Source organism: Streptomyces sp. NPDC053542, from assembly GCF_044544685.1.
In the GTDB taxonomy this organism is placed as follows: Bacteria; Actinomycetota; Actinomycetes; order Streptomycetales; family Streptomycetaceae; genus Streptomyces.
On record NZ_JBITXL010000002.1, the window covers coordinates 284,025 to 340,265 of the forward strand.

49 protein-coding genes (2 of these 49 running past the window's edge) are annotated in these 56,241 nt (G+C 72.1%); 16 read left to right on the forward strand and 33 right to left on the reverse strand.

Annotated features, from left to right (window positions below):
* The 3 genes in view from ACIGXO_RS05530 to ACIGXO_RS05540 are tightly spaced (at most 60 nt apart) and all read right to left on the reverse strand, a layout consistent with a single transcriptional unit that may run on beyond the window.
* Positions 1–152 carry the 5' end (the start) of an ABC transporter permease gene (locus ACIGXO_RS05530; RefSeq protein ID WP_399780668.1) on the reverse strand. The gene continues 784 nt to the left of window position 1, outside the view, so the window shows 152 of its 936 coding nt (coding positions 1–152); its start codon is at positions 150–152; the stop codon falls past the left edge of the window.
* The gene (locus ACIGXO_RS05535) at positions 149–1,102 is read right to left on the reverse strand and encodes an ABC transporter permease (RefSeq protein ID WP_399780671.1); all 954 of its coding nucleotides are present in this window, start codon (positions 1,100–1,102) and stop codon (positions 149–151) included. The genes ACIGXO_RS05530 and ACIGXO_RS05535 overlap by 4 nt, the downstream gene beginning before the upstream one ends.
* 60 nt (positions 1,103–1,162) lie before the next feature.
* The gene (locus ACIGXO_RS05540) at positions 1,163–2,740 is read right to left on the reverse strand and encodes an ABC transporter substrate-binding protein (protein WP_399780674.1); all 1,578 of its coding nucleotides are present in this window, start codon (positions 2,738–2,740) and stop codon (positions 1,163–1,165) included.
* 343 nt (positions 2,741–3,083) lie between these two features.
* Between ACIGXO_RS05540 and ACIGXO_RS05545 the strand changes: the two genes are divergently transcribed.
* The 4 genes from ACIGXO_RS05545 (at position 3,084) to ACIGXO_RS05560 (ending at position 9,025) form a co-directional block, all read left to right on the forward strand.
* Positions 3,084–3,863, forward strand: a complete 780-nt coding sequence (locus tag ACIGXO_RS05545; RefSeq protein ID WP_399780677.1) for an SIR2 family NAD-dependent protein deacylase — start codon at positions 3,084–3,086, stop codon at positions 3,861–3,863.
* A gap of 104 nt (positions 3,864–3,967) precedes the next feature.
* Positions 3,968–5,035, forward strand: a complete 1,068-nt coding sequence (locus ACIGXO_RS05550; protein WP_399780680.1) for a biotin/lipoate A/B protein ligase family protein — start codon at positions 3,968–3,970, stop codon at positions 5,033–5,035.
* A 196-nt stretch (positions 5,036–5,231) separates the two neighbouring features.
* Positions 5,232–7,400 carry a hypothetical protein gene (locus ACIGXO_RS05555; RefSeq protein WP_399780683.1) on the forward strand — a complete coding sequence of 723 codons (2,169 nt, stop codon included), beginning with the start codon at positions 5,232–5,234 and terminating at the stop codon, positions 7,398–7,400.
* A gap of 5 nt (positions 7,401–7,405) precedes the next feature.
* Positions 7,406–9,025: an ABC transporter substrate-binding protein gene (locus ACIGXO_RS05560; protein WP_399780686.1), complete on the forward strand. Its 1,620-nt coding sequence runs from the start codon at positions 7,406–7,408 to the stop codon at positions 9,023–9,025.
* On the opposite strand, the gene ACIGXO_RS05565 is transcribed toward ACIGXO_RS05560, so the two are convergent.
* The 3 genes from ACIGXO_RS05565 to hydA form a co-directional block, all read right to left on the reverse strand.
* Complete coding sequence (locus ACIGXO_RS05565; protein WP_399780689.1) at positions 9,022–10,563, reverse strand: NCS1 family nucleobase:cation symporter-1; 1,542 nt, start codon at positions 10,561–10,563, stop codon at positions 9,022–9,024. The genes ACIGXO_RS05560 and ACIGXO_RS05565 overlap by 4 nt on opposite strands.
* Positions 10,560–11,564: a TIGR03842 family LLM class F420-dependent oxidoreductase gene (locus tag ACIGXO_RS05570; RefSeq protein WP_399780692.1), complete on the reverse strand. Its 1,005-nt coding sequence runs from the start codon at positions 11,562–11,564 to the stop codon at positions 10,560–10,562. The genes ACIGXO_RS05565 and ACIGXO_RS05570 overlap by 4 nt, the downstream gene beginning before the upstream one ends.
* Before the next feature lie 90 nt (positions 11,565–11,654).
* On the reverse strand, positions 11,655–13,061 hold the full coding sequence (hydA, locus tag ACIGXO_RS05575; protein WP_399780694.1) for a dihydropyrimidinase: 1,407 nt from the start codon (positions 13,059–13,061) through the stop codon (positions 11,655–11,657).
* Positions 13,062–13,336: 275 nt separating this feature from the next.
* Between hydA and ACIGXO_RS05580 the strand changes: the two genes are divergently transcribed.
* Complete coding sequence (locus ACIGXO_RS05580; RefSeq protein ID WP_030252762.1) at positions 13,337–13,534, forward strand: hypothetical protein; 198 nt, start codon at positions 13,337–13,339, stop codon at positions 13,532–13,534.
* Positions 13,535–13,658: 124 nt separating this feature from the next.
* Here the strand turns inward: ACIGXO_RS05580 and ACIGXO_RS05585 are convergent, their stop codons facing one another.
* From ACIGXO_RS05585 to ACIGXO_RS05595, 3 genes are all read right to left on the reverse strand, one after another.
* Entirely contained in the window at positions 13,659–15,995 is a 2,337-nt protein-coding gene (locus ACIGXO_RS05585) for a germacradienol/geosmin synthase (RefSeq protein WP_399780697.1), read from the reverse strand.
* Positions 15,996–16,165: 170 nt separating this feature from the next.
* Entirely contained in the window at positions 16,166–17,773 is a 1,608-nt protein-coding gene (locus tag ACIGXO_RS05590) for a M4 family metallopeptidase (RefSeq protein ID WP_399780700.1), read from the reverse strand.
* 267 nt (positions 17,774–18,040) lie between these two features.
* Positions 18,041–20,293: an excinuclease ABC subunit UvrA gene (locus tag ACIGXO_RS05595; RefSeq protein ID WP_399780703.1), complete on the reverse strand. Its 2,253-nt coding sequence runs from the start codon at positions 20,291–20,293 to the stop codon at positions 18,041–18,043.
* A gap of 73 nt (positions 20,294–20,366) precedes the next feature.
* Here ACIGXO_RS05595 and ACIGXO_RS05600 point away from each other — a divergent pair, with 73 nt between their 5' ends.
* Complete coding sequence (locus tag ACIGXO_RS05600) at positions 20,367–21,350, forward strand: helix-turn-helix transcriptional regulator (protein ID WP_399780706.1); 984 nt, start codon at positions 20,367–20,369, stop codon at positions 21,348–21,350.
* Positions 21,351–21,363: 13 nt separating this feature from the next.
* On the opposite strand, the gene ACIGXO_RS05605 is transcribed toward ACIGXO_RS05600, so the two are convergent.
* The 3 genes from ACIGXO_RS05605 to lpdA all read right to left on the reverse strand — a co-directional run bounded on the left by ACIGXO_RS05605 (position 21,364) and on the right by lpdA (position 24,076).
* Positions 21,364–22,203, reverse strand: coding sequence for an endonuclease I family protein (locus tag ACIGXO_RS05605; RefSeq protein ID WP_399780708.1), 840 nt, complete (start codon positions 22,201–22,203; stop codon positions 21,364–21,366).
* Between the two features lie 132 nt (positions 22,204–22,335).
* On the reverse strand, positions 22,336–22,575 hold the full coding sequence (locus tag ACIGXO_RS05610; RefSeq protein WP_399780711.1) for a hypothetical protein: 240 nt from the start codon (positions 22,573–22,575) through the stop codon (positions 22,336–22,338).
* 97 nt (positions 22,576–22,672) lie between these two features.
* On the reverse strand, positions 22,673–24,076 hold the full coding sequence (gene lpdA, locus ACIGXO_RS05615) for a dihydrolipoyl dehydrogenase (RefSeq protein WP_399780714.1): 1,404 nt from the start codon (positions 24,074–24,076) through the stop codon (positions 22,673–22,675).
* Between the two features lie 602 nt (positions 24,077–24,678).
* Here lpdA and ACIGXO_RS05620 point away from each other — a divergent pair.
* Positions 24,679–25,086 carry an ATP-binding protein gene (locus ACIGXO_RS05620; RefSeq protein WP_399780717.1) on the forward strand — a complete coding sequence of 136 codons (408 nt, stop codon included), beginning with the start codon at positions 24,679–24,681 and terminating at the stop codon, positions 25,084–25,086.
* 93 nt (positions 25,087–25,179) lie between these two features.
* Here the strand turns inward: ACIGXO_RS05620 and ACIGXO_RS05625 are convergent, their stop codons facing one another.
* Entirely contained in the window at positions 25,180–26,256 is a 1,077-nt protein-coding gene (locus ACIGXO_RS05625; RefSeq protein ID WP_399780720.1) for a Ku protein, read from the reverse strand.
* A gap of 72 nt (positions 26,257–26,328) precedes the next feature.
* Between ACIGXO_RS05625 and ligD (ACIGXO_RS05630) the strand changes: the two genes are divergently transcribed.
* The gene (ligD, locus tag ACIGXO_RS05630; RefSeq protein ID WP_399780723.1) at positions 26,329–27,228 is read left to right on the forward strand and encodes a non-homologous end-joining DNA ligase; all 900 of its coding nucleotides are present in this window, start codon (positions 26,329–26,331) and stop codon (positions 27,226–27,228) included.
* 9 nt (positions 27,229–27,237) lie between these two features.
* Here ligD (ACIGXO_RS05630) and ligD (ACIGXO_RS05635) read toward each other — a convergent pair whose 3' ends face one another.
* The 4 genes from ligD (ACIGXO_RS05635) to ACIGXO_RS05650 all read right to left on the reverse strand — a co-directional run bounded on the left by ligD (ACIGXO_RS05635) (position 27,238) and on the right by ACIGXO_RS05650 (position 32,173).
* Positions 27,238–28,221 carry a non-homologous end-joining DNA ligase gene (ligD, locus tag ACIGXO_RS05635; protein ID WP_399780726.1) on the reverse strand — a complete coding sequence of 328 codons (984 nt, stop codon included), beginning with the start codon at positions 28,219–28,221 and terminating at the stop codon, positions 27,238–27,240.
* A gap of 201 nt (positions 28,222–28,422) precedes the next feature.
* Positions 28,423–29,742: an aspartate aminotransferase family protein gene (locus ACIGXO_RS05640; protein ID WP_399780729.1), complete on the reverse strand. Its 1,320-nt coding sequence runs from the start codon at positions 29,740–29,742 to the stop codon at positions 28,423–28,425.
* On the reverse strand, positions 29,739–30,581 hold the full coding sequence (locus ACIGXO_RS05645) for a nitrilase-related carbon-nitrogen hydrolase (protein WP_399780732.1): 843 nt from the start codon (positions 30,579–30,581) through the stop codon (positions 29,739–29,741). Before ACIGXO_RS05645 ends, ACIGXO_RS05640 begins: the two co-directional genes overlap by 4 nt.
* Positions 30,582–30,757: 176 nt before the next feature.
* A complete protein-coding gene (locus ACIGXO_RS05650; RefSeq protein WP_399780735.1) occupies positions 30,758–32,173 on the reverse strand; it encodes a hypothetical protein in 1,416 nt (471 codons plus the stop codon).
* A gap of 170 nt (positions 32,174–32,343) precedes the next feature.
* Between ACIGXO_RS05650 and ACIGXO_RS05655 the strand changes: the two genes are divergently transcribed.
* A complete protein-coding gene (locus tag ACIGXO_RS05655; RefSeq protein ID WP_399780738.1) occupies positions 32,344–32,811 on the forward strand; it encodes a MarR family winged helix-turn-helix transcriptional regulator in 468 nt (155 codons plus the stop codon).
* Positions 32,812–32,814: 3 nt separating this feature from the next.
* On the forward strand, positions 32,815–33,366 hold the full coding sequence (locus tag ACIGXO_RS05660; RefSeq protein ID WP_399780741.1) for an isochorismatase family protein: 552 nt from the start codon (positions 32,815–32,817) through the stop codon (positions 33,364–33,366).
* Positions 33,367–33,412: 46 nt separating this feature from the next.
* On the opposite strand, the gene ACIGXO_RS05665 is transcribed toward ACIGXO_RS05660, so the two are convergent.
* Both ACIGXO_RS05665 and ggt read right to left on the reverse strand, forming a co-directional pair.
* Positions 33,413–34,819, reverse strand: coding sequence for an amidase (locus tag ACIGXO_RS05665; RefSeq protein WP_399780744.1), 1,407 nt, complete (start codon positions 34,817–34,819; stop codon positions 33,413–33,415).
* 124 nt (positions 34,820–34,943) lie between these two features.
* Entirely contained in the window at positions 34,944–36,776 is a 1,833-nt protein-coding gene (gene ggt / locus ACIGXO_RS05670) for a gamma-glutamyltransferase (protein ID WP_399780746.1), read from the reverse strand.
* A gap of 221 nt (positions 36,777–36,997) precedes the next feature.
* Here ggt and ACIGXO_RS05675 point away from each other — a divergent pair, with 221 nt between their 5' ends.
* Positions 36,998–38,578, forward strand: a complete 1,581-nt coding sequence (locus tag ACIGXO_RS05675) for an alpha/beta fold hydrolase (protein WP_399780749.1) — start codon at positions 36,998–37,000, stop codon at positions 38,576–38,578.
* A gap of 20 nt (positions 38,579–38,598) precedes the next feature.
* Here ACIGXO_RS05675 and ACIGXO_RS05680 read toward each other — a convergent pair whose 3' ends face one another.
* Genes ACIGXO_RS05680 through ACIGXO_RS05695 form a run of 4 tightly spaced genes read right to left on the reverse strand, consistent with a single transcriptional unit; the run spans position 38,599 to position 41,787 of the window.
* Positions 38,599–39,456 (reverse strand): amino acid ABC transporter permease, encoded by an 858-nt coding sequence (locus ACIGXO_RS05680; protein ID WP_399780751.1) that lies wholly within the window; start codon positions 39,454–39,456, stop codon positions 38,599–38,601.
* A complete protein-coding gene (locus tag ACIGXO_RS05685) occupies positions 39,453–40,097 on the reverse strand; it encodes an amino acid ABC transporter permease (RefSeq protein WP_030252720.1) in 645 nt (214 codons plus the stop codon). Before ACIGXO_RS05685 ends, ACIGXO_RS05680 begins: the two co-directional genes overlap by 4 nt.
* Before the next feature lie 22 nt (positions 40,098–40,119).
* Positions 40,120–41,028 (reverse strand): glutamate ABC transporter substrate-binding protein, encoded by a 909-nt coding sequence (locus tag ACIGXO_RS05690; RefSeq protein ID WP_399780753.1) that lies wholly within the window; start codon positions 41,026–41,028, stop codon positions 40,120–40,122.
* A gap of 15 nt (positions 41,029–41,043) precedes the next feature.
* Entirely contained in the window at positions 41,044–41,787 is a 744-nt protein-coding gene (locus tag ACIGXO_RS05695; protein WP_399780756.1) for an amino acid ABC transporter ATP-binding protein, read from the reverse strand.
* Between the two features lie 165 nt (positions 41,788–41,952).
* On the opposite strand from ACIGXO_RS05695, the gene ACIGXO_RS05700 reads away from it, so the two are divergent.
* Entirely contained in the window at positions 41,953–42,708 is a 756-nt protein-coding gene (locus tag ACIGXO_RS05700) for a GntR family transcriptional regulator (RefSeq protein ID WP_399780759.1), read from the forward strand.
* A 54-nt stretch (positions 42,709–42,762) separates the two neighbouring features.
* On the opposite strand, the gene ACIGXO_RS05705 is transcribed toward ACIGXO_RS05700, so the two are convergent.
* Positions 42,763–43,203 carry a DUF6278 family protein gene (locus ACIGXO_RS05705; protein ID WP_399780762.1) on the reverse strand — a complete coding sequence of 147 codons (441 nt, stop codon included), beginning with the start codon at positions 43,201–43,203 and terminating at the stop codon, positions 42,763–42,765.
* A gap of 180 nt (positions 43,204–43,383) precedes the next feature.
* Here ACIGXO_RS05705 and ACIGXO_RS05710 point away from each other — a divergent pair, with 180 nt between their 5' ends.
* Positions 43,384–45,171, forward strand: coding sequence for an SGNH/GDSL hydrolase family protein (locus ACIGXO_RS05710; protein WP_399780765.1), 1,788 nt, complete (start codon positions 43,384–43,386; stop codon positions 45,169–45,171).
* 39 nt (positions 45,172–45,210) lie between these two features.
* Here ACIGXO_RS05710 and ACIGXO_RS05715 read toward each other — a convergent pair whose 3' ends face one another.
* The 6 genes from ACIGXO_RS05715 to ACIGXO_RS05740 form a co-directional block, all read right to left on the reverse strand.
* Entirely contained in the window at positions 45,211–45,990 is a 780-nt protein-coding gene (locus tag ACIGXO_RS05715; RefSeq protein WP_399780767.1) for an exodeoxyribonuclease III, read from the reverse strand.
* Positions 45,991–46,029: 39 nt separating this feature from the next.
* On the reverse strand, positions 46,030–46,671 hold the full coding sequence (locus ACIGXO_RS05720) for an MBL fold metallo-hydrolase (RefSeq protein ID WP_399780770.1): 642 nt from the start codon (positions 46,669–46,671) through the stop codon (positions 46,030–46,032).
* Between the two features lie 44 nt (positions 46,672–46,715).
* Positions 46,716–47,060 (reverse strand): rodlin, encoded by a 345-nt coding sequence (locus tag ACIGXO_RS05725; RefSeq protein ID WP_399780773.1) that lies wholly within the window; start codon positions 47,058–47,060, stop codon positions 46,716–46,718.
* A gap of 141 nt (positions 47,061–47,201) precedes the next feature.
* Positions 47,202–48,491: an alpha/beta fold hydrolase gene (locus tag ACIGXO_RS05730; protein ID WP_399780776.1), complete on the reverse strand. Its 1,290-nt coding sequence runs from the start codon at positions 48,489–48,491 to the stop codon at positions 47,202–47,204.
* 255 nt (positions 48,492–48,746) lie between these two features.
* Positions 48,747–49,391, reverse strand: coding sequence for a hypothetical protein (locus tag ACIGXO_RS05735; protein ID WP_399780779.1), 645 nt, complete (start codon positions 49,389–49,391; stop codon positions 48,747–48,749).
* Entirely contained in the window at positions 49,388–50,509 is a 1,122-nt protein-coding gene (locus ACIGXO_RS05740; protein ID WP_031060788.1) for an ROK family glucokinase, read from the reverse strand. Before ACIGXO_RS05740 ends, ACIGXO_RS05735 begins: the two co-directional genes overlap by 4 nt.
* Positions 50,510–50,852: 343 nt before the next feature.
* On the opposite strand from ACIGXO_RS05740, the gene ACIGXO_RS05745 reads away from it, so the two are divergent.
* Positions 50,853–51,086 (forward strand): chaplin, encoded by a 234-nt coding sequence (locus ACIGXO_RS05745; protein WP_399780783.1) that lies wholly within the window; start codon positions 50,853–50,855, stop codon positions 51,084–51,086.
* A gap of 64 nt (positions 51,087–51,150) precedes the next feature.
* On the opposite strand, the gene ACIGXO_RS05750 is transcribed toward ACIGXO_RS05745, so the two are convergent.
* Positions 51,151–51,813: a hypothetical protein gene (locus tag ACIGXO_RS05750; protein ID WP_399780785.1), complete on the reverse strand. Its 663-nt coding sequence runs from the start codon at positions 51,811–51,813 to the stop codon at positions 51,151–51,153.
* 78 nt (positions 51,814–51,891) lie between these two features.
* Here ACIGXO_RS05750 and ACIGXO_RS05755 point away from each other — a divergent pair, with 78 nt between their 5' ends.
* Positions 51,892–52,869, forward strand: coding sequence for an NAD(P)/FAD-dependent oxidoreductase (locus ACIGXO_RS05755; protein WP_399780788.1), 978 nt, complete (start codon positions 51,892–51,894; stop codon positions 52,867–52,869).
* Positions 52,870–52,936: 67 nt separating this feature from the next.
* Here the strand turns inward: ACIGXO_RS05755 and ACIGXO_RS05760 are convergent, their stop codons facing one another.
* Entirely contained in the window at positions 52,937–53,665 is a 729-nt protein-coding gene (locus ACIGXO_RS05760; protein ID WP_399780791.1) for a TetR/AcrR family transcriptional regulator, read from the reverse strand.
* 76 nt (positions 53,666–53,741) lie between these two features.
* Between ACIGXO_RS05760 and ACIGXO_RS05765 the strand changes: the two genes are divergently transcribed.
* Positions 53,742–55,373 carry a CocE/NonD family hydrolase gene (locus tag ACIGXO_RS05765; RefSeq protein ID WP_399780794.1) on the forward strand — a complete coding sequence of 544 codons (1,632 nt, stop codon included), beginning with the start codon at positions 53,742–53,744 and terminating at the stop codon, positions 55,371–55,373.
* A 3-nt stretch (positions 55,374–55,376) separates the two neighbouring features.
* Here ACIGXO_RS05765 and ACIGXO_RS05770 read toward each other — a convergent pair whose 3' ends face one another.
* Positions 55,377–56,241, reverse strand: the 3' portion of a protein-coding gene (locus tag ACIGXO_RS05770; protein ID WP_399780797.1) for an NADP-dependent oxidoreductase. Its footprint extends 116 nt past the window's final position; only the last 865 of its 981 coding nucleotides appear in the window; its start codon lies beyond the right edge, outside the window — the gene reads right to left on this strand; its stop codon occupies positions 55,377–55,379.

A 56,241-nucleotide genomic window follows, 5' to 3' on the forward strand; every position in this document is an offset into this window, starting at 1 on the left:
CCGGTGAGGGCGAGCCGGTTCCTGCGCAGGGCGCGCAGCCGGGTGCGCAGGGTGCCGGGACGCGGCGCCGCGGCGGGCTCTTCCGGGGCGGCCGGGGCACCGGCGGTGACCGTGGTGTCTGTGATGTTCGGGGTGTCCGGAGTGGCGGTCATCGGGCGCCTCCGAGCCGGATGCGCGGGTCGATGACCGAATAGAGCACATCGACCGCGAGGTTGACGAGGATGTAGGCGGCGGAGGTGCACAGCACCACGCCCTGGAGCATCGTGTAGTCGCGGGTGAAGACCGCGTCGATGGTGAGCTTGCCGAAGCCGGGCAGGACGAAGATCTGCTCGGTGACGACGGCGCCGGAGATGAGGTGGCCGAGCTGGAGGCCGAGGACGGTCACCACGGTCACCAGGCTGTTGCGCAGCGCGTGCCCGCCGATGACCTGGCGTCGGGAGAGGCCCTTGGCGCGGGCGGTGCGGACGTAGTCGGCGGAGAGGCTGTCGAGCATCGCGCCGCGGGTCTGCCGCATGACGACGGCCGCGAGCCCGGAGCCGAGGACGACGGCCGGCAAGACCATCCGCCGTAGATTGTCGACCGGATCCGTTCCGAAGGGCACGTAACCGGACGCCGCGAAGACCGGTACGGCGATCGCGAAGGCGAGGACGAGGACGATGCCGAGCCAGAAGGTGGGGACGGACAGCCCCAGCAGGGCGATGGCGTTGGCCAGCCACTCGGTCGCCCTGCCGCGCCGCACGGCCGCCAGGACGCCCGTCCCGATGCCGAGGACGACGGCCAGGAGGAGGGAGAGCGCGGCGAGTTCGAGCGTGACGGGGAGGGCGTTGCGTATCGAGTCCAGGACGGGCAGGCCGGTGCGGGCCGAGGTGCCGAGGTCGCCGGTGAGGGCGTGGCCGACGAACCGCCCGTACTGGATCACGATGTTGTCGTTCAGCCCGTACGCCTCGCGGACCGCGGCCAGCGCCTCGGGGCTGCGCTCCTCGCCGGCCAGCGCGAGGGCCGGGTCGCCGGGCAGCGCGCGGATGCCGGCGAAGACGACGACGCTGACGAGGAAGAGCGTGATGACCGATTGCCGGAGCCTGGTCAGGAGATACCTGCTCATCGGGCCCACCCCGCGTTCGTGAAGGAGTTCATCGCGCGGCCCCCGCATCCGTGAAGCGACTCATCGCACGAACCCCGCATCCTTGACGCGCACCAGGCCGTCGCCGTAGACCCGCACGCCCGCCACGTCCTTCCGGGCCACGACGTAGTTCTTCTGCCGGTAGAGGTAGATCAGCGCGTACTGGTCGCGTATACGGTCGGCGAGTTGCGCGTATACACGGGCCCGGTCGGCGGGGTCGGCCGTGGTGCGGCCCTCGGCGATCAACCGGTCGATCGCCGGGTCCGAGATGCCGTACGTGTTCATGGCGCCTGCCGTGCCGACGAAGGAGGCGATGTTGCCGTCCGGGTCGAGCCGTCCGGACCAGCCGCTGACGTACGCGTCGAACTGCCCGGTGTCGGTCTCCTCCAGGAGCGTCGCGTACTCCATGGGCCGCAGCCGCACGTCGAAGCCGGCCTCGCGGGCCATCGCCTGGATCACCTGGCCCAGCCGGCTGTCCTCGGGCGAGGTGGAGACCTTCAGCTCGATCGGCACCGGGAGCTCGACGCCCGCCTCCTTGAGCAGCTTCTTCGCGCGCGGCAGGTCGCGCTCCGGGCAGCCGGCGGCGCCCGGCGCGATGGCCGACTCCGGCGAGACGGGGCCGCAGGCCGGCTCGTACATGCCCTGGAAGACGACCCTGTTGATCAGCTTGCGGTCCAGGGCGAGCGCGAAGGCTTCCCGGACGCGCGGCTCGCGGGCGAGCACCGTGCGCAGCTTCCCGGGCTTCTCCCCCGTCCCGTGCACGTTGCCGATGTTGAAGCCGAGGCCCTGGTAGCCGAGCGAGGGCGAGTTGAAGAGCTGGAGCTGCGGCTCGGTGAGCGAGCTCCGCACCTCCACCGGGCCCATCTGGTCGCCTACTTGGACGTCCCCGGAGCGCAGGTTCGCGAGCCGGACGCTGCCGTCGGTGATCGTCTTGTAGACGACGCGGTCCAGGTGGACCTTGTCCGCGTCGTAGTACCGGGGGTCCTTGGCGAGCACGATCCGGTCGCCCGCGACGCGTTCGACGTACTTGAACGGGCCGACGCAGGACGGGTGGTTGGTGAAGTTCTTGCCGTACTTCGCGAGCGCGCGCGGGGACATGACCATGCCCGCGCGGTCGGCGAGCACGCCGGTGAGCGGGACGTATGGCGTCTTCAGTCGGATGCGTACGGTATACGGTCCGGCGGCCTCCGCCCGGACCAGCGGGCCGAGTTCGGTGGCGCGGGCCGATCCGGGGAGGGTGCGGTGGCGTTCCAGGGAGCGGGCGACGGCGGCCGCGTCGAGGCGGGTGCCGTCGCTGAACGTCACGCCGCGGCGGACCGGAACGGTCACGGTCCGGCCGCCGTCGGAGGTCTTCGGCAGGGCCGCCGCCAGCTGCGGCACGACCTTGCCCGCGCGGTCGGTGTCGTACAGCTTCTCGCACATCCCGGCGAAGACGGTGCGGCCGACGAGGGTCTGCGCGAGGGTCGGATCGAGCTTGTCGGGGTCGGACTTGAGGGCGACGGTGAGCGTGCCGCCGTCGCGTACGGGGCGTGGATCGGTCATCCGGACCCCGCCCACCTCGGTGGCGGCGGAGGTGAGCGACCCGCACCCCGCGGCGCTGATCACCAGCCCGACTGCCAACGGAACAGCGGCTCTTCGGCGCACGTGGCCCTACCTCCCGAACGATCAGCAAGAACGAGAACGCATCGCGAACGATCACCAGGAACGAATGCAGCAGACCGTATTTCGCATACAGACGACCGGCAAGAGTCCCACCCCCGATACCGGGGAAGATTCTGGTTACATCTAAATAACTGCGGGCGCTCGCGCGGGCCACCCACTCCTGACGGGCGCCCGCCGCGGGCCGCACACCCCGGCCACCCCGGCCACCCCGGCCACCCCGGCCACCCCGGCCACCCCGGCCACCCCGGCCACCCCGGCCACCCCGGCCACCGGACAACCATGCCCTGCGTACCCTGGCGGCATGAGCGGCACGGACAACCCCACTGTCGGCACGGACGACCCCACTGACGGCGAGGCCCGGCGCCCCCTCGTCGCGATCCTCAGCGGCGCCGGGATCTCCACCGACTCCGGCATCCCCGACTACCGCGGGCCGAACGGGGTATGGCGCCGCGACCCGGACGCCGAAAAGCTCGTCACGTACGCGTACTACATGAGCGATCCGGAGATCCGGCGCCGGTCCTGGCTGATGCGGCGGGACGGCCCGGCGCTCCGCGCGCGGCCGAACGCCGCGCACGAGGCCGTCACCCGCCTCGAACGCTCCGGCGTCCCCGTCCGCGTGATCACCCAGAACGTCGACGGGCTGCACCAGCTCGCCGGGATGCCCGGCCACAAGGTCCTGGAACTGCACGGCACCGCCCGTACCGCGGTGTGCACCGAATGCCGCGCCCGCACGCCGATGGCCGAGGCGCTGGCCCGGGTGACCGCGGGCGACCCGGACCCCGCGTGCCTCGACTGCGGCGGCATCATGAAATCCGCGACCGTCATGTTCGGCGAGAGCCTGGACCCCGAGGTACTGGGCGCCGCGATCACAGTGGCGAAGAACTGCGACGTCTTCCTCGCGGTCGGCACCAGCCTCTCCGTACAGCCCGCCGCCTCCCTCGCGGGGCTGGCCGCCGACCACGGCGCCCGCCTGATCATCGTGAACGCCGAGCCGACCCCGTACGACGCGCTCGCCGACGAGATCGTCCGCGACCCGATCGGCGAGGCCCTCCCCCGGCTGCTGGCCGGTTTGCACCCGTGACCGACGGGCTTGACCCCTTTTGCGGGGAATGACGGCCTCGGCGATACGGTTGACCGGGCGGCCGGCCGGTCCGGACGGCCGCGGAGACGTGGAGGGTGAGCGCCGTGCAGAGCAGGCATCACGGTGAGTACAAGGTGCCCGGCGGCAAGCTCGTCGTGGTCGATCTGGAGGTCGCGGAGGGCGTGCTGCGCCACGTCCGCGTCGCCGGGGACTTCTTCCTGGAGCCGGACGACGCGCTCCTCGACATCAACGCCGCCCTGGAGGGCGCGCCCGCCGACACCGGGACCCGGGGCCTGGCCGACCGCATCGAGGCCGCCCTGCCCGAGGGCGTCGCCATGATCGGCTTCACCGCGGAGTCGGTCGGGATCGCGGTCCGCCGGGCCGTCGCCCAGGCCACCGACTGGACCGACTACGACTGGCGGATCATCCACGAGCCGCCGCAGGCACCCGCGCTGCACATGGCGCTCGACGAGGTACTGACCACCGAGGTCGCCGAGGGCCGGCGCCCGCCGACGCTCCGCGTGTGGGAGTGGGACCGCCCCGCCGTGATCATCGGCAGCTTCCAGTCGCTGCGCAACGAGGTGGACCCGGCGGGCGCCGAGAAGCACGGCATCACGGTCGTCCGGCGGATCAGCGGCGGCGGCGCGATGTACGTCGAGCCCGGCAACACGATCACGTACTCGCTCTGCGTCCCCGAGTCCCTGGTCCACGGCCTCACCTTCGCCGAGAGCTACGCCTACCTCGACGACTGGGTGCTCGGGGCGCTCGGCGACATGGGCATCAACGCCTGGTACAAGCCGCTCAACGACATCGCGACGGACGCCGGGAAGATCGCCGGCGCGGCCCAGAAGCGCATCGTGGCGGGCTCCGGAGCCGTGCTCCACCACGTGACCATGTCGTACGACATCGACGCCGACAAGATGGTCGAGGTCCTCCGCATCGGCAAGGAGAAGCTCTCCGACAAGGGCACCACCAGCGCCAAGAAGCGCGTGGACCCGCTCCGCCGGCAGACCGGCCTCCCCCGTTCCGAGGTCATCACCCGCATGATCGCCTCCTTCCGCGCCCGCTACGGCGGCACGGACGGCACGATCACGGACGAGGAGTTCACCCGCGCCCGCGAACTGGCGACGACCAAGTTCAGCGACCCGGAGTGGACGGCACGGGTGCCGTAACTACCGCAGTTGGGCCCGCTCAGGAGACTTCGTCCGCCCAACTTCCCCGTAAAGCAACACACTCCGTTCCCTTCCGCGCAGACCTCATTACCCCGAAGAATGGGTTCGCGTTCCACGCGTTCCATTAGCCTCTCCCCGACACACCGGTCCCGGTCACCGTTCGCGGGCGGGAGAGCACTCCATGGGGGAGGAGTCCGTGGGTGAAGATCTGGGGTTCGAGAAGCTGCTCAGCGAGGAGGGCTTCTTCGCGCACCTGTTCGGACGGTCGCCGTCGGGCGCCGGACGCGAGCTGCTGTACGGCCCCGACCTTCCGGTCGTACTGCTCACCGGCGGCCCCGGCATGGGCAAGGGCCGGCTGCTGCGCGCGGTACGGGACCGGTTCGCCGCCAAGGTGCCGGTGATCTATCTGGACACCGGCTCGCCGGTCCACACGGACCGGGCCGAGCCGGAGCCGGGCGCCCGCTCGGACGCGACCGAGGCCCTGGCCGAGGTCGCCCGGCGGCTGTGCACCTGGCAGGGCACCGGCGGCTCGTTCGCGTTCCCCCGGCTCTTCGCGGGCCTCGCGGTGATCGCGACCGGTGCCGCCGAGGGCACCCCCGAGGCGGTCGCCACGGAGGTCGAACGGTACGAGGAGCTGCCCCAGCGGGGGCGCCTCCGCGGCCTGGGCGGCGGCGACTTCTGGCGGGGCGTGCTCCGCGGCAGCATCCGGAACCTGCTGACGACCCTGTCCGGGCAGGAGCTCGACCCGTACTCGGCGGCGGTGAGCAACGCGCTGCTGGACGCCCTCTTCGAGCGCCTGGCGCCGCGGGGCAGGGTGGAGCTGGAGCGCATCTACGGCGCGTATCCGGGCGCGGCCGGCCAGCCCAAGCACGGGCTGAGCAATCTCGCCGCCGACTTCCAGGCCGGCGGCGAGGCACGGGAGCTGGCCGAAGGGTTCCTCTTCCGGGCGCTGCGCGAGGACCTGGAAGCGGCGTACGCCTCGGTGGTCGGCAAGCTGAGCAGGGTCGGCCGGCCGGGGCTGCTGCTCGACCACGCGGTGTCGCCGCTGGGCGAGCGGCTGCTGCGTGCCGTGCTCACCGACCGCCGGAGCGGGCAGCGCGACCGCGTGGTCATCGTGGGCACGGCGCTCCGGGCGGACGGCGGCGCCTTCCTGCACGGCGGCCTGCCGCCCGAGGAGGTGGTGCCGCCGGCGGAGTTCCGGCCCGCCAACGGCGGCCCGCCCGCCTGGTCCCGGCGCACGGACGCAGGGCCCGACCGGGCGCCGCTGGCCGACGGAGTACTGCTGCTGCGCATGCCGTTCCTCACCGGGGACCAGCTGCGCCGGGAGACCGAGCGCCGGCAGACGCGCGCGGAGCCGGAGGGCGGCGCGAACCGCCGCCGCATCGACGCCGCCGTGGCGCGGCTGAGCGGCGGACGGCCGCACACGGTGCTCCGGCTCGCCGCCGCTGCCGCGTCTTTCCGGATGCCCGAGGACGCCAACGACCGGGACCTGCTGGCCGCCCCGCTGCTGCTCCCCGGCGACGGCACCACCGAGCGGCCGGTGACGGAAGTACTGCTCCAGGAGCTGATCCTGGACCAGCTGCCGGTGGGACTGCCGAGCGAACACCGCGACCAGTGGCTGGACCTGCTCACCCACCTGTCGGTGGCACACGACGAGGAGTGTGCTGACGTCCTGCTGAGACACCATCAGGCGGGGCGGGTACATCACCTGACGGTGCATCATGTGTCGCAGCTGCTCACCGACACCGGGTGGCCGAGCTGCGAGCGGCATTTCATCGGGGACTTCGGGCTGCGCCAGATGCTGGTGCACCGGCTGTACGGGCTGCGCCCCGGCGCGGCCGCCTGGTATGCCGACCATCACCTGCTGCGGGACCATTACGCGCTGCGCGCGGCGGCGGGCGAGGAGTCGCGCGGCGGCGCCTTCCGCTCGGTCACGGCGCACCGGATGAACCACCACCTCGTCTCCGGTGGCGCGGACGACGTGGCCCGCCATCTGGCCGCCACGCTGCCCGGGCGCCCCGAGGAGTGGTGCGCGGAGCTGCTGGAGATCGCCCAGGCGCCGTATCCGGGCAGCGCGGACGCCCGGCGGGAGCGCGCCCAGGGCCTGGTGGCGGTGGACGGACCGGCGCTGCGCCGCACCGTCGACCAGCTGCTGCACGCGGTGTGGCTGTGCGAGGAGCGGACCAGGCCGACCGGGAAGGAGACGGCCCGCACGCTGGCCAAGCTGCTGGAACTTCTCTCGATCATGGAGTTCGACGGCGCGGGACAGCTCAGCAGGACGGCGACCTACTGGAGCGGCCTGGCGGCGAACGAGCAACCGCTGCTGCGCTGCACCTGCACGGAGCAGCTGGGGCGAAGGAGATAACGGGGATGCCCATCTGGAAGAAGATCCTCTACGCGCTGCTGGGCGCGGGTGCGCTGGCCGGGTGCGTGTGGCTCGCGGTGTACGTCACCCACAAGCTGGACACCTGTACCGAGGGAGTCGAGCGGGTCGGCGACGAGTGCATCGGCGTCAGCGGTGCGGGCTACGACTTCGGGACGCCGGAGATCCGCGACGTGTCCCGGGCCATCGCGGCCCAGAACAAGAAGATCGACGGCCAGCCGCACGTCACGGTGGCGGTGATGCTGCCGCTCCAGTCGGACCGGGCGGCGCTGCGCCGGCAGATGCGCAGCGACCTCCAGGGCGCGTACCTGGGGCAGCGGCAGGCCAACGAGGGCGAGGGGGAGCCGCCGAAGATCCGGCTGGTGCTGGCCAACCCCGGACGCGATTACAAGCAGCAGGAGCAGGTGGTGGACACCCTGCTGCGGATGGCCGACTCGCCCACGGACCGGCTGCGCGCCGTCACGGGCTTCAACCTCAGCCTCGGTGACACCGAGAGGGCCGTCAAACGGCTGACGGCGCACAAGGTCCCGGTACTCGCCTCGCGGATCAGCGGGGACCGGATCGCGAACGAGGACCGGACGGACGGCACGGCGAAGCTGCGGTTCCCGGGCCTCGCGCGGATCATCCCCACCAACCACGACGCGGCCCAGGCGCTGGCCAACTTCAACGGCGAGCGGGGCCGGGAGAACCGCCGGACCGTACTGGTCTACGACCAGCGCAAGGACGGCTACAGCGAGTCGCTGGCGCGGGCGTTCAGCGGGATAAAGGAGAAGGGCCCGGCCGGCCCCGCCGCGATGCCCTTCGAGTCCCCGGCCATCGACGAGGCGGGATCGACCGGCAACCAGTTCGCGCAGACGGCCAACAACATCTGCGATTCCGGCGCCGACACCGTGTACTTCGCGGGCCGCACGCTGCACCTGCGGATCTTCGCCCTCAAGCTCGCCCAGGTGGACTGCGAGAACCGGCACTACACCATCGTCAGCGGCTCCGACGCCGCCTCGCTGCGGCAGGACATGACGGAGCAGAACTGGGCGCAGCTGCGCGGCGCCGACGGCAGGCCGAAGGTGACGGTGCAGTACGCGGCGCCCGCGCATCCGGACGCCTGGCGCACCGAGCTGGCCGAATGGCACCGCAAGTGGGCGGCGGACCACAAGCGCAAGCCCACCGCCGAGGAGCTCCCCCAGTACCTCACCGAGCCCCTGGCGGCCCTGGACACCCTGAAGAAGCGGATCGAGAGCACGCGCGCCGAGGGCGTACGGCTCGGCGCCGAACCGGATCTGCAGGACTCCCGGACGATGCTGGTGTACGACGGCCTCCTCACCATCGGCAAGGCGCTGCACCAGGCGCAGAAGGGCGGCGCCGAGGCGGTGCCCAGCCGCGAGGACGTCGGCAGGCAGTGGTCGCTGCTCCAGTCCCGGCACCGCATAAGGGGCACGAGCGGCCTGATCTGCCTGACCAGCGGCGGCAACGCGTACGACAAGCCGGCCGCGGTGGTCCAGCTGGACCCGGGCCAGGAGGGCCTGGGCCAGCTGAAGTTCGTCGGCCTGGGCTGGCCCACCGGCCAGGAACAGCCCAAGAACTGCGTGATTCCCAGCAGCGCTCCTTAGCGCGTGTCCGAGAGGTTCCCGCGGCGGCGGGCCATCAGCGCCGTGTACAGCACCAGTGACGCGCCGAGGCCCACCGCCCAGCCGTAGTCCGCGAGTGGTTTGAGGACGGGGATCAGTCCATCAGCCGGGAACGGGCCCTTCCCCGGAGCCGAGTAGGAGCCGCCGACCGCGAGGAGGCCGCCCACGGCGAAGGCGAGGACGGCCCGCCAGTTCCAGCCGGCCGTGTACCAGTAGCGGCCGCCCGGGCGGTAGAGGTCGGCGAGGTCGAGGACGGTGCGGCGGATGATCCAGTAATCCGCGATGAGGATGCCGGCGACGGTGCCGAGGAGGCCGCCGACCACCCCGAGCCAGGTGAAGATGTACAGCTCGGGCGTGGCGGTGAGCTTCCACGGCAGGACGAGGACGCCGATCACGCCGGTGATCAGCGCGCCACTGCGGAAGGTGAGGAAGCGCGGGGCGAGGTTGGCCAGGTCGTAGGCCGGGGAGACCACGTTGGCCGCGATGTTCACGCTGATCGTCGCGATGAGGACCGTGACCAGCGCGAAGAGCAGACCGAAGACGTTGTCGGCCTTCCCGGCCAGCGCGACCGGGTCCCAGATGGGTACGCCGTACACCGCCTGGGAGCCGGAGGTCACCAGGACGGAGAGCAGTGCGAAGGCCGTCATGGTGGTGGGCAGGCCGAGCGTCTGCCCCCAGACCTGGGCGCGCTGCCCGGCACCGAAACGCGTGAAGTCCGGGATGTTGAGGGAAAGCGTCGCCCAAAAACCGATCATGCCCATCAGGGACGGGAAGAAGACCGGCCAGAAGTCGGCGCCCCAGCCCAGCTTGCTCGGCTGGTCCAGGAGCGGGCCGAGGCCGCCCGCTTTCGCCGCGATCCAGGCGAGCAGGGCCACGGCGCCGATCAGGACGAAGGGCGCCGCCCAGTTCTCGAAGCGGCGCAGGGTCTCCATGCCGCGCGCGATGATGGCCAGTTCGAGCGCCCAGAAGACGCCGAAGCAGAGCCAGAGGGTCCAGGGATACCCGGCGACGGGCGTGGCCTTCTCCCACCCCCCGCCGAAGATCTTGCCGAGCAGGATGTAGATGCCCTGGCCGCCGATCCAGGTCTGGATGCCGAACCAGCAGCAGGCTACGGCGGCCCGCACCAGCGCCGGGAGGTTGGCTCCGCGCAGTCCGAAGGACGCGCGGGCGAGCACCGGGAACGGTATGCCGTACTTGGGTCCGGCATGTCCCGTGAGCAGCATCGGCAGCAGCACGATGACGTTGGCCAGAGCAATGGTGAAGACGGCCTGTCTCCAGTCCATGCCCAGCGCGACGAGGCCGGAGGCCAGCGTCCAGGAGGGGATGTTGTGGGCCATGCCGACCCAGAGCGCGGCGAAGTTGTAGGTGGTCCAGTGCCGGTCGGCGGCGGGCACGGGGCGCAGGTCGGCGTTGGCGAAGCGGCCGTCGGCCGGTATCGCGTCCGGTGGCAGCTCGACCCTGCCGCCCGGGTCCGGCCGCCCCTCACCCCGGCTGTCCGCCGGCACCGTGGGCGTGTTCACTCCCCCGCCAGCGTCGGGATGATGTGCTCGCCGTACGCGTCGATCGTCGTCTCCTTCGCGTCGTGCATCGCGTACACGGCGAACTGGTCGACGCCCAGGGCGCGCAGCGCGCGAAGCTTCTTGAGGTGCGCCTCGGGCGGGCCGAGGAGGCAGAAACGGTCCACGATCTCATCCGGCACGAAGGCGGTGTCGGGATTGTCGGCCCGTCCGTGGTGCGCGTAGTCGTAGCCCTCACGCGTCTTGATGTACGCGGTCAGCTCCTCGGGGACCATGCCGGAGTGCTCGCCGTACCGGCTCACCAGATCCGCGACGTGGTTGCCGACCATGCCGCCGAACCACCGGCACTGCTCGCGGGCGTGTGCCAGGTCGTCGCCGACGTACGCGGGCGCCGCCACGCAGATGGTCAGCGCGTCCGGATCGCGCCCGGCCTCCGTGGCCGCCTGCCGTACCGCCCGGACCATCCACTCGGTCAGGAAGGGGTCGGCGAGCTGGAGGATGAAGCCGTCGGCGAGCCGGCCGGCCATGGCCAGTGCCTTGGGCCCGTACGCGGCCATCCAGACGGGCAGCTTCCCGTCGCGGACCCACGGCAGCCGCAGCGGCTTGCCGTCCACGACGGCCTCGCGGCCCTCGGCGAGGTCGCGGATGACGGGGATGGCCTGGCCGAGGCGGGCGAGGGTGTTCGGGCGGCGGCCGGCGACCCGCATCGCCGAGTCGCCGCGGCCGATGCCGCAGACCGTGCGGTTGCCGTACATCTCGTTCAGGGTGGCGAAGGTGGAGGCGGTGACCTCCCAGGTGCGGGTGCCGGGGTTGGTGACCATGGGGCCGACGATCAGCCGCTCGGTGTGTTCGAGGATGCGGCCGTGGATGACGAAGGGCTCCTGCCAGAGCACGGCGGAGTCGAAGGTCCAGCCGTAGCGGAAACCCTGCCGTTCGGCGCGGCGCATGAGCCCGACCACGGCCGAGCCGGGCGGGTCGGTCTGCAGGACGACTCCGAAGTCCATCGCTTCAACTCCCTGGTGTAGAGCCGGTGATGACTGACTGACGTCCCGGGTGAGGGTTTCGCGCCCGAGCCCGCCCGAGCCCGCGTGCGGTCAGGAGAGGTACTGAGAGGTGGCCCGCGGCACGTACTGGCCGTGGCCCGCGCGCCCGGTGAACTCCCGGCGGTCGATGACCACTTCGCCGCGGGAGAGGACAGTCTCCACCTGCCCGGTCACCCGCCGCCCCTCGTACGCGGAGTAGTCCACGTTCATGTGGTGGGTTTCGGCCGACATGACCTGCTCGGCGTGCGGGTCGTAGATGACGATGTCGGCGTCGGCACCGGGCGTGATCGTGCCCTTCTTCGGATACAGCCCGAACATCCGGGCCGGCGCGGCACACGCGATCTCGATCCAGCGACGACGGCTGATGTGCCCGTCCAGCACGGCCTGGTGGAGCAGGTCCATGCGGGTCTCGACGCCGGGCATGCCGTTCGGGATCTTCGAGAAGTCGCCGCGGCCGAGCTCTTTCTGGCCGCGGAAACAGAAGGGGCAGTGGTCGGTGGAGACGACCTGGAGGTCATTGGTGCGCAGCCCGCGCCAGAGCGCCGCCTGGTGCTCGCGCGGCCGCAACGGCGTACTGCAGACGTATTTGGCGCCCTCGAAATCGGGCTCGGCGAGATTGTCGGTCGAAAGGAAGAGGTACTGCGGACAGGTCTCACCGAACACGGGCAGTCCTTTGTCGCGGGCCTGCGTCAGTTCCGCGACGGCTTCCTCGGCGGACACATGCACGACGTAGAGCGGCGCGCCCGCGACCCTGGCGAGCTGGATCGTACGGTGGGTGGCCTCGGCCTCCAGCAGCGCGCGCCGTACCTCGCCGTGGTACCGCGGATCGGTCCGCCCCTCGGCCAGCGCCTGCTCGACGAGCACGTCGATGGCGATGCCGTTCTCCGCGTGCATCATCACCAGCCCGCCATTTCCGGCGGCCCGCTGCATGGCACGCAGAATCTGCCCGTCGTCGCTGTAGAACACCCCTGGATAGGCCGTGAACAATTTGAAGGAGGTCACCCCCTCCCCCACCAAAAGGTCCATTTCCTTGAGGGTGTGCTCGTTCACGTCGGAGAGGATCATGTGGAATGCGTAGTCGACGGCGCACTGGGCGTCGGATTTCGCGTGCCACTGGTCGAGGCCGTCGCGCAGTGATTTTCCGCGGGACTGCACGGCGAAGTCGATGATGGTGGTCGTGCCGCCCCAGGCCGCCGCCTGGGTGCCGGTCGCGAAGGTGTCGGAGGAGGCGGTCCCGCCGAACGGGAAGTCCATGTGCGTGTGCGCGTCGACGCCGCCCGGGATGACGTACTTGCCGGTGGCGTCGATGACCCGGTCGGCCGATTCCGACCAGCCGAGGGCGTATTCCGGGCCGTGCGCGGCCAGTGCGACCACCCGGCCGCCCTCGACCAGGACATCGGCATGGATCTCGTCGGCAGCGGTGATGACCAGCCCGCCGCGGATGACCGTACGACTCACAGTCCTGCTCCTTCCGCCGACCCTGACGCCGCGTCACGGCCGTTCTACACACGTAGAGTGCGACCGGATTCACAGACGGTAGAAGCATGACACCCGGGCGGGCAATACCGGCGCCACCGTCCCGGTGGAACGAGTGCGCCACTCCGCGGCCTCTCCCCTTTCGGCCGTTACGCAGGGTGAGTGACGAGTGCGCAGTGTCACCACCTTCGCCTCGGAGTGCATCGGGGGCGATATGCCGCAAAGATAGAGGAACACATGAGGCGCGAGGAGGCGGCATGGACAAGCAATCGCGGCCCGAGCCCGAGGATCTCACCACTCCGGACCGCAGCCTGCACAGCGGTCCGTCGGCCGACGCCACCCCCGAGGACCTGGTGATGGCCACCGGGCGTGACCTGACGCCCAAGAATCTGGAGTGGGCACGCCGCAAACTGGCCGCCGAGGGGCAGGCGGCAGTGGAGAAGATCCTGCCCTGAGAGCCGTGACGGCCCGCCGGGTGTGGCGCCGGCGGGCCGTCCGCGTGCTTGCCGGCCGACGGCCGTCCGCGTGTGTCGGGCGGCCGCCGTCCGCGTGCGCCGGGGAGGCCGCCGTCCGCGTGCGTCAGCCGACGGGCTCGGGCCGCGGGACCCGCAGGGCGGAGGTGCCGAGGCCGGTGGGGACCGGCGGACGCCACCCGCCGGCCGCTTCCGAGCCGCCCGGCCGCTCCGGCTGCCCCGGCTGTCCCGGCCGCTCCGGCTGCTCCGGCTGATCGGACCGCTCCAGCTGCTCCGGCCTGTGGTGCCGGATGAGGTCCGGCTCCTTGTAGCGGCGGCAGTCGTAGTGCCACTTGAGGATGCCGGACATCCAGTCGCGCAGCTCGGCGATGTAGGTGTCGAGCCCCTTTCTGGCGTCGGCGTCCAGGGCGAAGTCGGCGTAGAGGACCGGGAGTTCGTTCGCCACGATGTGCTCGAACTGGTCCAGCCTGCTGTTCATGAGGTCGTCGACGATGTGCAGCGCGGTCGGGTAGTCGACGTCGAAGAAGTTCTGTACGACGAGGATCGCGTTGTGCACCTCGCCCTCGTACTCGATCTCCTTCTGGTACGAGAAGACGTCGTTGAGCAGGCAGGCGTAGTCGATGACGGCGTTCTCCAGGGCCCGCCACGGCCCGCTCTCGTAGATCTCGGCGGGGACGGTGTTGCCGTGGCTGATGCGGGACAGGGTCAGCGTCATGTCGGAGCCGAAGGTGTGCCGCCGCATCTCGATGTAGTCGACCGGGTCGGGGATGCGGTTCTGCACCATGTTGTCCAGCTCCCAGAGCCAGCTCCTGGTCATCACCCGCACGGCATCCCGGAAGCGGCGGCGGCTCTCCGCGCTCATCGGGCCCGCCGTGCGCTGCCACAGGTCGGCCAGGCCCCGCTCCAGCGCGTGGGTGGCGGGCGGGGGCGGGGCGAGGTCCAGCGGCATGCAGGCCGCCAGCCGCTCGTCCATCGCCTTGGCCCCGGCCAGGTCGCCGCGGCGGCCGAAGACCACGGGGTAGTAGTCGTCGCCGTACGTGCCCCAGGCGAGCCACGCGGAGCTGAGGTCGAGCTCCTCCAGGGTGGCGTCCGGGTCCAGGCCGGCGGCGCACAGCGGCAGGTCGTAGTCGAGGATCTTCTCCTCGGTCCAGACGCCCGAGCCGGGGATGCCGGGCTGCTCCTCCAGGATGCCCATCCGGCGGGCCCACTCGACGACGTTCTTCCGGGAGGTGTCCAGGTGCGGGCAGAGCGTGCCGGGCAGCGGCTGCTTGAAGTCCGGCAGCCGCGAGGGGCCGACCTTCCGGAACGGTACGTGCGTGAAGGTGCGGGCGCGCGCTGCCTCGGCGCGCGCCGTGGTCGGCGCCGTCGGCACGACATCCAGCGCGGCCAGGCCCAGGGCGCCCAGCGGCAGCGAGAAGAAGCGCCGCGGGGCCTCGGGGGCCGTGCCCTCCCCCGCGCCGTTCATGTACCGGCTGGAGACCATGTGCCATTCCTGGCCGCCGGACTGCCAGTCCTGCAGGCCCTTGACGTACTTGAGGACCCTGGCCTGCTCGTCCGGCGCGAGCGCGTACTCGGCGAAGAGCGGCTGCAGTTCGGTGAGCGTGGTGTGTTCGAACTGGTGGAGGCGCGAGGTCAGCAGGTCGTTGACCGCGTCGGCGGCCTCCTGGGTCGAGCAGTCCAGGAACCGCTCCAGGACGAGGATGCCGTTGCTCAGCTCGCCCTCGTCCTCGACCTCGCGCTGGTAGGAGAAGATGTCGTTGCGCAGGTGCACGGCGTCGGAGAAGGCGTCGCGCAGCACCCGCAGCGGCCGGGAGGCGGCGATCCGGTCGGGGACCTCGGCCCCGGCCGCGTACTCGATCAGCCCGGCCGACCAGGGCGCGCCGCCGACCTTGCGGCGCATCTCGATGTACTCCACCGGATTCGCCACCCGGTGGGCATTGATGTTCGACAGCTCCCAGAGGGATTCGTTGAGCAGGTTGACCGTGCTCTCGGAGAAGCGCTCGCGCCATCCCGGGGACATCGCGGGGACCGTGCGGGTCCACAGGTCGGCGAGGCCGGCCTCGACCGGGTTGGTCGGCTCGGGCATCCCCTGCGCGAGGTCCATCGGCATGAAGGCGGGCAGCCGGTCGAGGTACGCCTTGCCGCCCTCGCGGTCGCCGGAGCGCTTGAAGATCTCCAGGAAGTGGTCGTCGAAGAAGAAGACCCAGACGTACCAGTCGGTGACCAGGGCGAGGTCCTCGGCGGAGCAGTCGGGGTGGGTGTAGGCGCAGAGCAGTGCGTAATCGTGTGCGTCGAGGTCCCGCTGCTCCCAGATGCCGGACCCCTCGAGCATGTTCATCTCGCGCGCCCATTGTCTGCTGTGCGTGCGGGCCGCTTCGAGGTGTGGGTTCAGGCGTGCCGGATACGGCGTGTAGAAATCCGGCAGTTGGAAGGGCTGTGTCACGGTCCCCGGCCTTTCTCGACGGTGCCGGGGGGCGGCAACGCGGGCACCCTTCCGGATGCCCGCGCCCCCCGGCGTGCGTCCCGTGACTACCCAGCCGGTGGACCGAAAAGCGGGATAGCGGAGGAGTCACTCGGACGAGTGATCGAAACGCGGCCGTGCCGGGTTGCGGTTCAGCGCACGTTGATCGCGGCCCAGGCGGCGTTCACGGCCTGGTACTCGGCGCTGGAGGCACCGTAGAGGTCGCTCGCCGCCGAGAGCGTGGCGGTGCGGGCGGCCGCGTAGTTGGTCGTGGACGTCATGTACGTGGTGAGCGCCCGGTACCAGATCTTCTCGACCTTGGCGCGGCCGATCCCGCTGACGGCCTTGCCGTCGTAGGTCGGGCTGTTGTAGCTCACGCCGTTGATGGTCTTGGCGCCGCTGCCCTCGGAGAGCAGGTAGTACCAGTGGTTGGCCGGGCCCGAGGAGTAGTGGACGTCGATCCGGCCCAGGTCCTTGGACCAGTAGTCGCGCGAGGCGCCGTCCTTGCTGGGCTTGTCCATGTAACGCAGCGGGCTGCCGTCACCGTTGATGTCGATCTTCTCGCCGATGAGGTAGTCGCCGGAGTCGTTGCTGTTGTTGGCGTACCACTCGACCGAGGTGCCGAAGATGTCGGAGGTGGCCTCGTTCAGGCCACCGGACTCGCCGCTGTAGCGCAGCCCCGCGGTGTTGGAGGTGACGCCGTGGCTCATTTCGTGTGCCGCCACGTCCAGCGACGTCAGCGGGTTGGCGTTGCCCGCGCCGTCCCCGTAGGTCATGCAGAAGCAGCTGTCGGACCAGAAGGCGTTGACGTACGCGTTGCCGTAGTGGACGCGCGAGTACGAGGCGACGCCGTCGTTCTTGATGCCGGAGCGGCCCAGCACGTTCTTGTAGAAGTCCCAGGTGGTGGCGGCGCCGTAGTGCGCGTCGACACCGGCGGACTGGCGGCCGCCGCCCCAGACGTCGTCGGCGTCGTTGAAGAGCGTGCCGGTGCCCGTCGTGCCCTGGTTCAGGTCGTACGTCTTGTGGCCGCCGCGGGCGCCGTCCTTCAGGTCGAAGGTGGAGCCGTTGGGCGTGGTACCGAGGGTGACCGTGCCGTTGTAGTCACCGGTGCCGGTGCCGGTCTCGATGCGCTCGTCGGCGAAGAGCTGCTTGCCGGTGGCCGCGTCGGTGACGACGTGCAGTTCGCTGGGGGTGCCGTCCTTCTGGACGCCCTTGACGACCGTCTCGTAGGCGAGGACCGGCTTGCCGGTGGCCGCCCAGATCACCTTGCGCGGGGCCTGCGCGTCGGTCTTCGTGTTCTTCTCGGCCGCGGAGGTCTTCAGCGCGCTCTTCTCGGCGCCGGTCGCGGGCAGTTCGGCCGTGGTGGTCGGCACGGCTATTCGTGCCTTGACGGCCTTGGTGACCTTGCGGTCGCCGTTCTTCTTCTCGTGCACGACGAGGTCGCCGCCGAGGACCGGCAGGCCGTCGTAGGTCCGCTCGTAACGGGTGTGCACCGTGCCGTCGGCGTCCTTGATGACGTCCCGGGCGACCAGCTTCTCCTTGCCGCCGAGGCCGATGGCGCGGGCGGTGGCGGCGGCGCCGGACTGGGCGTCCTGTACGGCCGCGGCGCGCTGGCCCGGCGACAGGGCGACAGCGCCCGTCTGCTGGCCGCTCTGAGCGCCGGCCGGGGCGCTCTGCACGCCGAGCACGACCGTGGCCGCCGAAGCGACCAGGGCAGCGGCACGGAGGGCGGACTTACGTCTGGGGGCAGAGCCTCTCACTCGATCTCCTTGGTACGGGGCCGCGGGTGGCGGCCCGGCGAGGGGGGTGGACGGCCATGGGTAGCGGCCGCCCGCTCATGCGAGTCGTACGGAGTGGTGCGGGTGGTACGAGGCGGTGCATGGTCCGTGCGCACACACGGAACCAGACCCTCCTGTTGTGAAGCAGCAGTTGGGACGGAGAGAGCGTGCCACTTCCTGACCGTTTCCGACAGATCAGCAACGAGAATTTGACCGCCCGTTATCCGTACAGCGATCACCGCTTCGCGATCACCTGCTCCGCAGACGCTGCCCCGTGGGCGAGTCCGGACGGTCCAGAAGGCCCCTCGGCACGCCGCTGAACAGGACCTCGCCGCCGTGCCTGCCGCCCTCCGGGCCGAGGTCGAGCACCCAGTCCGCATGCCGGACGACATCCATGTTGTGCTCGATGACCAGCACGGTGTTCCCGGCGTCGACCAGCCGGTCCAGCAGCGCCAGCAGCCCGTCCACATCCGCCATGTGCAGCCCGGTCGTCGGCTCGTCCAGGACGTACACGCCGCCGGTGCCGTCCAGGTGCGTGGCGAGCTTGAGGCGCTGCCGCTCGCCGCCCGAGAGGGAGGAGACCGCGCGGCCGAGCGGCAGGTACCCGAGGCCCACGTCGTTCATGGCGGCCAGCGGGGCACGCATCGCCGGCTCCCCGGCCAGGAAGTCCCGGGCCTCCTCGGCCGTCAGGTCCAGCACGTCGGCGACCGACCTGCCCCGCACGGTCATCGCCAGTACGTCCTCGTGGAAGCGCCGCCCGCGGCACGTTTCACAGGTCCGGGTGACCGGGTCCATGAACGCCAGGTCGGTACGGATCTCGCCGCGGCCGCCGCATGTCCCGCACGCGCCCGCGGAGTTGAAGCTGAACAGGCCGGGCGCGACGCCGTGCGTACGGGCGAAGAGCCTGCGCAGCGGGTCCATCAGGCCCAGGTACGTGGCCGGGGTGGAGCGCGATGAGGCCCCGATGGCGCCCTGGCCGACCACGACCGCCTCCGGGTACCGCGCCGGGAGCGCCTCGGTGGCCAGCGTGCTCTTGCCCGAGCCCGCCACCCCCGTGACGGCCGTCAGCACGCCCGTGGGCACGGAGACGGAGACATTCTTCAGGTTGTGCAGCGTCACGCCCTCGAGGGGCAGCAGTCCCGCGGGCTTCCGGACCGCGTCCTTGAAGCGGGCCGGGCGGCGCAGCGCACGGCCGGTCGGGGTGTCCGCCCTCTTGAGCCCCTCGACCGTGCCCTCGTACACCACCCGGCCGCCGTGCGTGCCCGCTCCGGGGCCCATGTCGACGACGTGGTCGGCGACGGCGATGACGTCCGGGTCGTGCTCGACCACCAGGACCGTGTTGCCGTGGTCCCGCAGCCGCAGCAGGAGGGCGTTGAGCCGCGCGACGTCCCTCGGGTGCAGCCCGATGCTCGGCTCGTCGAAGACGTACGTCATGCCGGTCAGGCTGGAGCCCAGGTGGCGGACGGTCTTCAGGCGCTGGCCCTCGCCGCCCGAGAGGGTGGCGGTCTCCCGGTCCAGGCTCAGGTAGCCGAGGCCGATGCCGACGACGCGCTCCAGGGAGGCCACGGCGCGCGCGGCGACCGGCCCGCCCACCGGGTCGTCGATGCCTTTCAGCACGGTGATCAGCTCGTCGGCCTCCAGGGCCGTCATCTCCGCCAGGGTCAGCCCCGCCAGCTGGGTCTTGCGGGCGGCCGCGGCCAGCCGCGCGCCCCCGCACTCGGGGCACACGTCCTCGCGTACGAAGCGGCGCACGGCGTCCCGCAGCCGCTCGCTCAGCCCCGAGACGTCGCGGTTGACATACTGCCGGTGGAAGCCCACCACCAGCCCCTCGTAGGAGTTGTCGTTACGGGCGCGGGCCCGCCGCACCTTGCGCCCCGTGTCGTCGTACAGCAGCAGCTCCCGCTCCGCTTCGGTGTACTCGGCGAGCGGCTTGTCCGGGTCGAAGAGGCCGGTCTCGGCGAACAGCTGCCACCAGGCGCTGCCCACGCCGACCATCGGCAGCCGGATCGCCCCCTCGTTCAACGACTTGGTGTGATCCAGGGCCCGTTCGAGGTCGAGGCGCACCACCTTGCCCAGCCCGTCGCACTCCGGGCACATCCCCGCCGGATCGTTGAACGAGTACGCGGATGCCTCCCCCGCGCTCGGCGTGCCGCAGCGCGAGTACAGCACCCGCAGCATGGGGTGGATGTCGGTCATGGTGCCGACCGTGGAGCGGGCGTTGCCGCCGACCGGGCGCTGGTCCACCACGATCGCCGGGGAGAGCCGCTCGATGGTGTCCGCCTTCGGACGCTCGTGTTTCGGCAGGCGGTTGCGCACGTACCAGTCGAACGTCTCGCCGAGCTGCCGCTGCGACTCCACGGCGATCGTGCCGAAGACCAGCGAGGACTTGCCGGAGCCGGAGACGCCGGTGAAGACGGTGAGCCGGCCGCGGGGGATCTCCAGCGTGACGTCCTTCAGGTTGTGCTCGCGGGCCCCGGTGATGCGGATGCTGTCTGTCGCCATGCCCCGCACGGTAGGAAAGAAGCAGGACAGTATGTGTCCTGCTTCGCTGCCATTCTGGAGGGCGTGACCGCGCATGAGTGACACCCCGGCCCGGCTGCTGGAACTGCTCTCCCTGCTGCAGACCGGGCGCGAGCACACCGGGCCCGAACTGGCCGGCCGGCTCGGCGTCTCCGAGCGGACCGTCCGCCGGGACATCGGCCGGCTGCGCGAGCTGGGGTATCCGGTCGACGCGACGATCGGCGCCGTCGGGGGCTACCGGCTCGCTGCCGGTACGGCCATGCCGCCGCTGCTCCTGGAGGACGACGAGGCGGTGGCCATCGCCATCGGGCTGCACGCGGCGGCGGGCGGCGGGGTGACCGGCGTGGCGGAGACCTCGGTCCGCGCCCTGGCCAAGCTGGAGCAGGTACTGCCCGACCGGCTGCGCCGCCGCGTCGCCGCCCTCCAGGAGGCCACCGACCCGCTGTACGGACTGCTCACCGGCGGCGGCACCGCGCCCACCACGGACCCCGCCGTACTGGGCGTACTGGCCGCCGCGTGCCGCCGCCGGGAGCGGCTGCGCTTCACGTACGCGGCGCGCGACGGCGCCCCCGGGCGGCGGCACGCCGAGCCGTACCGCCTGGTGAGCGCCGACCGCCGCTGGTATCTGGTCGCGTACGACCTGGACCGCGCGGACTGGCGGACGTTCCGCGCCGACCGGGTGCGCGAGCCGCTGGCCACCGGGGCGCGGTCCGCCGAGCGCACGCTGCCCGCCGAGGACGCGGCCGCCTACGTCGCCGAGTCGGTCACCGGCCACCGTGCCCGGCACCGCGCGGTGGTCGTCCTGCACACCTCGGCCGAGGACGCCGCGCGGCGCGTGCCCCCGGGCAGCGGGGTGCTGGAGCCGCTGCCCGACGGCCGCTGCCGCCTGCTGACCGGCGGCGACGCGCTGGACTGGCTGGCCGTTCGACTGGCCCTGCTGGACGTCGAGTTCGAGGTCCAGGAGCCGCCCGAGCTGATCGCGTACCTGCGGAAGCTGGGCGGCCGGATGGTGGCCGCCGCGGCGGGCGGCCACCCCTGACCGTGCGGGCGGTCTACCAGATCGCGTCGACCCACTCCGGGTGGTCGATGAACGGGTTCCGGTTGTGCTGGTACTTGTCGAAGATGACCTGGTTGCGGTTCTTCTCGAAGTCGTCCGGCGGGTCCTGCTCACTCCACGTCTTCAGGACGCTGAGCCGGCCGATCGCGGGCGCCGAGCCGTTGTCGACCTGGTCGTTGGGCTCCAGGTCGGCGAAGCCGTCGTCCCCGTCGTAGCGCACGGCCATGTAGAGGATCATGCGGGCCACGTCGCCCTTGACCGCGTCGCGGGGCTCGAAGGAGTCGCCGTCGGTGTAGTTGCCGGGCGCCTCGCCGACCTCGCTGCCGCCGTTGTCGAAGTCCTTGTTGCCGCGGGTGCTGTTGACCGAGACGTCGGTGGGGCGGAGGTGATGGACGTCGGTGCCGGGCCCGGCCGAGGTGCCGAAGTCGCCGTGCGACTTGGCCCAGACGTGCTCACGGTTCCACTGGTCGGGGTCGCCGCCGTTGTCGTCCTTGCTCTGCGAGCGGCCGGTGTAGAGCAGGATGACGTTCGAGGAGTTCTTCGGGTCCTGGTCGGTGACCTTCAGGGCGTCCCAGACCTGGTCGTAGCTGAGCTTGCTGACGCCCGAGCTGATGATCGTGTGCAGCGCGGACTTGAGCTCGGGGCCGGTCTTGCCGAGCGCGTCCTTGTAGTAGGTGTCGTCGTACGTGGTGGTGTCGTACGCGGTGGCGGTGCCGGAGTGCGGGACGGGCTCGGGGGCCGCGGTGGCCGGTACCTGGACGGCCAGGCCGAGCAGCGCGGTACCGGCGAGTGCCGTGACGATTCTGCGCCGAGCGGTGGTACGGGATATGTCCACGAGTGGTGTCCTCTCCCCCATGCGCATGGGCGGGCCCGCGAGGTGCGTGTGGGGGCGCGGGCCGCTGCCGGCCGGCGGGTCACCGGCCGCAGGCAGCGTGCCATCCGGGCCCGCCGCGGGTCCAGCAGTCAATCACCTTGAAATCTCCGCGAGTTGCGGGAACTCCTGCGAGAGCAGCACGCACACCAGCGAGACCAGTACCGCCGCCACGATCACCCCGAGGCAGCCGAACACGTCCCGCAGCGTGCTCGCGAGCGGGCCGAGGCGGACACGGAGCGGATGATCACGCAGCGGACGGTCGCGGAGGGCACGGTCGCGGAGCGCATGATCGTGCAGCCGGTGCGGACGGCTGCCCGGGGACACACTGGACATGCCTCAGTGTCGCCGGACCCCGCCGCGCCGCCGCTCGTTTTCGGCTCGGCCACGACGGGGCACGGAGTGCCGCGACCAGGGGGTATGACCCGGCTTCTCACATGTTGATCATGTGTCCCGCGAGCCCGTGCACGGCCTCCTTGACGGCCTCGCCGAGGGTCGGGTGTGCGTGGACGTTGCGGGCCACTTCGTGGACCGTCAGGTCCCACTGCTGCGCGAGCGTCAACTCCGGCAGGAGTTCGGTCACTTCGGGCCCGATGAGGTGAGCGCCGAGCAGTTCGCCGTACCGCGCGTCGCTGAGGATCTTCACGAAGCCGACGCTGTCGCCGAGGCCGTGCGCCTTGCCGTTCGCGGTGAACGGGAACTTCGCGACCTGGACGTCGAAGCCCTGCTCACGGGCCTGTGCCTCGGTCCACCCGAAGCTGGCGATCTGCGGCTGGCAGTACGTCGCGCGCGGGATCATGACGTAGTCCAGCTCCATGGTCTCCGCGTCCGCGATCGTCTCCGCGGCGACGATGCCCATGGACTCGGCGGCGTGCGCGAGCATCAGCTTCGCCGTCACGTCACCGATGGCGAAGAGGTGCGGGACGCTCGTACGGCAGCGGCCGTCGACGTCGATGGCGCCGCGCTCGGTGAGCTTCACGCCGGTGTTCTCCAGGCCATAGCCCTCGACCCGCGGCTGGAAGCCGATCGCCTGCAGGACCTTCTCCGCCTCCAGCGTCTGCCGCTGCCCGCCGGTGGTGACGTGCACCTTCACGGTGCCGCTGCCGTCGTCGTCGATGCCCTCGACGCGGGTGGAGGTGAGCAGGTTGATACCCAGGCGCTTGTACCGCTTGGCCAGTTCGGCGGAGACCTCGGCGTCCTCCAGCGGCACCAGCCGGTCCAGGAACTCCACGATCGTGACGTCCACGCCGTAGTTGCGCAGCACGTACGCGAACTCCACGCCGATCGCACCGGCGCCCGCGATGATGATGCTGCGCGGCAGCTCGTCGCTGAGGATCTGCTCCTCGTACGTGACCACCCGCTCGCTCAGGGAGGTGCCCGGCAGCAGCTTCGTGGTCGCGCCGGCGGCGATGATGCAGTTCGTGAAGGTGACCGTCTCCGAGCCGCCGCCTGCGAGCGCGACCTGCAGGGTGTTCGGGTCGGTGAAGGTGCCGCGGCCCTCGTACTGGGTGATCTTGTTCTTCTTCATGAGGTAGTGCACGCCCTTGACGCGCCCGTCCGCGACCTTGCGGCTGCGGGTGAAGGCGGCGCCGTAGTCGAACGTGACCTCGCCGCTCGCCTGGATGCCGAAGGTCTTGGCCTCCTGCGTGAACAGATGCGCCAGCTCGGCGTTGCGCAGCAGGGCCTTGGAGGGGATGCAGCCCACGTTCAGGCAGACCCCGCCCCAGTACTTCTCCTCGATGATCGCCACACTGCGGCCGAGCTGGGCCGCGCGGATCGCGGCGACGTAGCCACCGGGGCCCGCGCCGAGGACGACGACGTCAAAGTGTGCACTCATACCGGCAGCGTAGGTCGGCACCAGCCACCCGCGCAGGGCGTTGGGGAGAGGTCACGTAGGCCATTCGGCGCACCGCGTCCGGAAAGGGGGAAGCCCCGGCCAGACGGGGGAAGCCGGCCGGGGCTGGTGTGTGGGGCGCGGCCGCGGATGCCGCGGGGGCGCCGGAGGGTGAGGTCGGCGGCGGTGCGTCGCCGTCCCTCACTTCCTTTGAATAGTAAACCATCGTTCGCGCGAGCGGCGAACCGGGGCCCGGAGGTGGCACCCGGGGCCGGGCAGCGGGCCGCGCCGGGCCGTACGGGGCCGACGTGCGGCGCCGCGGGGCCGCCGTGATCGGCTTGATCCTTCCGCCTGGGGCGTGCGCCGGTGGCCCTCCGGGTGCCCGCTCCGGGAGCCCGTACGCCCATGAGCGCCGGTCTCCCCCTGTGGGACGGGTGTTCACTCCGTCACAGCGGGTCGGCAAACGGGTTCTCGATGGTTGGGGCGTGGGCGAGCGGGAATGACCGCTCCCGTCGGCAGGCCGTGTGGATCGCACCGGCCACGGTGGAGGGGTCGACGCGTGGACCGTATACCCTCCGCCACCGTCAGAGGAGGGAGTGAGACCCATGCACGCGAACAGGAACCGCGCCGCGCGCGTCGAGTACGCGTTGCCGCGCGAGGTCGCGTCGGCCCGCTGGGCCAGGAGGTTGACCAGCGGCTTCCTCGGCCATCCGGAGATGCCCGACGGAGTGTCCGGACGGGTGGACGAAGCGGTACTCATCGTGTCCGAGCTGGTCACGAACGCGGTGCGGCACGGCAACAGCCGCTGCCGGCTCCGCCTCAGTGCCGCGGCGAGCGGCGTCACCATCGAGGTGCACGACGACAGCCCGCGCACCCCCACCGTCCAGCCCCTCACCGAGGAGGCGACCGGCGGCCGGGGCATGGCCATCGTGGGACTGCTGTCCCGGCAGTTCGACATCACCGCGGACCGCGGCGGCGGCAAGACCGTACGGGCGGTCCTCGCGGGCACGTGAAGAGCCGAGGACAGCGCATCGGCCGACGCGCCGCAGGGCGCACCACCGGGGCCCGGACCCCGCCCCGTCTTCTGTCCCTTCCCGAGCCGCCGCTCAGCCGGCCTTCCGGCGTGACGCGGTCTTCTTCGCCGGGGTCTTCTTCGCCGTCGCGGTCTTCTTCGCGGCGGTGCTCTTCTTTGCGGGAGCGGCCTTCTTGGCGGTGCTCTTCTTCGCGGGGGCGGTCTTCCCGGCCGCGGCCTTCTTCCCCGCCGATCCCGCCGATCCGGCCGATCCGGCAGACCCTGCCGATCCGGTCGCCTTCGCCGCCGTTCCCGTCGTCTTCGCCGCGGACTTCCCCCGCAGCCGTGTGACGGAGGCCGAAGTGCCGCCCTCCTCCTCGTCCGCGCCACCGCGCCCCTCCTGAGCCGCCCGGACACTGTCCTCCAGGGCCGCCATCAGGTCGATGACCTTGCCACCGCGCCGCGGGCCCTCCGAAGGCACGGCCGGCTCGCCGCCCTCCAGCTTCGCGGTGACCAGCTCCTCGACGGCGTCCCGGTAGTCGTCGTGCAGCTCGCCCTGGTCCAGCTCGCCGAGCGAGTCCATCAGGGTCTCGGCGAGGGTGAGTTCGTTGTCCCGGATCTGGACGTTCTCCTTGGGCGCGAGGCCGGCCGGGGAGCGGATCTGGTCCGGCCACAGCAGCGCGTGCATCACGATCGCGTCGTCGTGCACCCGCAGCATGGCCAGCGTCTCGCGGTTGCGCAGCGCGACCTTGCCGATGGCCACCTTCTGGTGGTGCACCAGCGCGTCCCGCAGCAGGACGTACGGCTTGGCGGCGGACGGGCCGTTCGCGCCGAGGTAGTACGCCTTGTCCATCTGCAGCGGGTCGATGTCGGAGGCGTCGACGAACGCGAGGATGGTCAGCGTCTTGGCGGTGGGCAGCGGCAGCTGGGCCAGGTCGGCGTCGGTGAGCGGGACGATCATGTCGGAGGCGGCCTGGTACCCCTTGCCGATCTCCTCCTGGGGCACCTCCTCGCCGTCCAGCTCGCACACCTTGCGGTAGCGGATGCGGCCGCCGTCCTTCTCGTGGATCTGGACGAAGGAGACCGCCGCGGCGCTGTCCGTCGCGCTGTACATCTTCACCGGGATGCTGACCAGGCCGAAGGAGATCGACCCGTTCCAGATGGATCTCATGCGTGCGTCCCTTGGCTGTCGACCGTCATGCCATTTAGACCGTTATGTCGTGATTCGTGCGACTCTCAGGGTATGCCGATCACCGAGATCGAGGGACGCCGGCTGACGGTCACCCGCCTGGACAAGGTGCTCTACCCGGCCACTGGGACCACGAAGGGCGAGGTGCTGCACTACTACGCGCAGACCGCGGGCGCGCTGCTCGCCCACCTCTACGACCGCCCGGTCTCCTTCCTGCGCTACCCGGACGGCCCGGACGGCGAGACGTTCTTCACCAAGAACGTGCCTCCCGGTACGCCCGCCTGGGTGAAGACCGTCGATCTGACCCGCCGGAGCGGCAAGACCGGCCGCCAGGTGGTGCTCCAGGACACCGCGTCCCTGATGTGGGCGGCCAACCTCGTGGTCGAGCTGCACACCCCGCAGTGGCGCATCGACGACCCCGGCATCGCCGACCGGATGGTCTGGGACCTGGACCCCGGCGCACCGGCCACCATCGTCGACTGCTGCGCGGTCGCCGGATGGCTGCGCGAGCGGCTGACGGCGGACGGCCTGAACGTGTACGCCAAGACCTCCGGCTCCAAGGGGCTGCATCTGCTCGTGCCGATCGAGCCCACGCCGTCGGACGACGTCACCGCGTACGCCAAGGGCATCGCGGTGGAGGCGGAGCACGAGCTGCCCGAGCAGGTGGTCCACCGGATGACCAAGGCGCTGCGACCCGGCAAGGTCTTCCTCGACTTCAGCCAGAACAGCGCGGCGAAGACCACGGCCACGCCGTACACCGTGCGCGCCCGTGCCGAGCCGACCGTCTCCACGCCGGTGACCTGGGACGAGATCGACGCCTGCACCGACCCCGCCGACCTGCACTTCCTCATCGATGACATCGCGGAGCGCCGCGAGCGGTACGGCGACCTGCTCGGCCCGCTGATCAACCTCAACCGCGCGAAGCGGCTGCCGCGCCCGAAACGCCGGGGCTGAGGCGGGCGCTCAGTCCAGCCGTGTCAGGTCCGGCCGCAGGCGGTGCCAGGTCGGGTGGCGCAGGCGGCCCGCCGCCGTCCAGCCGGAGTAGCCGACCTCGGCCACCAGCCGCGGCTCGACCCAGCGCGCGCCCGGCACCTCGACCGGCCCGGCGAACGGCGAGGTGTCCCGCGCGAGGACCTCGAAGTACCGGGCCAGCTCCCGCCGTTCGTGGTCGGCGAGGCCGGAGCCGACGGAACCGGCGTAGCGCAGTACGCCGTCCGCCTCCTCGATCCCCACGAGTACCGAGCCGGGCAGCCCGGCGATCCCGCCGTGCCCCTCCCACCAGCCGCCGATGACGACGTCGAGGGTGCGCACGTGCTTGGTCTTGCGCCAGTCGGCGGACCGGACGCCCGGGGTGTAGCCGGAGCCGAGCCGCTTGGCGACGACGCCTTCCAGGCCGTTGCGCAGCGTCGTCTCCCACACCTCGGCGCCCTGCCCCACGACGTGCCCGGGGGCCGACCACTCGGGCGCGGCGAGCTCCAGGCCCGCCAGCGCGGCCCTGCGCTCCTCGTACGGGGTGTCCAGCAGCGGCCGCCCGTCCAGGTACAGCACGTCGAAGAGGACCAGGTGGGCGGGGTGGTCGGTGAGCAGCCGGGCGGTGCGGCGCGCGTCCGCGACGTTCATCCGGCGCTGCAGCCGCCCGAAGTCGGGCCGGCCCTCCGCGTCGAGCACGACGACCTCGCCGTCCAGGACGGCGGACCGGCCGCGCAGCGCGTCGCCGAGGGCGGTGAGCTCGGGGTAGGTCCGGGTGGCGTCGTTGCCCGCGCGGGTGACGAGCCGCACGGCCCCGTCCCCCGGCACATGCGCGAGAAGACGCACCCCGTCCCACTTCACCTCGTACGCCCAGGCCGGTTCCGCGCCGTCGGCGGGCAACGGGCCCGGCGTGGCGAGCATGGGCCGTAGCCCGGACAGGCCGGGCGGATCTGCGGGCCGGGGCGCGGGCGGTGCCATGCTCCGATGATCAGCGGTCGGGCCGACCGGCGCGACCTCGGCCGGCGCGAGTGCCGGGCCCACCGCCGTAGGGGTACCGCGCCGCGGCCGGGCTCAGCTGCGCTGTGGCTGAGCGCGCCCACGCGGCGGAGCCGCAACATGGACACGCCCCGCGCCCCTGAAGGGGCTGGGCCCGGCCGCCGGTGCGAACCCCTACGGCGGTCAGCCGGTGAGCTGTTTCCGCGCCTCCTGGAGCGCCTCGTCGAGCAGGTCCGCGCCCTCTTCCGCCTCCGCGACGGTCAGGGAGAGCGGGGGTGCGATGCGCAGGGCCGCGCCGTTCAGGCCGCCCTTGCCGATGAGCAGGCCGCGTTCGCGCGCGGCCTCCGTGACGGCGGCGGCCGCCCGCGGCGACGGCTCGTCCGTGCCCGGCTCGACCAGCTCGATGCCGATCATCAGGCCGCGCCCGCGGACCTCGCGCACGATGTCCAGCCCGGCGGCCACCGCGCGCAGCCGTTCGATGAGCAGGCCGCCGACGCGCCGGGCGTTGCCCTGGAGGTCGTGTTCGAGGAGGTAGTTGAGGTTGGCGAGGCCCGCCGCCATGGTGACCGGGCTGCCGCCGAAGGTGGAGATGGAGTTGGCGTTCAGGCAGTTCATCACCTCGGCGCGGGCGACCACGCCGCCGATGGACATGCCGTTGCCGATGCCCTTGGCGAAGGTCAGCATGTCGGGCGGGCCGCTCGCGCAGTGCGCCTGCCAGCCCCAGAAGTGCTCACCCGTACGGCCCCAGCCGGTCTGCACCTCGTCGCTGATCCAGAGGATCCGCCGCTCGGCCAGTACCTCGCGGAACGCCGCGTACAGGCCGTCCGGCGGCGACGTGAAGCCGCCGACGCCCTGGATGGGCTCGGCGATCAGCGCGGCCACGCCGCCCGCCGTCTGCTGGAGCATGTCCTTCAGGTCCGCGACGCACGCCTCGATGTACTGGGCGTCCGTGAGGTGCGCGTACGGGCCGCGGCTGCGCACCCCGCCGTGCACCCACAGCGTCTGCAGCGGCGAGAGGCTGGTCGGCGACCAGCTCTGGTTACCGGTGATGCCGACGGCCGAGAAGGACCGGCCGTGGTAGCTGTTGCGCATCGCCAGGATCTGGTTGGAGCGGCGGTACGTGGTCGCCAGCAGCAGGGCCGCGTCATTGGCCTCCGTACCGGAGGTGGTGAAGAAGACCCGCGCGTCGGGGATGCCGGAGAGCGCCGCGATCCGCTCCGCCAGGTCCACCATCGGACGCGAGAGGTAGAGGGTGGAGGTGTGGATGATGCGGCCGGCCTGCTCGGCGACGGCCTTGGTGACCTCGGGCAGCGCATGCGCGGTCATCGTGGTGAGGATGCCGCCGAAGAAGTCGAGGTAGCGGTTGCCCTCGGAGTCCCAGACGTGCCGGCCCTCGCCGTGCGTCAGCTCGATGGGGCGGTCGTAGAGCAGGGTCAGCCACTCGGGGAGGACGGAGCGGTGCCGGGCGTGCAGATGGGCGGCGTCGTCGGCGTAGTGGGTCACGGCTGCACCAGCCCCTCGTACGCGTCGGGGCGGCGGTCCCGGTAGAAGGCCCACTGCTGCCGGACCTCGTCGATCAGCGCGAAGTCCAGGTCGCGGACGACCAGTTCCTCCTTGCTGTCGCTGGCCACGTCGCCGACGAACTGCCCGCGCGGGTCGACGAAGTAGCTGGTGCCGTAGAAGTCGTTGTCGCCGTACTCCTCGACGCCGACGCGGTTGATGGCCGCGACGAAGTACTCGTTGGCGACCGCGGCGGCCGGCTGCTCCAGCTGCCAGAGGTAGGCGGACAGGCCGCGGGAGGTCGCGGAGGGGTTGTAGACGAGCTGGGCGCCGTTCAGGCCGAGCTGGCGCCAGCCCTCGGGGAAGTGCCGGTCGTAGCAGATGTAGACGCCGACCTTGCCGACCGCGGTGTCGAACACCGGCCAGCCCTTGTTGCCCGGTTTGAAGTAGTACTTCTCCCAGAAGCCCTTGACCTGCGGGATGTGGTGCTTGCGGTACGTGCCGAGGACCGTGCCGTCGGCGTCGATGACGGCCGCGGTGTTGTAGTAGAAGCCGGACTGCTCGACCTCGAAGACCGGGACGACGATGACCATGCCGGTCTCGCGAGCCAGCTCCTGCATCCGGCGGACGGTCGGGCCGTCGGGCACCGGCTCGGCCCAGCGGTAGTGCTCGGGCTCCTGGACCTGGCAGAAGTACGGGGCGTTGAAGACTTCCTGGAAGCCGATCACCTTCGCGCCCTGGGCGGCCGCCGCACGGGCGTGCTCCTCATGCTTGGCGATCATCGACTCGGTATCGCCCGTCCAGGTCGCCTGCACCAGTGCGGCACGTACAACATCGGCCATGAGCTGCTCCTTTGCCAGGGCGTCAGACAACCGCTCCATCTGTGCTCTACGCGTGTGGAGGTGACCGTAGGCCGCGATGTGCACCCTGGCAAGACCATCTCTGCCGCGCCGCGCGGCCGATTCCGCACCCTGCGGGAACTGCTGTACGAGCTGCTGTGAGCGGTGGTGCGGACGGGTCAGCCGGCGCCGGTGAGGCGGTCGGGTACGCCGGCCGTCCGCAGCGCGTGGACGAGGTCGCGGTGACAGTGCGGCGCCACGCCTGCCGCCGCCTCCAGCAGCAGCGGCAGCAGGACCCCGGGCGCGTCCGTGGCCTGTGCGAGGCCGGCCGCCTCCTGCGCGGTCCGCACGCGGACCAGCGCGGCCAGCAGGTCCCGCGCCTCACCCGTACGGCCCGCGTCCCGCAGCGCCAGCGCGGCGCTCGCCACTTCGCCGACCGGGCGGGCCACACCCTGGCGCAGCAGGCTCGCGCAGTCCCGGTCGCGGCCCGCGACGGCCAGCGCCTCCGCCGCGGCGGCGAGGCGGTCCGGCGGCAGACAGGCCACCTCCCACAGCAGGGTGGGCACGTCGGCGGCGAGTCCGTACCGCTCCAACTGCTTGGCTGTGTACGGGAGTTCGACGGCTGGGCGGTCGGCGGCCGCGCACAGGAGGGCGTGCGCCTCGCCGCCGTGGCCCGCCGCCCGCAGCTCCGCGAGGCGGGCCGCGGTGGCGGTGACGGCCTGCCGGGCCTCGGGGGTGAGCGGCTGCGGCGCGTCAGCGGGGGCGCCCGTCTCGCTGACGCGCTCCTTGGCGTGCTTCGGTGCGCGGTCGGCCTCGTCCTCGTAGGCACCGGCGAATCGGGCGCCACGAGGGGCTGCGGGCGGCGGGACGGAGGGGGCGGGCGCGACGGTGGTCTCGGCCGGTGGGGCGGCCTCCGCGGCGTCACCGTCGCCGGAGACCTCCAGGCCCGCGAAACGGGCGCCGCGCGGACGCTTGGGGGCGACGGGTGCCACGACGGCCGGGGGATCGGCCGGGGCCGCGGGAGGCTCGGCCGGGGCCGCCGGAGGCTCAGCCGGCTCGAAGGCCGGCTCGGGGGCCACCTGCGGCTCCGCCGCCTCGATCCGCTGCTCCAGTTCGGCCACACGCGCCCGCGCGCGTGCCGCGTCGTCGCGTACCCAGGCGAGCTCGCCGGTCAGTCCGGACACATCCGTGCCGGGGTCCGCGGGGTCCGCCTGCTGAAGCGCCGCGTGCAGGTCGCGCTCGCGGCGGGTGGCGTGGCGGAGCTCGCCGAGCATCGCGTCGAGCCGGTCGCGGAGCACCTCCGGACCGCCGGTCAGCGCGTCGTAGGCGGCGACCGCGGCACTGTGCAGCTGCCGGGCGCGTGGCTCCGCCTCCGCCGCCGCCCGCGCGCCCCGCCGCCCGGCGAGATCCTGGAGCAGCGAGGCGACCACGTCCCACGGCGGCACCTCGCGCCCCTCCAGGCAGGCCCGCAGCCCGTCCGGATCGCGCCGCACGAAGACGCCGTACCAGCCCTCGGTCTCGTCGAGCGCCCCCGTCAGACCGTCCAGGAAGTACGCGAACTCGCCCACCGCATCGCGCAGCCGTGTCTCCGTCATGCCGCCCCTTTCCGCTCCCGATTGCACACCAGTCGTGTTTCGGCCGCTGTTACAGGGCGGCTACGGGGAGTTTTCCGCCTGCGCACCGCACCACCTCTGCAGCTCGTGGACCGCCAGTGAGTCGACAGGCAAACTTGCAAGTTTGTCTGTCGTTTTTCTACGCTGCCGTCATGCCGACCAAAGGGACCGCGGCCAAAGAGACCGCGACCAAAGGGACCGCGCACGAGCAGCTCGTCACGGACCTCAGCGCGGCCGTCGGCCTGCTGATGCGCCGGCTGCGCACCGAGTCGCCGAGCGGGGGGCTCACGCCCACGCAGCGCGCGGTCTGTGCCCGGCTGGACAGCGACGGGCCCGCCACCACCGCGGCGCTGGCCCGGGCTGAGCTGGTACGCCCGCAGTCGATGCGGGTGACGCTGGCCGCCCTGGAGGAACGCGGCATCGTCGCGCGGAGCCCGCATCCCACCGACGGCCGGCAGGCCGTCCTCGCGCTCACCGACGAGGGCCGGCGGGTGCTGGCCGACGTCCGGCGGGCCAAGCAGAACTGGCTCACCGCGGCCATCGCCGAGCACACCACCCCCGAGGAACGGCGCGTACTGGCCGAGGCCGCCGCGCTGCTGAAACGACTGACGGAGAACTGAATCTTGACCGCCACCACGCTCGACCCGAAGACCGCGCTGGTCCTGATCGACCTGCAGAAGGGCATCGCCGCGCTGCCCACGACCCACCCGGCCGCCGAGGTCATCGCGCAGGGCGCGCGGCTGGCCGCCGCGTTCCGCGAGCGCGGCCTGCCCGTCGTGCTGGTGAACGTCACCGGCGGCGCGCCCGGCCGCACCGAGGGCCCGGCCCGCGCCGGCAACCCGCCCGCCGACTGGGCCGACCTGGTCCCCGAGCTCGACCAGCAGCCCTCCGACCTCCTGGTCACCAAGAAGACCTGGGGCGCCTTCCACGGCACGGCGCTGGACATGGAGCTGCGCCGCCTCGGCGTCACGCAGATCGTCCTGGGCGGCATCGCGACCAGCATCGGCGTGGAGTCCACGGCGCGCAGCGCGTACGAGCACGGCTACCACGTGACGGTCGCGACGGACGCCGTGACGGACATGGACGCCGACGCGCACCGCAACAGCCTGGAGAAGATCTTCCCGCGGCTGGGCGAGACGGACACCACCGACGCGATCCTCAAGCTCCTGCCGTAATAAAGTCCTCAACCTCCCGCCATGACAAGGGAGTTGATACGGGAGCTCACGCCCCCGCCCGCAGTCGCGGCCACTTCTCGTACCACCGCAGGTCGTCCTCCAGCTGGGCGGCGAGGGAGATCAGGCGGGGCTCGCCGCCCTCGGGGCCCAACAGCTGGGCGCCGAGCGGCAGTCCGGCCGAGCTGAAGCCCGCGGGCACGCTGATGCCCGGCCAGCCGAGCACGTTCCACGGCCAGGCGTACGGGCAGGCCGCGATCATGGCCCGGTCGGTGTGCCAGCCGGACATCGCGGCGAGCGTGCCGACCCGCGGCGGCGGCGTGGCCGTGGTCGGGGTCAGCACGACGTCGTACCGGCCGAACACCGCGCCCACCCGCTTCTGCTGCCGCGCCTCGGCGGCCCGCGCCAGCCGCAGCGCGCGCCCGCTCAGCAGCCGGCCCAGCCGCGCGGCGTCCCGCGTCCTGCGGTCCAGCAGGGAGCGGTCCGGCACCCGTTCGGTCCACTCCCGTACGCCCGTGGTCGCGCGCGGCACGAAGGCCAGCCCGATCAGCCCGTAGTCCGGCTCGGCCTCCTCGACGAAGTGGCCGAGGCGGGCGAGGGTGCGGGCGATGTCCGTGACGGCGGCGCGCACTTCGGGGTGGAGCGGGCGCGGCGTACCGGTCCAGGCGGCCTTCCAGGACAGCGCGATGCGCAGCCGTCCCGGGTCCCGGCCGACCGCCTCGCGCACCGCGACCGGCGCCGGGCGGTGCAGGTCGTGCCGGTGGCTGCCGCTGGAGACCTCCAGGAGCAGCGCCGCGTCCTCGACCGTGCGGGCCAGCGGGCCGAGGGTGGTGATGCCCTGGAACGCCTCCGGTTCCGGCCAGGTGGAGATCCGGCCGCGCTGCGGCTTGATGCCGATCAGGTGGGTCCAGGCCGCGGGGATGCGGACCGAGCCCGCGCCGTCCGTGCCGAGCGCGGCCGGTACGAGCCCGGCGGCTACCGCGGCGGCCGAGCCGCCGGAGGAGCCGCCGGGGGTGTGCGCCGGGCTCCACGGGTTGCGGGTGTCGCCGAAGGCCGGGCCCTCGGTGAACGGCCACTGGCCCAGCTCGCAGGCGTTGGTCTTGCCGACCACGATCGCGCCGGCGGCGCGCAGCCGCCGTACCACTTCGGAGTCCTCGGCCTTGGGCGGGAACGTGCCCGCGCAGCCGAACGCGGTGGGCTCGCCCGCCACGTCGGTGTCGTCCTTGACCGCGACCGGCACGCCGAGCAGCGGCAGCCGCTCCCCCGCCGCGAGCCTGCGGTCGGCGGCCTCGGCCTCGGCGAGCGCCGCCTCGGTCCGCACCAGCCGGAAGGCGTTGACGGTGCCCCTGGTCGCCTCGATGCGCTCCAGCGACCGCCCGACCAGTTCGGCCGATGTGGTGTCACCGTCGCGCAATGCTCCGGCCTGTTCGGCCAGTCCCTCGAACCTGTCCCCCACTGCCGCCGCCTCTCGCACTGACGTTCCGTTCCGACGGAGGTGCGCAGCGTAACCACGTGCGTGAGGCGGCATCAACCGCCTCCGGACCCCCGCGGGGCGCCGGAGGCGGTTGTTCCGTATACGGTCAGCGGGAGTTCGCGTGGCCTTCGGGCTGGACGACCATGGCCGAACCGCCGCCCCTGCGGACCTTCTCGGCGGCCGCGAGCCAGCGCCCGTCGGACAGCCGCTGGACGCCGGTGGCCGCGCCGATCTCGGGGTTTTCCTTGAACGAGTGGCCGAGCGCCTCCAGTTCCGTGCGGAGCTTGCTGTCGTACAGCCCCGGCTCCAGCTCGGTCTGCGCGGCGTTGCGCTGGCTGGCGCGCGGCGCGGCGATGGCGTCGACGAGCGGCAGGCCGCGGTCGAGGTGGCCGAGAAGCGTCTGCAGAACTGTCGTGATGATGGTGGCTCCGCCGGGCGAGCCGACGGCCAGTACGGGCTTGCCGTGGTCGAGGACGACGGTCGGCGACATGGAGGAACGGGGGCGCTTGGCGGGGCCCGGGAGGTTCGGGTCGGGGACGCCGGGGGCCGCCGGGGCGAAGGAGAAGTCGGTCAGTTCGTTGTTGAGGAGGAAGCCGCGGCCGGGGACGGTGATGCCGCTGCCGCCGGTCTGCTCGATGGTGAGGGTGTAGGCGACGACGTTGCCCCACTTGTCGGCGGCGGTGAGGTGGGTGGTGCTGTCGCCCTCGTACGTCGTCGGGGCTGCCTTGTCACCGGCCGCGCAGGGCTCCGGGTGGCGCGGATCGCCGGGCGCGACCGGGCTCTTGAGCACCGCGTCGTCCTTGATCAGGCAGGCCCGGGAGTCGGCGAACTTCTGCGAGGTCAGTTCCTTGGTGGGCACCTTCTGCGCGGCCGGGTCGCCGACCCAGCGGCCGCGGTCGGCGAACGCGATGCGGCTGGCCTCGATGTAGCGGTGCAGGTACTGCTTCTCGCTCAGCTTCGCTACGTCGTGGTTCTCCAGGATGTTGAGCGCTTCGGCCACGCTCGTGCCGCCGGAGGAGGACGGCGCCATGCCGTAGACGTCCAGGCCGCGGTACTTCGTCTTCGTCGGCGCCTGGTCCTTGGTCTCGTACGCGTCGAGGTCGGCAGCGGTGAGGTCGCCGGGCCGCACCTTGCGGGTGGCGCCCTCTCTTACGGGCGGCTGCTCGACGGTGCGGACGATGTCCTCGCCCAGCCGTCCGCGGTACAGCGCGTCCACGCCCTTCGTCGCCAACTCGTCGTAGGTGCGCGCGAGATCGGGGTTCTTCAGCGTGGAGCCGACGGCCGGGGGCTGCCCGCCGGGCAGGAAGAGCTTCGCGGAGGCGGGGAAGTCGCGGAACCGGTCGGCGTTGTCCGCGGTCTGCTTGCGGAAGGTCTCATCGACGGTGAAGCCGTCGCGGGCGAGGCGGGTGGCGGGCGCGAGGGCCTGGCCGAGCGAGCGGCTGCCCCACTTGTCCAGGGCCTTGTCCCAGGTGGCGGGCGTGCCGGGGGTGCCGACGCTGAGGCCGCTGGTGACGGCCTCGTTGAACGGGATCGGCTTGCCGTTCTCCAGGAAGAGGTCCTTGTCCGCGGTCAGCGGCGCGGTCTCGCGGCCGTCGATCGTCTGCACGGAGCGCTTCTTGGCGTTGTAGTAGACGAAGTAGCCGCCGCCTCCGACGCCGGCGGAGTACGGCTCGGTGACGCCCAGCGCCGCCGCGGTGGCGACCGCGGCGTCCACGGCGTTGCCGCCCTTCTTCAGGACCTCGATGCCGGCCGCCGAGGCGTCGGGGTCGACGCTGGAGACCGCGCCGCCGGAGCCCACGGCGACGGGGGACTTGGGCGGGGCCTCGGTCGCGGGTGCCGCGGGGGCCGCCGCGGGCCGGGCGCTGGCCGGTACGGAGGCCAGCGAGCCGGCCAGCGCGGCCGTCACGGCCAGCACCGACAGGCGTCGGACATGCGTCATCTGTGCCTTCCCTCCATCGAGTTCGCGCCAGAAGCCGGAGCCTACCTGCGGCTCTTCGGGGGCGACAGGGCGCCGAAGGACCGCCGCCACGAGATCTTTACCCTTGCGTAACCTACCGACGGGTTACCTTCGGTAACTCGCTCGACTTACTCTCCAGTCACTTCGGTACCGGTGCCACCGGTCACGCCCCCTCTCCCCCACACCGCGACCTGGAGCAGTAGATGACGCCCTCCCGTACGACGCTGCGCGCCGCGATCGGTACCGTCTCCGCGGCCGTGCTCGCCACCACCCTCACGGCCACGGCCCCCGCCGCCCAGGCGGCCCCGGCCGCCGCCACCGCCCCCGCCACCGTGAAGTTCGTGGACATCGAGGGCGCCGGCGGCATCACGCTCAAGGCGAACGTCTTCACCCCCGGCGACGCCGACGGCAGCAGGAAGTACCCGGTGATCGTGCTGCCGACCAGCTGGGGCATGCCGCAGGTCGAGTACGTCGCGCAGGCCAAGAAGCTGGCGGACTCCGGGTACATCGTCGTCGGGTACAACTCGCGCGGCTTCTGGCAGTCCGGTGGGAACATCGAGACGGCGGGCCCGCAGGACGTCGCCGACGCCCGCAAGGTCGTCGACTGGGCGCTCGCCCACACCCCCGCCGACCCGGCCAAGGTCGGCATGGGCGGGGTCAGTTACGGCGCCGGGATCAGCCTGCTGGCGTCCGCCTTCGACCCGCGCATCAAGGCGGTCGCGGCGCTCAGCGGGTGGGCCGACCTGATCGACTCCATCTACAGCGGCCGTACGCAGCACGCGCAGGCCGCCGGGCTGCTGGCGGGCGCGGGCGAGCTCACCGGACGCCCCAGCGCCGAACTGCGGACCATCATGAAGGACTTCCTCGGCTCGAACCTCGACAAGGAGGACGAGATGATCGCGTGGGGGAAGAAGCGCTCCCCCGCGACCTACCTCGACCGGATCAACGCCAATGGCGCGGCCATCATGCTGGGCAACGCCTGGGGCGACTCGATCTTCCCGCCGAACCAGTACGCCGACTTCTTCGAGAAGCTGAAGGGCCCCAAGCGGCTGGAGTTCCGGCCCGGCGACCACGCCACCGCCGAGGCCACCGGCCTGCTCGGGCTGCCCAACGACACCTGGACCGACACCAAGCGCTGGTTCGACCACTACCTCAAGGGCGCCGACAACGGCGTCGACCGCGAGTCCCCCGTACGGCTCAAGTCCCGCTCCACCGGCGCGTACGAGGGGTACGCGAGCTGGAAGGCCGTGCCCTCCGACGAGCGGCGCATCCCGCTGAACGGCACGCACGCCATCGCCACCGATGGCGACTCCGGCGCGAACGGCGGCACGATCTTCCTCTCCAGCATGCTGGACCAGTTCTTCAAGGTCCCGCCGATGGCGTCGCTGCCGCTGCTGCCCCGCTCGGCCGCCGCGGTCTGGCAGTCCGCCCCGTACGAGACCCAGCAGCGGGTGCGCGGCACCGCCAAGGTGCACACCACGGTCACCAGCACCGCCGAGAGCGGCACCGCGGTCGCCCACCTCTACGACGTCGGCCCGCTCGGCACCGGCAGGCTCGTCACGCACGCGCCGTTCACCTTCCACGGCAAGCAGCCGGGCAAGCCGTTCGCCATGGGCCTGGATCTCTTCTCCACCGCGTACGACGTGCCCGCCGGACACCGGCTGGCACTCGTCGTGGACTCCGCCGACCCGCTCTACATCGAGCACAACCCGGACGGCGCGAAGCTCACCTTCTCCTCGCCGGCCGGTGACCCGTCGTGGGTGTCGGTACCGGTACGGGACTGACCCCGGCCGGGCGGGCGCCGTCACAGCGGGGGGTTCCCCGGCATGAGGTTCCCCGGTTCGGCGGCGCCCACCTCGCCCTCGACCTTCGGGTTGCGCCGCTGCCGCCGGCCCATCCAGTGGGCGAACCAGGACAGCAGCATGCACATCCCGATGTAGATCGGCGAGATGACCAGGACGACGGGGATGAACGGCAGGTCGTAGTCGAGGTTGGAGGCGATCAGCCGGCCCGCGTGCAGGAACTCCTCGTAGGTGATGAGGAAGCCGAGCGAGGTGTCCTTCAGCGCGACGACCAGCTGGCTGATGATCGTGGGCAGCATCGAGCGGACCGCCTGCGGGACCAGTACGTGCGTCATGACCTGCGTCTTGCGCATGCCCAGCGCGTACGCGGCCTCGTGCTGGCCGCGCTCGACGGCGTGCACGCCGGTGCGGAAGACCTCGGCGAGCACCGAGCCGTTGTAGAGCGTCAGGCCGACGACCAGCGCGGTCAACGGCTCGGCCCGCAGCGCCACATAGATGAAGAAGATCATCACCAGTACGGGCATGGCGCGGAAGAACTCCACCAGGAGCGTGCACACCCAGCGGACCGGCCGGTGCCAGGAGAGCCGCCCGGCGGCCAGCACCGCGCCCAGCGCCAGGGACAGCACCGCCGCGATCGCGAACGCCTTGAGCGTATTGCCCAGGCCCTCCAGCAGCAGATCCTGGATGCCCTGGTACTCGAACGGCGTCCACTTCCGGGCGCTGAACTGGCCGGTGTCGATCAGGAGATACACCGCCCAGGCGAGGACGGCGAGGATGGCGAGCGTCGCCACCACACCGTAGAGGCGGTGCCGGCTCCGGGTTCTCGGTCCGGGGACGTCGTAGAGGGCGGTGCCGGTCATCGGGCGACTCCCCAGCGCTTCTCCAGCACGTTGAACAGCGCGCTGATGGTCAGGGTCACGATCAGGTAGCCGACGGCGATCCAGATGAAGGACCAGATGATGCTGTAGCCCAGCTCGTTGAGCGTCTTGTACGTGCCGAGCAGCTCGACGACGCTGAAGGAGCCGGCGATCGCGGAGTTCTTGGCCAGCGCGATCAGCGTGGAGCCGACGGGCGGGATGACCGTACGGAACGCCTGCGGCAGCACCACCGTGCCCAGCGTCTGCGCGAACGTCATGCCCAGGCTGCGGGCCGCCTCGCCCTGGCCCACCGGCACGGTGTTGATGCCCGAGCGCACCGCCTCGCAGATGAACGCCGAGGTGTAGCAGCCCAGCGCCAGGATCGCGAAGACATCGAAGGGCAGCACCAGGCCGAACCGCGGCAGGCCGAGCAGGACCGCGAAGAACAGCAGGGTGAGCGGGGTGTTGCGGAGCACCGTCACCCACACCGTGCCGAAGGCCCGCAGCGAGCCGACCGGCGCGACCCGGAAGCCCGCCATGATCACGCCGAGTCCGAGGGCGAGCAGCGAGGCGAAGACGGTGAGCTCGACGGTGCCGAGCAGGCCCTTGCCGTAGAGGGACCAGTTGTGGGTCAGTACGTCCATGGGTATCGGGGGCTCCCTCGGCTCACCTGTAGCGGTCGATCCTGGGCGGCTTCGGCGCGGGCACCCCGGACAGCCCGAGGGTCGCGTCGTACGCCTTCTTCCAGTCGCCGTTCTTCTCGGCGTCTTCGAGCGCGTCGTCCAGCGCGAAGCGCAGCGCGGAGTCCTTGAGGGGCAGGCCGACGCCGTACGGCTCCTCGGAGAAGGGCTTGCCGACCAGCTTCAGCTCGTCGGGCGCCTTGGCCGCGTAGCCCAGCAGGATCGCGTCGTCGGTGGTGACCGCGTCGACCTGGAAGGTGAGCAGGTTGTCGACGCAGACGGAGTAGGTGTCGTACGCGACGAGCACGGCCTTGGGATAGTCGGCCTTGATGCGCTGGTACGGAGTGGAGCCCGCGGCGGAGCAGACCCGCTTGCCGGCCAGGTCCTTGGGCCCCTTGATGTCCTTCTCGTCCTTGCGCACCAGCAGGCTCTGGCCCGCCATGTAGTACGGGCCCGCGAAGCCGACCTGCTTCTTGCGCAGGTCGTTGATGGTGTAGGTGCCGACGTAGTAGTCGATCTGGCCGTTCTGCACGGCCGTCTCGCGGTTGGCCGAGGCGATCGTCTTGTAGGTGAGGGTCTTCGGGTCGAAACCGAGCGCGGCGGAGAGCATCTTGGCGATCTCGATGTCGAAGCCGCGGTACGCGCCGGAGGACGGGTCGCGTTCGCCCAGGTAGGGCTGGTCCTCCTTGACGCCGACGACCAGATGGCCGCGGCGCTTCGCCTGCTGCCAGGTGGGCGAGTCGGGCAGCTGGAAGCGGGTCAGCACCTGGTACTTGGGGAGCTCGTCGCCGCGCGGGCCCTTGGCGGGCGGGCTGCCGGGCTTGCCGCAGGCGGCGGCGAGGACGGTCAGGACGGCGAGGAGGAGGGCCGTGGCGGCCCGTGGTGTCTTCTTCACTGCGCACTCCCCCGCTCAGTGCTTGAGGATCTTGGAGAGGAAGTCCTTGGCGCGGTCGCTCTCCGGGTGGGTGAAGAACTCCTCGGGGGTGCGGTCCTCCACGATCGCGCCGTCCGCCATGAAGACCACGCGGTTGGCGGCGGAGCGGGCGAAGCCCATCTCGTGGGTGACCACGACCATCGTCATGCCCTCCTGGGCGAGCTGCCGCATGACCTCCAGCACCTCGTTGATCATCTCCGGGTCGAGCGCCGAGGTGGGCTCGTCGAAGAGGAGCGCCTTGGGGTCCATGGCCAGCGCACGGGCGATGGCCACGCGCTGCTGCTGGCCGCCGGAGAGCTGGGCGGGGTACTTGTCGGCCTGTGAGGCGAGGCCGACCCGGTCCAGGAGTTCGCGGGCCCGCCGCTCGGCCGCCTCCTTGCCGCTCCTGCGGACCTTCAGCGGCGCGAGCGTGACGTTGGCCAGCACGGTCTTGTGTGCGAAGAGGTTGAAGGACTGGAAGACCATGCCGACGTCGGCGCGCAGCCGGGCCAGCTCGCGGCCCTCCTCGGGAAGCGGCCGGCCGTCCAGCGTGATGGTGCCGGAGTGGATCGGTTCGAGGCGGTTGATCGTCCGGCAGAGGGTCGACTTGCCGGAGCCGGAGGGGCCGATGACGACGACCACCTCGCCGCGGCCGACGGTGAGGTCGATGTCCTGGAGGACGTGGAGCTTCCCGTAGTACTTGTTGACCCGGCGCATCTCGATCAGCGCGTCACCGGCCATATGCAGCCCTGCTCACTCTCGTCCGGCACGTCCGTACAGCGGAGAGTTCGCAAACTACCCCAAATGCCCCCGCTCCGGCGCTCGGGGACACGCGGAGCCGACTCCGCACGTGCGGCGCTCACCCCCTAGGTACACATGAGCCGCCTGCGTACCTAGCCTGTCGGCATGGGTGAGCACCGGCCTGTTTTCCAGCGGATCGCCGACGACCTGCGGCGCCAGATCGACGAGGGTGTCCTCGCCGTCGGTGCGCGCATCCCCTCCCGCGCCGAGCTGAAGCGGGCGTACGAAGCCAGTGACCAGACCGTGGACCGTGCGGTGCGCATGCTGAAGGCCGCGGGGTACGCGGAAGGGCAGTTCGGGCGCGGGGTGTTCGTCGCGGACCGGGCGCCGCTGGGCATACTGCTGCGCTCCACGGGCGCCGTCGACTCGCCCTTCGCCGCGAGTATCACCCATGTGAATTGCCCGGAGGGCACGCCGTTGACGTGGGAGGCGACGTCCACGACCGAGACGGCGACGGAGCCGGTGGCCCGGCGGCTGCGCATCGAGCCCGGCGACAGCGTGGTCCGCACGCAGTACGAGTACCTCGCCAGCCGCCGGCCCGTGCAGCTCGCGACGAGCTGGGAGCCGCTGGCGATCACCGAGGGCACGGACGTGATCTTCCCGGAGCAGGGGCCCTACGCGCGCCGCGGCGTGCGCGGGCGGATGGCGGCGATCGGGATCCGGGTGGTGCGTGCCGAGGAGCGGGTGGGCTCCCGGCCCGCCGCCAGCGCCGAGGCGGAGGCGCTGGGCTGCCCGCCGGGCAGCTGCGTCACGGTCGTGGAGCGCACCCACTTCGACGCGGACGGGCGGGCGGTGGAGACCTCGGACATCGTCGTACGGGCCGACCGCTGGCAGCTGGCGTACGACATCGCGTTCGTGTGAGCGGGCAACCGCCCGGGCGGGGATACGGCTCTGGCGGGGGTGCGGCGCGGGCGCTCAGCTCTCCGCGACCTCGGCGTAGAGCTGGGAGAGCTCGGGCGCGCCGCTGTCCGCCCACTCGTGACCGGCCGTCACCACGTCGATCTCGCGGCCCGAGGCCAGCCGGACGACCGGCTCGCCGCCGGGCCAGATCTTCCAGCGGGCCCCAGGGACCGTGCGCACCAGGACCGTACCGAGGTAGAGGCCCGCGTCGTTGCCCAGCCACGGCACGATCTCCGGGTCCGACCGCCAGGCGGGCAGCAGCTGGTCCAGCGCCTCCAACGAGCCCACCGAATCGTCCAGTTCCACCCCCGCTCCCGCGGCGTGTCCGCGCAGCAGCTCGCACTCCGACAGCAGATCGGCGATCCCCTCCGCGTCCTCGTCCCCCGGTGCCGGCGCCACGGCGGAACGGACCGCTTCCGGATGCTTGCGCCACTTGTCCAGGAAAGACATGTTCATGGGGTGCAGCGTCCCACTCCCGCACGGGCGGCGGCCACAGGCGCGCGGCGCCCCGCGTCATCCGGTCGCCACGGGCTCCCTTGACGCCCCCTTGCCGTCTCCTTACGTTCATGGCGCTTGTGTCTGATGGACCGGATCATGCTCACCCCGTGGCGCACCCGCCACCGAAGGAGCCGTCTGATGCGCGTACGACAATGGGGCACAACCGTTCCGCTCGCTCTCGCCCTCACGGTCGCGGGGACCGCCGTCCCGGCCACCGCGGATCAGCAACGCGCGGCGGAGCCGCAGCCGTTGGCGAGACTCTTCGACAACAAGGCCGTGAGCGACGACGCCAGATCCGGCGCCGCGGACTTCGACGGCGCCGGCAGCTCGCTGTCCGCCCAGGACCTCGCCGCGGCCGGCTGGACGCCCGGCCGGACGCTGGCCATCGACGCGACCCGGCTGACCTGGCCGCGCACCGCGCCCGGCGCGCCCGACAACGTACGGGCGAACGGCCAGGCCGTTCGGCTCGGCGGCACCGGCACCGCGCTGTCCTTCCTGGTCGCCGGGACCGGCGGGGACGCCACCGGCACCGGCACGGTCGAGTACCAGGACGGCTCGCGCAGCACGTACGAGCTGACCGCGCCGGACTGGCGGACCGGCCCCCTCAGCACCAAGGCGGTGGCCCTGCCGCATCGGAACTCCGCGGCCGGGCAGCTCGCGGAAACGGTACGCCTGTACGCGGTGTCCGTGCCGGTGCGCCCCGGCCGCCAGGTCCGCTCGGTGACCCTCCCCAAGGACCCGGGCCCCGACCGCGACCTGCACGTCTTCGCCGCGGCGCTGCGCCGGGCCACGCCCGGCTGGACCGGCAGCTGGGCGGCCAGCAGCGCCGGGTACACCAAGGTCGGGCCGTGGCGGGACCAGACGCTGCGGCTGGTGGTGCACGCCGGGGCGGGCGGCCCGCGGGCGCGCATCCGGCTGGAGAACACCTTCGCCGCGACGCCGGTGGACATCGGCGCGGCCAGCGTCGCGGTGCAGGGGTCGGGCGCCGCGACGAAGGGCAAGCCGGTGGCGCTGACGTTCGGCGGGCGGTCCGGGACCAGCATCCCGGCCGGTGCGCAGGTATTCAGCGATCCGGTGGACTTCACCGTCCCGGCGGACACCAATCTGCTGGTGAGCTTCCATCTGTCGGGGTCGGTGGCCGCGTCGCCGATCCACAAGGAGGCCATCCAGCGGTCGTACGTCAGCGCGACGGACAGCGGTGACCGTACGGCCGACACGGGCGGCGCGGCCTACACCGGATCGCTGACCACCTGGCCGTTCCTGTCCGGTGTCGATGTCACCGGCGGGCCCGGCTCGATCGTGGCGCTGGGCGACTCGATCACCGACGGCGTGAAGTCGACGCAAGGCGCCAACCGGCGCTGGCCGGACACCCTGGCGCGGCGCTTCCAGAACCAGACCGCGCTGCCCAAGTACGGCGTGATCAACCACGGGATCTCGGCGAACCGCATCGTCACCGACCGCTACAAGGGCGACGGGATCAGCACCGACACCGGCGGTGTCAGCGCCCAGCACCGGCTGGAGCGGGACGTGCTGGCCCAGACCTCGGCCCGTACGGTCGTGGTCTTCGAGGGCATCAACGACGTGCGCTCCGGCACCTCGGCGGCCGAGGTGATCACCGGGCTGCGGGCCATCGCGCGGCGGGCGCACGAGCGGGGCCTGCGGGTGGTGGCCGCGACGGTCGCGCCCTGCGAGGGCTACCCCGACTGCTACCCGGAGGTCGACCAGCGGCGGCAGGCGGTCAACGCCTTCATCCGGGACAGCGGCGGGGCCGTGGACGCCGTACTGGACTTCGACGCGGTGATCCGCGACCCGCAGCGGCCGCAGCGGATGCTGCCGGCGTACGACAGCGGCGACCATCTGCACCCCGGCGACGAGGGGCTGAAGGCGCTCGCGGAGTCGGTGGAGCTGCGCAAGCTCGTGCCGTGAGGCGTGGGCGTGGCGTCTTCGGACGCCACGCCCGGGACGTCACACGTCCAGGTCGACGACGACCGGCGCGTGGTCCGACGCGCCCTTGCCCTTGCGCTGCTCGCGGTCGACGTAGGCGTCGGAGACGGCCTTGGCGAAGGGCTCGTTGCCGTAGACCAGGTCGATGCGCATGCCGCGGTTCTTCGGGAAGCAGAGCTGGCGGTAGTCCCAGTACGTGAAGGGGTGGTCGTACTTCAGGGGGCGCGGCACGACGTCCGTCAGACCGGCGCCGCGCAGGTCCGCGAGGGCCGCGCGCTCGGCCGGGGTGACGTGTGTGGCGCCCTCGAAGGCGGCGGGGTCGTAGACGTCGTCGTCCGTCGGCGCGACGTTGTAATCACCGAGGACCGCGAACGGGCGGTCGCCCGCCGCGTCGCCCGCGACCGCGGCCTTCAGCGCCTCGAACCACTGGAGCTTGTAGGCGTAGTGCGGGTGCTCGACCTCGCGGCCGTTCGGCACGTACACCGACCAGACGCGGACCGGGCCGCAGGTCGCCGAGATGGCGCGCGGCTCGGCCACGCCGTCGTACGTCGGGTCACCGGGCAGGCCCTCGACCACGTCGGCCAGGCCCGCCTTGGACAGCACGGCCACGCCGTTCCACCGGCCCGTGGCGTTCACCGCCGCTTCGTACCCCAGCTCGCGCAGCTCGTCGAAGGGGAACTGCTCCTTGGAGCACTTGGTCTCCTGCACGCACAGCACGTCCGTGCCGGTGCTCTCCAGCCAGGCCAGCAGCCGGGGCAGGCGGGCGGTGATCGAATTGACGTTCCAGGTCGCGATGCGCATGAGTGCCAACCTACCGCCCGCCTGTGACAGTCGCCCTCCTCAGCCCAGCGCGGCCGCCTGACCAGGGGCGAGGCGGCCGTGATCGGTGCCGCCGAGCTGGCCGATCATGCGGTCGTAGATCGGCCGGGCGTGCTCCTGGAGGAGGCTGTCGTGGATGTCGATGGCGTGCCGCGGCTTGACCTCGCGTACGTAGTCGATGACCTCCGCCACCTTGTTCCAGGGGGCGTGCACGGGCAGCAGGAGGGTGTCGACCGGGCGGCCGGGGACGGTCAGCGCGTCACCGGGGTGGAAGACCGAGCCGTCGACGAAGTACCCGACGTTGGTGATCCGCGGGATGTCGGGGTGGATCACGGCGTGCAGCTGCCCGTGCACCTCCACCTCGAAGCCCGCCGCGGTGAAGGTGTCGCCCTCGCCGACGGTGTGCACCCGGCCCGGGAACGCCGCCGAGATCTGCTCGGCGACCGAGGCCAGCGTCCAGATCTCGGTGGCCGGGTTGGCCTCCATGGCCGCCCGCAGCCGGTCCTCGGCGAAGTGGTCGGGGTGCTCGTGGGTGATCAGGATCGCGTCCGCACCCACGGCCGCGTCCTGCTCGCTGAAGCCACCGGGATCGATGACCAGCGTCCGCCCGTCCTTGGCCAGCCGGACGCAGGCGTGCGTCTTCTTGGTGAGTTCGAGTTCCATGGCCCCATCCTGCCGCGCCGGGTGACCCCCTGCTCAAGCAGAGCTCACTGATCGGTGCCGGAGGACTGGGTGGTGTTCTCGGCGCACTGCTGGTTGTGCGGGTTGGCGAGGACATTGACGTCCTGCACCGTGATCGGCACCAGGATGCCGATCAGCGAGCCGACATTGGCCTTCGCCGGCACGCCGAGGCACAGCTCGTTCAACGTGCCCTGGACCGCCCCGAGCTGCGTGCTCAGGGTGCCGTGGGTCGTCGAGTTGCCGAACGCGGAACTCGCGCCGTTGCCGCTGAGGCTCGTCGGGCCGTCGCCGGTCGCGAGGGCGCTGCCGGCCGCGCCGGCGATCGCCGCGGCGGCGAGACCGCAAGCGGTGATGGTGCTACGGATGTACATGGCTCTCTCCACAGGATGACGCTGTGCCAAAGCCAGGAGTACATCCTGCCGCGCGGCGCGCGCACGCCCATTCACCGGATCGTCGGCGTGCCCAGGACAACCGTTCAATCACCTTGTCCGCCCGGCAGTTCAGCCCTCCGGTCAGTCCTCCGGCGTGGTCTCCTCGCGGATGACGCGCTGGGCGATGGTGAAGGCCGCGCCGGCGGCCGGGACGCCGCCGTAGACCGCGGTGTGGATCAGCGTTTCCTTGATCTCCGCGGGGGTGAGGCCGTTGCGGAGCGCGGCGCGGACGTGGACGGCCAGGTCGTCGAGGTGGCCGCTGGTGATCAGCGCGGTGAGCGTGATGACGCTGCGGGTGCGGCGGTCCAGGCCCGAGCGGGTCCACACCTCGCCCCAGACGTTGCGGGTCAGGAAGTCCTCGAAGTCGCTGGTGAACTCGTCGGCGGCGGCCGCGGCGCGGTCCACGTGCGCGTCGCCCAGCACCTCGCGGCGGACCTTCATGCCCGCCTCGTAGGAGTCGGTGCCGACCATCTCCGGCTGCTCGGCGGCCGGCTCGATGGCGACGACCGGCGGCTGGGGCTGCGCCTGCTGTGCCGGCTTCGGGGTGAGGACGGGCTTGGGCGGGGTGGCGCCGAGCGCGGCCTGCCCGGCCGGCTTGTCCTGCCAGGCGGTGGAGAAGTGCCGGATGAGCAGCTCGGTGACGGCGGCGGGCTGCTCGACGGGGGCGAGGTGCGAGGTGCCGGGCACCAGGGCGAGACCCGCGTCCTGTATGCCGGCGACCAGGGTGCGCGCGTCGGCGGTCGGGGTGATCAGGTCCTCGGAGCCGACGACCACCAGGGTGGGCGCGGAGATCCGGCCGAGCTCGTTCCGGATGTCGAAGGCGGCCAGCGCCTCGCAGGCGGCGATGTAGCAGCCGGGGTCGGTGGTGCGCACCATCTGTACGGCCCACTCGACGATGGCGGGCTGGGCGGCGGCGAAGCCGGGCGTGAACCAGCGCTCGGGCGCGGTGCGGGCGATCGGGTCCAGGCCGTTCGTACGGATCACGACGCCGCGCTGCCGCCAGGCGTCGGCGGTGCCGAACCGGGGCGAGGCCGAGACCAGCGCGAGCGAGGTGAGGCGCTGGGGGTGAGCGAGCGCGAGCTGGGCGCCGATGGCGGCGCCCATGGCGCAGCCGGCGTAGCCGAAGCGGTCGATGCCGAGGCCGTCGAGGGTGGCGATCACCCGCTCGGCGAGCTCCGCGACCGAGGCGGCCGGGTAGGCGGGGGATCCGCCGTGGCCCGGGAGGTCGAAGCGGATGACGCGCCACTGACGGGTCAGTTCGGGTATCTGCCGGTCCCACATGTGCCAGGTGGTGCCCAGCGAGGCTCCGAGGACAAGTACGGGCGCGTCGTCGGGGCCGTCGATCCGGTGCTGCAGGGTCTTCTCGCTCACCCGGCCACGCTACCCAATCAAACCGCCCACTCCTGACACCCGGGTCAGCAATCGGACGCCGTTCCGGCCGGAAAGAGCCGGTCATGACGGCGGAATCGGCTCATACCCGGCTGGCCGGGATCGCCCGCATGTGATCGGGACGGCATTCTTCATCAGAGTTTCGCCACTGGAACCCGACCGTCCGCGCCGGGTACGGGCCGGAGTGCGGCCCGGCGCGCCGCGTCAGAGCCGCATCAGGACCGCGCCGGAACCGCGTCAGAAGCGCGTCGTGGAGACGATGTACACCACGGGGTGGCCGTCCTCGGCGAAGTCCACCGTGATGCGCTGCGAGGGCCGCGGCGCCTTCTCCTTGTTGACCAGGCCCGCGTAGCCGTCCCCGATCGTGAAGTCCCACTTGACCCGCGCCGCCTGCTTCGGCGAGATCGTGGCGACGCCCTTCTGCAGGTCCTCGCGGGTGTGCCCGTAGTGCGCCAGGAACGTGTCCAGGCCGTCCTGTGACGTGCGGAACGTCACGTACAGCGAGCTGGTCCTGAAGGAGTTGGTCTCGAAGTACGCGACCGGATACGAGTACGCCGGGATCGGCACGTCGTAGATCCGCCGCTGCACCTTGGAGGGCCACTGCCAGGTGAGCCCCGCCATCTTGGCCCGCTCCTCCTTCTCCTGGCCGCTGTCGCGGCTCTGCGCGGCGGAGAGCGCGAGGTAGCCGGCCGGGATGGCGATCAGCAGGAAGACGACGACGGCGGTGAGCCAGCGGCGCCGGCGGCTCGTCGGGGGCGCGGGCGCGTGCGCCCCGCCGTCGCCCGCCGCGGGGACGTCGTCGTAGGCGTCCCGGTCGGGCTGCTCGGAGCGGTCGTGGCGCTCGGGGTGGTCGGTCACAGGTGCCTGTTCCAGGTCGGTCATCGGCGGCCGGTCCGCTCATAGCGCTCGTAGCGCTCGACGCGGCGGCGGTTGGCGCGGCGGAAGCGGCGGGCCACCAGCCGGGCGAGATCGGCGGCGCCGACCATGCCGGCCTCGGGGCCGAGCTGGGCGCGCGCGATACGGGCCTCGGGGCGGTAGCCGCGCCCGGTGAGGGTGCGCCGGAAGGCGTCCCGGGCCGGGCCGATGAGCAGGTCGTCGGCGGCGCTGACGCCGCCGCCGATGACGAAGCACGACGGGTCCAGGGCCGCGGCGAGATTGGCGATGCCCACGCCCAGCCACTGGCCGATCTCCGCGAACAGCTCGACGCACATCGCGTCGCCCTCGCGGGCCAGCTCGGTGATCAGCGGCCCGGTGATGTCCGGGATGATGCCGCTGACCCGCTCGATGATGTTGTACGCGACCGGGGAGTCGGCGGCCGCCAGCTCGCGCGCCTCGCGCACCAGCGCGTTGCCGGAGCTGTACTGCTCCCAGCAGCCGCGGTTGCCGCACGGGCAGCGGTGCCCGCCGGGCACGACCTGCATGTGCCCGAACTCACCCGCCACGCCGTACTTGCCGCGCTTGACCTGGCCGTCCTCCAGGATCGCGCCGCCGATGCCGGTACCGAGCGTGATCATCACGAGGTGGTCCTCGTTGCGCCCGGCGCCGAAGCGCCACTCGGCCCAGGCCGCGGTGTTCGCGTCGTTGTCGACCATGACCGGGACCGCGAGGCGGCCCGCGAGGCGGTCGCGCAGCGGCTCGTTCCGCCAGTTCAGGTGCGGGGCGAAGAGGACGCGGCTGCGGTCGGCGTCGACCCAGCCGGCCGCGCCGATGCCGACGGCGTGCACGTCATGCCGGTCGGAGAGGTCCAGTACCAGCTCGGTGATGGTGTCCTCGACGACCTTGGGGCTCTTGGACTTGTCCGGCGTCTCGGTGCGGACCTTCTCCAGGATGGTCCCGTCGGCGTCCACGACGCCCGCCATGACCTTCGTCCCGCCGATGTCGATGCCGACGGTGGGCACGCGGGGCGCGCTGAGGTGCGAGCGCCGCTCGCGGGTGCCGACCGTGCGCAGCACGGTGGCCCGCGCCGACCCACGGTGCACCCTGTCCCGGTACGTACTCATGCTCGGCTCGTCTCGTCCCTGTGCGGTCTTGGGAGGCCATGGCCTCGGCTTGCGTCGGGGCGGGCACAGCCCACCCGCCGTGCGATTGTGCATCAAAGCCGCCCCGCGGCGCACCGCAACCCTCTGACCTGTGGCCTTTCTCAAAGTACGGGGAACTCGGGAACCTTTTCCGCGGCTCTCGGGCAGGGTTGACGGGCCGGGCGTCCGGGCCGGCTCAGGAGGCCCTGGTCACAAGCGTTTTTCCGGGCCGTATGCCCCTGACGGCCGAACCCGACGGGCCCCGCGGAGCGCTCTGGGTTGTGATGGGAACCGTTGATGTTCCGCCCTCTGTGAGGAGAACGCTATGCGCATCCGTACCGCCGCAGCCGCGGCCATCCTGGCCACCGCCGCTCTTGTCGGCAGCGCCGGCGCCGCCGTTGCCGACTCGGGCGCCCAGGGCAGCAGCAGCCACTCGCCGGGCATTGTGTCCGGCAACACCATCCAGGTTCCGCTCCACGTGCCGATCAACGCCTGCGGTCTCACCGTCGACGTGGTCGGGCTGCTGAACCCCGCACACGGGCAGTGCGCCAACAAGTAAACGTCAGGGTCCACACCGGTGCCGGCCTCCTTCGGGGGGCCGGCACCCCTCTGTTGACAGCGGGTCAGCGCCCGGCGGGCTCCCGGAGCGTGCCGTCCCAGCGCCACGACGTGCGGCGCGGGTGACCGGGCAGTGCCGTGCGGCCCGTGCACCACAGGAGTACGGACCAGCGGTCGGCGGCGTCCGGGGCGTCGGGGAAGAGCCGGGCCAGCACCCGGTCGCACAGCCCGGCGGGCGGCGTGAAGGGGAGGCCGAGGCCCTCGGCGATGTCGTGCACGTGCACCAGGGCTTCGACGATGCCCATGGCCGCGAAGCCCTCGGCGTCGGACACCCCGTAGGGGTGGAACGCGCGCTTGTCCGGCGGCGTGGTGCGCACCATGGCCGCCAGCAGCCCGCCGCACGCCTCCAGTACGTGCAGCAGTCCCGCGGGGCCCGCCTCGCGGTCGGCGAAGACGACGTTGTGGGGGCCGCCCGGCCGCTGCCGTGTCCCCGCGAACGGCAGGTAGGTGTCCGTCGGCGGGCGCGCCGGACCGAGCTGGACGGCGTAGCCGAGGAAGTCGTCGGCGAGGTGCTCGGCGGTCTCCCAGCAGTCCCATTCCAGGGAACCGGCCCGCACGCTCCAGTCCGCCCCTTCCCCGCCGTACAGGGCGGTGACCGCAAGCCGCACGGCTTCCTCGACATCGGCTGCGGTGACGGGCCCGGCGGGTGTTCCCTGAATGGAAGACATGGCGCGGAAGGTAGCAACGGTCACCCGGCCGGGGCACCCGATTTACCGGAGCACCGAGTAGAGAGAAAGCCGGAGACCATGGTGGCGCACGCGCGGGAGGAACGGCGGTACGACGTCGTGGTCGTCGGCGGCGGGGCCGCCGGGCTGAGCGGGGCACTGGCCCTGGTGCGGGCGCGCCGTTCGGTGCTGGTGATCGACGACGGCCGGCCGCGCAACGGTATGGCGGACCGCACCCACAACTTCCTGACCCGCGACGGCATGCCGCCCGGGGAACTGCTCGCGGCCGGCCGGGACGAGGTGGCCGCGTACGGCGGCGAGTTCGTGCCGGGCGAGGCGGTGGCGGCCGAGCCGCGGGAGGGCGGCGGCTTCCGCGTCCTCCTGAAAGCGGGCCCGCCCGTCGCGGCCCGCCGGCTGCTGGTGGCGACCGGGCTGATCGACGAGCTGCCCGAGGTGCCGGGGATGGCGGAGCGGTGGGGGCGGGACGTGCTGCACTGCCCGTACTGCCACGGCTGGGAGGCCCGCGACCGGGCGATCGCGGTGCTGGCCACGGGGCCGCTCGCCTGCCGGCAGGCCCTGATGTGGCGGCAGTGGAGCACGGACGTGACCCTGCTGCTGCACGCCTCGCCGGAGCCGGACGCCGAGGAGTACGAGCGGCTGGCCGCCCGTGGTATCGCCCTTGTGCCGGGGCAGGTGGCGGGTCTGGAGGTGGCGGACGGCGCGCTGGCCGGCGTGCGGCTGGCGGACGGCCGGCGGGTGCCCTGTCAGGCGCTGGTCGTGGAGCCGCGGTTCACCGCGCGCGCCGGGCTCCTCGCGTCCCTGGGGCTGTCCGCCGAGGTGGAGCGGTCGGCCGGGGAGGTGGTGGGCAGCTCCGTACGGGCGGCGGACTCCGGCGCCACGGACGTGCCGGGGGTATGGGTGGCCGGAAACCTCACGTCCCTCTCCGACCAGGTCATCGGCGCCGCGGCGGCCGGGGTGCAGGCCGCCCAGGCCATCAACTCGGACCTGGTCGACGAGGACACCCGGCTGGCGGTCGCGGCCCGCCGCGGGTCCGGCTGACGCGCGTTCCTCGAAGGCGGGACCGTGTCCCGAAGGCGGGACCGCGTCCCGAAGGCCGACCGCGGGATCACCCGGTCTCGAGGCCGTCGATCAGCCGGTCGAGGAACCGGGTGAAGGTGGCTTCGGGGGTGAGGGGACGGCCGGGCGCGGCGAGGGCCGCGGCGAGCTCCGGATGGTGACCGTCGGCGGCGACGGCGGCGAGGTAGCGGGCCTCGGCCGCGGCCCGGCCGGGCGCTTCCGCGGCCGCGGCCTGCGCGATCTCGTACCCGACGTGCCCGGCGACGAAGCCGGTGAGCTGGCTGAAGACCTCCAGCTTCGCAGCGCCGTCCAGCCGGGTGGGCCGCAGGGCCGCGAGCGCGTGCTCCAGGAAGGCCAGCGCGTGCGGGCCGAGCGTGCGGCGGGCGGTCAGCGCGGCGGGCAGCCAGGGGTGACGGAGCATCAGGGCGCGCTGGAGATGGCCGATGGCCTTCAGGTCGGCACGCCAGTCACCGGTGAGCGGTTCGTCCGCCGGGAGCTCGCCGCTGACGTGGTCGACCATCAGCTCCAGCAGCGTCTCCTTGTCGGGCGCGTAGCTGTAGAGCGACATGACGCCGGCGCCGACCTCGGCGGCGACGCGCCGCATGGTGACCGCGTCCAGCCCCTCGGCGTCCGCGAGGGCGACGGCCGCCGCCGTGATCGCCTCACGGCTGAAGGCGGGCCGGCGCCCGCGGCCGGTCCGGGCGGTGCCGAGCCAGAGCTGCCGGGGGTCGACGCCGGTTCCGTCATGACGGGTCACGTTCTTCGCCTTCCTCTGCATCCGAGCCTTCCTTCGCGTCCCACTATTCTCGTACAGTGTACGGAAATACTGGAGGGGCACGAGGGGGAGAACACGCATGACACCGAAACCACCGCTGTCCGCACGGATGATGCGGGCGACCTTCCGCGGGCTCCCGGCCAAGCGGTACAAAGCCGGCTGGGAACCGGGGCTCGTGGTGCCGGGGGCGGACGGCAGCCCCTTGCGCGCCGACCACTACTTCCCCCGCGCGGCGGGCGACTTCCCCACCCTCCTCGTGCGCTCGCCCTACGGACGGGGCCTGCCCTGGTCACCCATGTACGGCATGCTCTTCGCCGAACAGGGCTTCCACGTGCTCCTGCAGAGCTGCCGCGGCACCGGAGGCTCGGGCGGCCGGTTCGACCCGTGGCGCCAGGAGGCCGCCGACGGCCGGGCCACCGTGGCCTGGCTGCGGCGGCAGCCCTGGTTCAACGGCACGCTCGGCACGGTCGGCGCCAGCTACCTGGGGTACGTGCAGTGGGCGCTCGCGCTCGATCCGCCGGCAGAGCTCAAGGCGATGGTGATCCAGGCCGGTCTGCACGACCCGCACGCCTTCTTCCACGCGGGCGGCGCCTTCCACCTGGAGAACGCCCTCGCCGTCGGCGCGGGCATGACGTACCAGCACCGAGGGACCGTGCCCCTCGTCCGCGCGATGCTGCGCCTGAAGCGCCGGCTGGGCGAGATCACCACCGCGCTGCCGCTGCGCGGAGCACACGTACCGGCGCTCGGGGACGTGCCCTGGCTGGACGGTGCGCTGACGCACCCGGACGCCGACGACCCGCACTGGCACGGCACGTCCATGGCGGCGGCCGCCGAGCGGCCGGGCGTGCCCACCGCGCTGATCGCCGGATGGCACGACGCGCTGGCCGACCAGACCTTCGCGCAGTACCACCGGCTGCGCCGGGCGGGCCGCGCGACCACCCTGCTCGTCGGCCCCTGGACGCACACCTCCGCGATGCGGCTGGGCTGGCCCGAGGTCTTCACCGAGAGCCTCGGCTGGCTGCGCGCGCACCTGTGCGGCGACCCCGCCGGCCTGCGCCCCACCCCCGTACGCGTGCACGTCGGCGGCGAAGGCGCCTGGCGGGACCTCGACGACTGGCCACCCGCGCCCGCGACGACCGACTGGTACCCCACCGCGCACGGGGACCTCACCCGGGAGCCCCCGGCGGACTCCGCGCCGCTGGCGTCCCTCCGCTACGACCCGGCCGATCCCACCCCGTCCGTGGGCGGTCCGCTGCTCTCCCCCGGAGCCGGCCCCCGCGACAACGCTGCGCTGGAGGCGCGGGAGGACGTCCTGACGTTCACGGGCCCGCCGCTGACCGAGCCCGTCGACGTGCTCGGCCCGGTCGCCGCGCGGCTGCGGATCTCCACGGACACCGGCTACGCGGATGTCTTCGCCCGGCTGTGCGACGTGGACGGACGGAACCGTGCCACCAATGTCTGCGACGGGCTGCTCCGGCTGCCAGCCGCCGGTCCGGGCCCCTCGGAGGTCACCGTGCCGATGAGTGCCACCGCCCACCGCTTCGCCGCGGGGCACCGCATCCGCCTCCAGCTCAGCGGCGGCGCGCACCCCCGCTACGCCCGCAACCCCGGCACCGGGGAGCCCGCGGCCGACGCCACCACCCTCGTACCGGCGCGGATCACCCTGCACGGGGGATCGGCGCTGTCGCTTCCCACCGGGGTACGGGACTGAGCGTCAGTCCACCTTCAGGACGAGCTTGCCGCGGGTGCGGCCCTGTTCTCCGCGGCGGTGCGCCTCGGCGGCGTGTTCCAGCGGGAGGACGTCCTCCACCTCGACCTTCACCACGCCCTTGTCGATCAGTTCGGCGATCTTCGTGAGGGCCGCGCCGTCCGGCTCCACGAGGAAGCCGCAGGCCCGCAGGCCCAGCTGGCGGGCGGTGTCCACCAGCTCGGGCGCGACGCCCGAGGGCACGGCGATCAGCAGGCCGCCGGAGCGGAGCGTGCCCAGCGACCGGGTGCTGGTGTCGTCCTTGTCGTCGCCGACCAGGTCGATGACCACGTCGACGTCGCTCACCTCGTCCTCGAAGCGCACGGCGGTGTAGTCGACCAGCTCGTCGGCGCCCAGGCGGCGCAGCCAGTCGTGCTTGGCGGCGCTCGCGGTGCCGATGACGTGGGCGCCGAGGTGCTTGGCGAACTGCACGGCGAAGTGGCCGACGCCGCCGGCCGCGGCATGGATCAGCACCCGCTGCCCGGAGGTCACCTGGGCCGTGTCGACCAGCGTCTGCCAGGCGGTGAGCGCGGCCAGCGGCACGGCGGCGGCGTGCTCGTGGTTGAGCAGTGCCGGCTTGCGCGCGAAGTGCCGGGAAGGGGCCGTGACGTACTCGGCGTACGCGCCGGCCTCGCGCGGGAACCACGGCATGCCGTACACCTCGTCGCCCACGGCGAGGGTGTGCACGCCGAAGCCGACCTCCTCGACCACGCCGGAGACGTCCCAGCCGACGGTGAACGGCGGGTCGCCGAGCACGGCCGCCATGCCGCCGCCCTGGCGGGTCTTCCAGTCCACCGGGTTCACACCCGCGGCGTGCACCCGTACGAGCACC

Bases quoted from the DNA above. Each gene is read 5' to 3' on its own strand.
- ACIGXO_RS05715 (WP_399780767.1), bottom strand. From the start codon at position 45,990: ATGCGCATCGCGACCTGGAACGTCAATTCGATCACCGCCCGCCTGCCC.
- ACIGXO_RS05735 (WP_399780779.1), bottom strand. From the start codon at position 49,391: ATGACCGACCTGGAACAGGCACCTGTGACCGACCACCCCGAGCGCCAC.
- ACIGXO_RS05705 (WP_399780762.1), bottom strand. From the start codon at position 43,203: ATGAACATGTCTTTCCTGGACAAGTGGCGCAAGCATCCGGAAGCGGTC.
- ACIGXO_RS05570 (WP_399780692.1), bottom strand. From the start codon at position 11,564: ATGGACTTCGGAGTCGTCCTGCAGACCGACCCGCCCGGCTCGGCCGTG.
- ACIGXO_RS05560 (WP_399780686.1), top strand. From the start codon at position 7,406: ATGCCCATCTGGAAGAAGATCCTCTACGCGCTGCTGGGCGCGGGTGCG.
- ligD (WP_399780723.1), top strand. From the start codon at position 26,329: ATGCCGATCACCGAGATCGAGGGACGCCGGCTGACGGTCACCCGCCTG.
- ACIGXO_RS05725 (WP_399780773.1), bottom strand. From the start codon at position 47,060: ATGTACATCCGTAGCACCATCACCGCTTGCGGTCTCGCCGCCGCGGCG.
- ACIGXO_RS05545 (WP_399780677.1), top strand. From the start codon at position 3,084: ATGAGCGGCACGGACAACCCCACTGTCGGCACGGACGACCCCACTGAC.
- ACIGXO_RS05610 (WP_399780711.1), bottom strand. From the start codon at position 22,575: ATGTCCAGTGTGTCCCCGGGCAGCCGTCCGCACCGGCTGCACGATCAT.
- ACIGXO_RS05595 (WP_399780703.1), bottom strand. From the start codon at position 20,293: ATGGCGACAGACAGCATCCGCATCACCGGGGCCCGCGAGCACAACCTG.
- ACIGXO_RS05755 (WP_399780788.1), top strand. From the start codon at position 51,892: ATGGTGGCGCACGCGCGGGAGGAACGGCGGTACGACGTCGTGGTCGTC.
- ACIGXO_RS05600 (WP_399780706.1), top strand. From the start codon at position 20,367: ATGAGTGACACCCCGGCCCGGCTGCTGGAACTGCTCTCCCTGCTGCAG.
- ACIGXO_RS05720 (WP_399780770.1), bottom strand. From the start codon at position 46,671: ATGGAACTCGAACTCACCAAGAAGACGCACGCCTGCGTCCGGCTGGCC.
- ACIGXO_RS05695 (WP_399780756.1), bottom strand. From the start codon at position 41,787: ATGGCCGGTGACGCGCTGATCGAGATGCGCCGGGTCAACAAGTACTAC.
- ACIGXO_RS05710 (WP_399780765.1), top strand. From the start codon at position 43,384: ATGCGCGTACGACAATGGGGCACAACCGTTCCGCTCGCTCTCGCCCTC.
- ACIGXO_RS05645 (WP_399780732.1), bottom strand. From the start codon at position 30,581: ATGGCCGATGTTGTACGTGCCGCACTGGTGCAGGCGACCTGGACGGGC.
- ACIGXO_RS05620 (WP_399780717.1), top strand. From the start codon at position 24,679: ATGCACGCGAACAGGAACCGCGCCGCGCGCGTCGAGTACGCGTTGCCG.
- ACIGXO_RS05580 (WP_030252762.1), top strand. From the start codon at position 13,337: ATGGACAAGCAATCGCGGCCCGAGCCCGAGGATCTCACCACTCCGGAC.
- ACIGXO_RS05740 (WP_031060788.1), bottom strand. From the start codon at position 50,509: ATGAGTACGTACCGGGACAGGGTGCACCGTGGGTCGGCGCGGGCCACC.
- ACIGXO_RS05760 (WP_399780791.1), bottom strand. From the start codon at position 53,665: ATGCAGAGGAAGGCGAAGAACGTGACCCGTCATGACGGAACCGGCGTC.
- ACIGXO_RS05745 (WP_399780783.1), top strand. From the start codon at position 50,853: ATGCGCATCCGTACCGCCGCAGCCGCGGCCATCCTGGCCACCGCCGCT.
- ACIGXO_RS05535 (WP_399780671.1), bottom strand. From the start codon at position 1,102: ATGAGCAGGTATCTCCTGACCAGGCTCCGGCAATCGGTCATCACGCTC.
- ggt (WP_399780746.1), bottom strand. From the start codon at position 36,776: ATGACGCATGTCCGACGCCTGTCGGTGCTGGCCGTGACGGCCGCGCTG.
- ACIGXO_RS05650 (WP_399780735.1), bottom strand. From the start codon at position 32,173: ATGACGGAGACACGGCTGCGCGATGCGGTGGGCGAGTTCGCGTACTTC.
- ACIGXO_RS05685 (WP_030252720.1), bottom strand. From the start codon at position 40,097: ATGGACGTACTGACCCACAACTGGTCCCTCTACGGCAAGGGCCTGCTC.
- ligD (WP_399780726.1), bottom strand. From the start codon at position 28,221: ATGGCACCGCCCGCGCCCCGGCCCGCAGATCCGCCCGGCCTGTCCGGG.
- ACIGXO_RS05750 (WP_399780785.1), bottom strand. From the start codon at position 51,813: ATGTCTTCCATTCAGGGAACACCCGCCGGGCCCGTCACCGCAGCCGAT.
- ACIGXO_RS05625 (WP_399780720.1), bottom strand. From the start codon at position 26,256: ATGAGATCCATCTGGAACGGGTCGATCTCCTTCGGCCTGGTCAGCATC.
- ACIGXO_RS05700 (WP_399780759.1), top strand. From the start codon at position 41,953: ATGGGTGAGCACCGGCCTGTTTTCCAGCGGATCGCCGACGACCTGCGG.
- ACIGXO_RS05675 (WP_399780749.1), top strand. From the start codon at position 36,998: ATGACGCCCTCCCGTACGACGCTGCGCGCCGCGATCGGTACCGTCTCC.
- ACIGXO_RS05680 (WP_399780751.1), bottom strand. From the start codon at position 39,456: ATGACCGGCACCGCCCTCTACGACGTCCCCGGACCGAGAACCCGGAGC.
- ACIGXO_RS05765 (WP_399780794.1), top strand. From the start codon at position 53,742: ATGACACCGAAACCACCGCTGTCCGCACGGATGATGCGGGCGACCTTC.
- lpdA (WP_399780714.1), bottom strand. From the start codon at position 24,076: ATGAGTGCACACTTTGACGTCGTCGTCCTCGGCGCGGGCCCCGGTGGC.
- ACIGXO_RS05655 (WP_399780738.1), top strand. From the start codon at position 32,344: ATGCCGACCAAAGGGACCGCGGCCAAAGAGACCGCGACCAAAGGGACC.